This is a genomic window from Cytobacillus sp. (assembly GCF_964223445.1).
In the GTDB taxonomy this organism is placed as follows: domain Bacteria; phylum Bacillota; class Bacilli; order Bacillales; family Cytobacillaceae; genus Cytobacillus.
This window is the reverse complement of record NZ_CAXQGS010000083.1, coordinates 1-57,671: the sequence shown is the minus strand read 5'-3', so window position 1 is coordinate 57,671 and position 57,671 is coordinate 1. Positions and strand designations below refer to the sequence as shown.

Below are 57,671 nucleotides of genomic sequence, written 5' to 3'. Positions count from 1 at the left end.
TACTGCCCTCCATCATCAAGGACTGGATACGCAATCCCGATTGTTTTCCGGCCATCTTCGAGGGTAAGCAGATTTGATATGTAAAACGCCTTGGTCCATTTTAATCTCTCTAAAATCTTATTCAAATCTCCCGATGCAGACTTTTTTACATTAGGTATCGTGGTAATTGAATTACCCGATTCATCCATGACGTCGATAAATAGATATAGAGGGTTTTCAGAAACAAGCCGCTCCATTTCCTTCCGGTAAAAATATGTATTCTCTTTAGAATTACTTAGAACGAACTCGGAAATGACACGGATATCATTGATCATTTTGTCAAACATAAAACTGGTTTTCGTGCTGACGGTCTTTGACATTAATTCATTTCGGTATTCAATTTCCGAACGTACCGAATCATTTAGTACATTCATGGTCACAAAATAAATTGAAGCCAGAGATCCAAAGACGACGATAAAGGTCATAAATACATATCTCTTTGTTATCCTTGATTGCAATAATTTTTTCAAAGAAATTTCCCCTGTCAAAGTTGTCCTGAGATTGATTAATATTTAGAAAATTCTTATATATGCTATTATAGTAGAATAAAAGAAACAAAAACACCCTTGCTATAAGTATTGGTTAATGATCCATTACTCTACATGCAAGGGTTCTTTTTAATAAGATTTCAAACGAAATCTTGATCCGCAATCTCTTTAAAATGCTTTAATGTAATATGAACATCTTCATCTCTCATTATGGGTAATAGCTTCCGTATTTCTTTTACTGCTTTATAATCAATTTCACAAATTTGAACAGCTGGATCTCCATAAGGACATTGTAAAATGATTTCACCATACGGATTAATCACTTTTGAATTCCCATAAAACATAATGCCGTTCTCAATCCCTACGCGGTTTACCAACGCTACATAGCACCCATAAACGCTTGCGTAAAACTGGCCTACCCTCTCCCAGCCTGCAGAACTGGAATAGTCACTGCCGAGACCGCCTTCCGGACTATTAATTAAGGCTATCAAGAGAGAAGTGTGGTGGTGTGCAGCAATATGGGGCAATGACGGATGCCATACATCATTGCAGATCAGCATGCTGGAAATAAAAGAACCTATTTGATCCAGGTTTACTTTTTTTCCTCTTGCGAAGTATTTTGCTTCCTCAAAGTCACCGTAATTAGTTGGGTAGATCTTTCTTTGAATAGAGGTAATCTTCCCATTCTGAATCATGATTGCTGAATTGTAAATTTGCTCGCCCTTCCCCTTTTCAACAAAGCCGAATACAACATTCACACCTGTATCTGCGGAAGCCTCGCATACTTGCAAAATTTCCTTTGCATCTGTTGTGAGCGCAACATCAAATAGTTGATCTTTGAGGTCATATCCTGTTAAAGATAACTCTGGGAAAACGAGTAACTCTGCTTTCCCATCATTCTCATGCATTATATCTATCATTTGCGCTAAATTGGCTTGAACATTTCCAAAGAGAGGAGCAACTTGGGCTATTCCTATTCTCATAATCGTTCTCCTTTTCCATTAAGAATAAACAGACCATCCTAAGAAATTCCGCAAGCCTCTGCGAGTACATCTACTAAATGGACTCCTTGCACTTGGCCGCTGCACCCCTTCCGTTCGATTCCAAGACGCATTTGCAAGAGGCATCCTGGGTTTGTTGTGACAACGGTTGCCGCTTTCGTTTCTTCTATATTCTCCATTTTTCCATCAAGGATTTCCATGGACTCCCCAAAATGGAGAAGATTATAAATACCGCCTGAAGCACAGCATTTATCACTGCCTGAAAGCTCAACAAAAGCAGCGCCTGGTACAGATTTCAGTAATTTTCTAGGCTGCTCATGCACCCTCTGGACATTTCTTAGATGACATGAATCCTGATAAGTGATTACACCATTCCATTGCTTCTTAAAAGGAAGAGGACCGAATTCCACCAGAATTTCACTAATATCCCTGGAGGCACGAGAGAATTTCTTTGCCCGTTCAGCCCATTCTTCATCATTTTTCATAAGATCTTCATATTCCTTAAGAAGAGCTCCGCAACCACCGGCATTATTAATATAGTATTGGGATTCTGATTCTTCAAAAGCAGAAATATTTTGCTTCGCAAGCTCCTTTGCACCTTCTATCATTCCTTGATGGGCATGAAGGGCACCACAGCAATTTTGCGATTTCGGAATAATTACTTCACAGCCGGCTACTGTTAGGAGCTCGATTGATAATCTATTTGTTCTGTTGAGCAAGGCATCCGAAATACAGCCTGTAAAAAATGCAACCCGTGCTTTTTTGGAGCCCTTGGCGGGAATGATGGTTCCTAATTTGTTTCTCTTTAATGGAGATTCTACAAGCGGCAGCACGTTTTCAATTTGAGCCAGCGGTTCTGAAATCTTGTGCAATAACTTTGTTTTTTTCACCATTTTTCTAATTCCGGACTTTTGATAAAACCATGTTAAATTCCCTAGTAACCTCATCCGCTTTGGGTATGGAAATACTTGAGATAAGACCAGATGTTTCAGATTGTCATTCATTGTTCCAGCATCATTGTTCATTTGTTCCTCTGCAATGACGTTTTTTGCTGTCTCTAATATGTGCCCATAGGGAACGCCCACAGGGCAGGCCACTTCACAGGCCCGGCAGCCCAGGCATAAATCAATGGGTTCAGACAAGTGGCTTGAAATATCTATTTTTCCTTCGGCTGCCATCTTGACAAGGTTGATTCTCCCCCTTGGTGATGCGGACTCTTTTCCCATTGATTCGTATGTTGGACAAGCAGGCAAACAATATCCGCACTGGATACACTGATTAGTGGCTTCATAGGCCAGTTCGTATAACCGATTGCCCTTTTTTGAAAAGAGAGAAAGCGAATGTATAGATTTATTGTCTTCACTCACATCTTGCGTTTTTTTCAATGGAGCATTCATGTTAAACTAACACCACCTTTGTTTGCCCCGCTTTTGGAAAGATCTTTCCCGGATTTAATATATTGTTAGGATCCCAGGCGTTTTTTACTTTTTTCATGAGACCAAGACCCGCTTCCCCAAGCTCCATTTCCATATATGGCGCTTTAAGCGTCCCAATTCCATGCTCGCCTGATAGCGTTCCTCCAAGTGAAACAGCAGCTTCAAATATTTCACTTACCGCATTTTCGGCTCGTTTCATTTCTTCGATATTTCGTTTATCCGTAATGATATTTGGGTGTAAATTCCCATCGCCTGCATGACCAAAAACCACTAAGTTTAATTCGTACTTTATTCGGATTTGGCTCAATTTCTCCATCATGGCAGGAATTTGGCTTCGAGGAACCGTAGCATCCTCAGAAATTTTAGTTGGCCCCATTTGTGTGATGGCAGGGGAAACCATTCGGCGAGCTTTCCATATTTCTTCTCTTTCCTCTTCTGTTCTGGCAGTTCTAACAGCAGCTGCTCCCACTTGCCAGCAAATCTCTTCACATTTTTCAATTTCCTCATTTATGGCCAAGGGATGCCCATCCACTTCTATAATGACAAGCGCTTCGGCATTTACCGGAAGCCCGCACGGACTAAAATTCTCAACCGCCCTTATACATGCGTTATCCATTAATTCCATGGCTGCCGGCATAATTCCTGAAGACAAAATTTTGGTTATAGCGTATCCTGAGTCAACTAATCTGCTAAATGTGGCTAATAAAGTCTTGCGCGCTTTCGGTTTTGGAATTAATCGCAATGTTGCCTCCGTTACAATCGCCAGAGTCCCTTCAGATCCAACAATTAATCTTGTTAAATCATAACCTGTGACATTCTTAACCGTTTTCCCGCCTGTTCGGACAATTTCCCCTTCGGGTGTTACTACTTCCAATCCGATCACGTATTCCTTAGTCGTTCCGTATTTCAGTCCCTTCGGCCCGCTTGAATTCTCTAATAAATTTCCGCCAATAGTGGACACTTTGGAACTGCTCGGGTCCGGAGGATAAAATAGCCCTGCTTTTTCTGCCTGGTAATGAATCTCACCAGTCGTAACCCCAGGAGATACAATGGCTAATAAGTTTTCACAATCAATGATTAATTTTTTATTCATTCGAGTCATATCCAGGACGATTCCACCTTCAACAGGCAATGGACCCCCGCTTAAGGATGTCGCCGCCCCTCTTGGATAGACTGGGATTTTATGCTTGTTTGCTATTTTCATAATCTTACTTATTTCAATCGCACTCTCAGGCTGGATGGCCAATTGGGGCAAATATTCACCAAAAGAAGCATCATAGCTATAAGAATATAGTTCTTCCAGACTGGTGAGAACACGATTAGCAGGAATAATTCCCTCGATTTCTCTTACTATAGCATCTTCCAATTTTTTCATCCTTTCTAAATCCCCAGCAGCCTCTTAGGGTTGTCACTTACCATTTTCGTAATCTCATTTTCTGTTATTCCATATGCCAGCATTTCTTCTATAAAATTACTTAAGGCTTTAATAGGTGCAATATTATGCCGCTGTCCGTAATCTGTCACCATTACACAGGAATCAGCTCCAAGAACTTTAATGCTCTCAGCCATTTCCCTTGGGGAAATATCGTTAAAGTCTTCACTGCATGCTAAATAACATTTTTCCAGGATGCACCCTTTTTTCACTAATTCTTTTTCTAATTCAAAAGGCACTCTGGCAATACCTAAATCTGTATGCTGAATTAAGATTTTCTCAACTTTTTCCTCAATAGCTGCCTCAACTAATACAAGCACTTCCTCAGCAGCCAGATGTCCCGTGGCCAACACAATATCCGCTTCTGCAACCAGTTCTAAGATTTCATGTACTTCCGGCAGGAGTTTTTTGTTTTCATCCCAAATTTCAATCCCGGAACCAGGATGCTTCATAGAACGCTTGCTATTAAAGAATTTGGTTTTCTTTTTACCAAAATACCTTTGATGCTCTTCAGCAGAAAAAGTAGGCATCCAAATGATTTTCGCCCCTAAACGGATCGCTGCATCTACTGCGGTTGGAGACAACCCTCCTGTAAAATAATTGCACACCAGCCCCCCGTACACATGAACTCCGGGCTCTTTTTCCCGGATTAAACTTGCCCGGTCAACTGTCTGAGCTTCATGTGCCTTTAAAACCACACCCGCCATCTCAGCATTTTTAATATCCTCTATTAGTTCCCAGTCGGTTTGCTTCCTTGGAAACAAACTTGGTGAACTATGAACATGTAATTCAATTGCTCCTTTTAATAATGGATGAAACTCTTGTGCCATAGCCGCCACTCCTTAGCATTAAATTTATTGTTATAAAAGTAATTTGCAATTTCCATGCCAATTTACATTAGTTAAATGCGGAGCCCTGTCGGCTTTGAAGAACTTTTTCAAATTAATATGTAAAAAAATTAAGACAATTTAGTAATTTTTCTTTACAAATGACTAAAGATCCCTAACTTCAATTCGTCATCAGCTCTAATATCATGGTTAACACAATTGGCAAATAACATTAGAGTGACTGCCAAATAAAAAATCCCTCTCTTGAGACAGAAATAGGATTTTACCTAACTGTCAGCAAAAAAGGGAAATACCGATAAAAAATTAATAAATGGGATACATCTGGGTTGCTTGTTAATATGACTCCCATACAATGCACTTCATAGTTTAATAGTAACTTTCTGTTATAATATTATTTTTTTCCTGATTTCTAACTTAACCTTCTAAGTCCTACTGACAGCCACACCACAACCGGAAGCAGCCCAAGAGAAACCACCGTAATCCCCGTCCAGCCTCCAGTCTGCCATACCAGTCCGGCAAGCGTCCCTCCGGTTGCGACTCCAAGGTAATAGCTTACGAGATAGATGCTCGAGGCACCCGCTTTGTGATGAGCAGCGAGCTCATTTACAATGGTCGCCATCAGTGAATGCGCCACAAAGAACCCCAGGCAGGTCAGGCAGAGACCCATTACAACTACTGATAAAGAGTGCACATTGGTAATTAAGGTCCCTCCTATTAAAATGACGGTTCCAACCGAGACCAGTGTGGTTTGCCTAAAATGAGCAGACAGGCTTCCTCCTAGCATGGAACCAGCTATACCGAAGCTGTATGCCAGGTAGGTAAAAGAAATATTTTTTACAGAAAGATTAAAAGGATCCTGTTCGAGATAAAAAGGGAGGTACGTCCATACTCCTGTGAACGAAAATTGGAGGAGGATCCCCATCGTGAATGCAGGGAAAAGCTTCGTATTTTTCAGATGTGAGCCCATGCCTGACAAGTCTTTTTTAACAGATATCTTACTGGGCTTAAAATAATGAGATTTTGGCAAAGTCATAAAATATAGGATGAATAACAGAATGGAGAATCCAAATAGGAAGTAAACAGAAGTCTGCCAGCTGGCCATATCAGCAATGTATCCGACGAAGATGCGGCCGGCCATTCCGCCAATGGCATTGGCTGCAATATACATGGTAATGCCGAGACTAACGCTGCTGGAATCCAGTTCCTCCCCTAAATACGCGATGGCAGCTGCAGGCAGGCCCGCTATACAAATCCCCTGCAGGAAGCGCAGCACCAGAAACGTTTCAAAATTAGGCGAAATGGGCAAAAGCACCAGCGGAATAATGGTGCAAACAAGCGTGATATTCATTATTGAAACCCGACCGATTCGATCAGATAGAAATCCAAAGAATAGCAATCCGAAAATCATAGAAACTACAGCAGCAGACAGTGATAAACCGGCTGTTGCAGATGTGATGTCAAATGATTTCACCAGCAAAGGCATAATCGGCTGCACAAAGTATAAATTAGCAAATGCTAAAATGGATGCACTCGTCATCGCAATCATTATTTTTTTAAAGCCGGCATCATGCAGCGAATATTTATCTGATTCCTGTTGTTTAGCATTTACAGCAGTCATTATCCCACCCAGTTCCTTTAATGCGTTAAATCCATTATATCATTTTATCTATAAAAAAATCGAAAATTCCGACTAAATTTCCCGCATGATTTCCATTAAGGACTTTTTCTAACCTATTTTTGAAACAGTGCGCACCTTCATTCCAGTTGCTCTAAATGTTATAATATAGGAATGTACTTTGGGACATGGGGACAGGTTGGTTGTCCCCTGCGGAACGCTGGGACAAGGAACCTGTCCCTCTGTCCCACCAACAAGGGGGTTGAAAGATGATTCCGGAGCGGTTTTTGGAGCCTTTGGAGTTTGCAGCGAATGAGCTGAAGGGGCTACTGCGTGCAGAGAATGAGGAAGATGCACGCCTGGTGCAGAAGGGGCTGATGCTTTTTCGGCAGGGTCTTGTTTATCAGCTTCGCTTTGAGGATGATAAGGTTTTGGCGACAGTCCAGGATGTGACTCCCGCAAAGGTTGAACTTAATCTTGAGTTCATTCATTTGAGCGAGTGTTCCTGCCCGGCTGAAGGTTTTTGCCGCCATCAGACTGCGGTATTTCTGCAGCTTCTTTCCAAAGCCAGAAGTGTGTCCATGTGGATTGAAGAGTGGAGGAAGCCGATAAAGGAAAAGCAGACAGCCAAGAATTGGGGGCTTCAAAGAGCAAAGGATCTTTTGAAATCCTCCGGTCAGCTGAAGACTGGTTATGACGGCTGGGTTGCAGGATTCCAAGAAAGCTTTACCGAGCTGATGGAAAAACAGGGAGAGCCTCGTCCCTATGTCCTCCCTGAGCTTTTCCATGTTTATCTGCGCCGCATGAAAGCTGGAGCACCGGTTGAACAGGAATGGAGGCTTCTTTATTTGCTTATCGGCTATGTCTTTTCTTTTAAAAAGCTGATGGCGCTAAGCAGGAAGTATGGCCACGGCGAAGAATTGATTGACCGTTATTACCGCCATCTCTATCAGTCCCTGATGGAAGATTCCGTTGAGATTATGAACAAACTGTCTGTGCACTCCCTTCCCTTCGCTTTCGATCAATATATTGAAAAGCTGAAAGATGATTCCGCCGGGCTGATCACCGGTTCTTTTGGTTTGGATTATGAACGGGCCCATTTATACAGGCTGTTATGGACACATTTTTTCAAAAAGAAAGAATGGCGTGAAGCGGAGATCCAGAAGCTGGAGCCTTCCATCAAAGAGGAATCGCCCAGTCTTCCCTCTGTGGCAGGTTATGTGCATCTTCTAATCCTTGAACGAAATGATGAACAGGCACTCAGTGTTTTAAGTGTGCCAAATGACTTAATGACTCCTTATATGCTTTACTGGATCGATTATTTTTCAGCCAATAAGGACTGGAATCGGATGGGTCCTTATGCAGAAGCATTTATCCATAAATTACGGGATTACCTGAAACAATCTGATGACTATTATGCCTGTATGGATTTTACCCGGTTGGCCATGAGGGCGATTTCTCCTTATTGCCTGGAAAGCAGCAAAATGGATTTGTACGAGAAAGCCCTTATGGAAACGCTGCCGTACAGCTACAACGATTATGAATACCTGCTTTTTGAAAAAGGCGAATTCATAAAGTGGGCAGATCTGCAGGCGTTTATTGGCTTTGATATTGATTCTCTAGGCAAGGACCGGATCAGGGAAATCAGCAAAAAGGAGCCCTCCATCCTCCTGCCTCTTTATCATCAGTCTATCACTGCCCATATCAATATGAAAAACAGGGATCATTATCGCGAGGCTGTCCGGAAAATGAAAAAGCTTCGCACGCTGTATAACAAGCTGAAACGCCAGGAAGACTGGCAGCTTTTTCTTGAATTGCTGCTTGAAAAAACGAAGCGTCTCCGCGCCTTTCAGGAAGAATGCAAAAGGGGTAAGCTAATCGATGCTTAAAACGAGATTTCTCCATGTGAAAGTGAAACCAATAAACAATGACCGCTACCTGATTTTTGCCGTCAATGAAGAAGGCCGCCTTCTACCCCAGAAAGAATGGATGCCGCTTCTTTTTAACCATCACAGAGAAAGTTTTTTTGGGACTATGCTTGAAGCTGTTGATGCGGACGGAATCAAAGGAATTTCTGTAAGCGGCTGGCAGCTCGTTACCCTGTTTGCGGCTGAGCAGTTCAACCGTTTGATTGAATGGAGCTGGGATGAAACTGCCGAAATTCTCCTGGCTTCCTCTCATGCTCTTTACGATTCAATCGTGGAAAAAGAATGGATGCCGGATTTTGCCGCCTGGGAACAGGATCAATTCCGCTGGGCACTGCCGGAAAGTGTAATTACCGAATTCGGCACGAACTTTTGGGACCAGAATGTAGAAGGCTCCCCTGTCCGGGATTTTATCGGAGATTTATTTCACCGCTCCCTTGATGGCTTTATGAATCAAAATCAGGAAGCGAAAGCACAGTTCGGTGAAAAGCTTGAAGCATTGAGGAGTGAGCACCTCTCACCAAGGGATCTTGCAGCTTATTTTGATGAAGAAAGCTGGCAGGAATGGATCGGTGTCAAATCAAATGAAGCTCCTTTTTCGATTGGACTTAAGCTGGAAGAGCCCGGGGATATTGACTCCAGCTGGGATTTGGCGATTTTCCTTCGCGGAAAAAATAATTCTGATGTCTTTGTCGACTACAAGGACTATTCCAACTATCCGCATGACTGGCATGATTATGATGATTCAATTGAAAAAGAAATCCAGCGCTGGCTTGAGCTTTTTCCATGGCTTGCAGGCAAGCCCGGACAGATCTCCACTTCCCTGACCGAAGATGAAGCCTGGACCTTTCTGACTGAAGCAAGCGAAACACTGCTCGCACTTGGCGTGGAAATTCTGCTTCCTTCATGGTGGCAGGCAATGAAGAACGCTAGCCTGAAAGTCAAAGCCAAAGTGAAAGGAACTGGCAGTCATCGCCCTTCGTTTGTCGGGCTGCAGTCCATGCTTGATTATAATTGGCGCTTCAGCATGAACGGCGTTGATTTAACAGAGGATGAATTCCGGGGCATGGTTGAGGAAAAAAGACGGCTTGTCTACATTCGCGGCCGCTGGATCAAGCTGGATCCCCATTTTGTCCGCCAAATTCAGGATTTAATGAAGAAAGCGGAAAAAGAAGGATTGCATGTCCGTGACTTGATAGAACAGGAGCTTATGGCTGACGAGAGCACGCAGGAAGACGAGCTGGATAATCCTAAGGCTTTTGCCCGTATTCAGATTGAGCTTAACCGCCAGTGGAAACAGATGGTGAAGCAGCTACGCGATATCAAAAGTCTTCCGCTTGAAGAGGTTCCTGCAAGCTTCAAGGGTGATCTCCGCCCTTATCAGAAGCTCGGTATGAGCTGGCTGCTGTTTCTGCGCCGGTATGGTTTTGGCGCCATTCTGGCAGATGATATGGGGCTTGGAAAAACGATTCAGCTGATCTCTTATCTTTTAAAGGTAAAGAAAGAGGAAGACAGCGGCCCATCGCTTATCGTCTGCCCTACATCTGTCCTCGGCAACTGGCAGAAGGAAATCGAGCGCTTCGCACCTGGCATGAGTGTGTATCTCCATTACGGTTCAAACCGCCTGAAGGGCGAAAGCTTTTCTGAAAAAGTAATGGAGTCTGATATTGTGCTGACCTCCTATGGACTGACCCATATGGATCTGGAGGATTTTGAAACCATCGAGTGGAGCTCCATTTCAATTGATGAAGCCCAAAATATTAAAAATGCCCAGACAAAGCAATCGCGGGCTGTCCGAAAGTTAAAGGGCAAGCACCATATTGCCCTCACCGGCACGCCGATGGAAAACCGGCTGACCGAGCTCTGGTCCATTTTTGACTTTACGAACCATGGCTATCTCGGCAGTCTCGGGCAGTTCCAGAAGCGCTATGTGCTGCCGATTGAGAAGGATGATGACAAGGATAAAGTCAGGCAGCTGCAGGCATATATCCGTCCCTTCCTGCTCCGCCGTACGAAGAAGGATGAGGATGTGGCCCTGAACCTGCCTGATAAGCTTGAGCAGAAGGAATATTGTCCTCTTACTGCTGAGCAGGCCTCGCTATACGAGCAGCTTGTCCAGGATACATTCGCACAGATTGAAAAGCTGTCCGGGTTTGAGCGCAAAGGTCTGATCCTGCAGTTATTAAGCCGCTTAAAGCAGCTGTGCAACCATCCGGCTCTTTATTTAAAAGAGGAGAAACCTAAGCATGTCCTTGAACGTTCTGTAAAGCTTGAAAAGTTAAGCGAGCTTGTCGGTGCTGTACATGAGCAGGGAGAAAGCTGTCTGATTTTTACCCAGTATATTGAAATGGGGAACATGATCGCCCGCTTGCTGAAAAAACAATTCGGATTCGACGTGCCATTTTTAAACGGCAGCGTGCCAAAGCAGGAACGGGACAATATGATCAGCCGTTTTCAAGATCATGAATTCCCGGTTTTCCTGCTGTCGCTTAAAGCCGGCGGAACCGGTTTAAATCTGACGGCAGCAAACCATGTCATCCATTATGACCGCTGGTGGAATCCCGCCGTCGAAAACCAGGCAACCGACCGCGCATACCGGATTGGGCAAAAACGCTTTGTTCATGTTCATAAAATGATTGCCACTGGGACGCTCGAAGAGAAGATTGATAGCATGCTCGAAAAAAAGCAGTCCCTTAATGATCAAATTATTACGAGCGAGAATTGGATTACCGAGCTTTCAACAGATGAGCTGAGAGATCTGGTTCACCTGACATAAATTTTTTCAGTCTTCAAGTCCTTGATATGCATAAAGGCTTGAAGGCTGTTTTTTTATTTTCGCATATTCAGGCTTGTTAGGCTTTTGCGTCAGAAAGGTTACTTTGCTGCCTTCTTTTATAATGAAACAGGATAGCAGCTGGTATGTAGGGTTCTTGTCCCCGGCGTTTATCGCCACCTGGCCGAGTTTAAATTTATAATGAAGAAGTCTTTCCTTATCATTTTCCATATCGTTGAACGTGAGTGAAGTATGGCTTCTAAGAGGAATTCTTTGATAGGATTTGTTATTCTGTAGCTGGATGAGCTGAAGCGCATCAAAGAAGCTTGGCTGATGATTGGTGTTTAATCTTTTATTTGCTGTTTGGAAATACAGGTACCCGGTTTCATCTCCTTTATTCACTAAATTACCCCTCCTCTTTATTATTTCCAAAAAGTATATTCGACATATTCTGTGAAAATCCTCCCTGATTCTTAATACCTATATACAATATTTGTTTTCACAAACTGCTTTATTACCATTTAAAGTTAGAAATAACCCGGCACGTGAGTACCGGGTTTCAAATTTAGGGGAAGTGCTGGGGATATGATTGATTCTCTATAGGGAAGGAAAATATGTGGACAGCTGGTTGGGGGTGCCGTCAATTGATTACGGTTAGTCTTCCAGGTTTCTCCTGGGGACGGTTTTGCATTGCGGTTTCACGGATGAAGGATTCAAGCTGGTGAACTCTTTTATTCAGGTCATCGACTCTTTGGTTTGATTTCCCGAGCATCTTTATGAGGCTTTCGAGCATATATTCCAATGCCTTTTCTCTTTCAGACACTTCTTTCAAAATGGAAGTTCCTCCTTGGTCACGGTCACCGGGATATCCTCTGTCTTCTTCCGGTCGAGAAAGCGGACCGATTCCGCTACCACCTCTGTTACATAAATGCGTTTCTTTTCCTGATTATCATAATGCCTCGTCTGAATTCGCCCGGTAATCCCGATCAGCGTTCCTTTCCGGCAATATTGCGATGTATTTTCCGCTGATTTTTTCCATAAAGTACACTGAACAAAGTCCGCATCGATTTCACCCTTCTGGTTGCGGTATTGACGGTTTACTGCCAGCGTCACATTTGTCACCGGAATTCCTTCCTGTGTCCTTTTCAGCTCAGGATCCCTTGTCAATCTTCCAACCAGGATCACTTGATTGATCATAGCTTTCATCTCCTCTCTTTAATAGCTATATCATATCCGGAACTTCTCCACTGTGTAAAAATGCCAAAATGTGTTTTTTGCAGAGCCTTTTCGGCAAAAACACCCTAAAAATTTATTTTTCAGCTCCTTTTCCGCAAAAAACGCCCCCGAAAATCTTATTTTCAACATATACAAAAAGGAAATTCGACAATCTGTCAAATTCGCTTTCAGTTTGGCCTGTGTTATAATTTTTTATAGACAACTTATTTTAGAGATGGAGGTAAGCCATGAAAACATTTAAACTTGTTTCTCTGCAATTGGTGGAAAAAAATGGCCTGATTGATATTGAACTGGATGATGGGTTGATAATCAATAAAGAAGACGAGAAGAGCAACTGGCTCCTGGAGGCATTTATTGATAAATCCTATCTTGAGTACTTCAAAAAGCGCGCTGATGACAAGGACGAGCTGACCATCCAAGTTGTTATTACGAAAAAAGAAAACGATCCAGCCGCATTCCAAACTAAAATTACCTCTATCAATGAACTGGAAAACCATATCAGCATTCTTTTTGAAGGATCACTCAAAAGAACGAAAAATGATTATGCCGAACTTCTGCTTCAGGACCTCTTGGACAAAGGCTTTATTGGAGACAGCCTGCTTGATGAATTTAAAATAAAAATGCAAAGCAAGCCGCGCCTGGCTGCTGCAAAAAAGGAAAATAAAGAAACTCCCGCTCAATCATGACGGGAGTTTTTTATCTATATTAATTTTTAATGAAGTATGCAGCTTTCAAATACTTCCTTGCCTTCTGTAAGCTTTATGTTCAGCTGCTGGATTATGTATTCAATATCCTGCTTTCTATAGCTGTTTATCGGAAATTCTTCCTGATATGCCTGGTAATAAAGAATGGAGGCAAGCTTTAGATCTTCCTCTTCAGCAGGCATTAATTGTTCTGCTTTTTTTTTAACTCACTCTTAAGTTTCTCGATGACATATTTTGCTTCCATTTTACAGGAATAATCATATTCTTCGCCAAGCTCTTGCTGGAGTTCATTAATTTCCTCCATTTGTGTCTGTGCAGGTTTTTCAGAAAGGATTTTATTAATAACCTCATTTATTTTTTCAGCCAGCTCCCCATGGAAAGCAGGATCAGCTTTTGTTTCTTCGCTAACCTGATTGTACCATGAAGCATGTTTATTTATGTATTCACGCCATTCCTCAACAAAGCTTTGCATATTAAATTTGTCTTCATCCCAGTTAATTCTGTTCATATACGATTCGAACGATGTAGTTATCGAACGGGAAATGCTTATTTTAGTCCCTTGGGAAAGATCTTTAAACGCCAACCTAGTTACCCCCCATCATAATATTTCCTCTATAAATTATTCTTATTTTTAATATATCATAATTGCAATACCGAAAGACGTGTACAATATATGGTAACAAAACCATAATTTAAACGCAAGAAAAGGACAGGATCACCCTGTCCTTCCTTTATTACTGATCTTTATTATTCTTATCCTGCATATCTTTGTTATCTTCGATTGCATCTTCGCCCGGCTCGTTGTTGTCTTCCATCATGTCGCCGTCATCATCTGTGTTGATGTCGTTGTCATCTGTATTTTCATTCAGATCATTAGTCATGTCGCCATCATTTACATCACCATTTTCTTCAGTGATTGTGTCGTCTTCCGGCGGCGGCTCCTGGTTATCTGTGGCACATCCTGCTAGTAGCATGGCGGAAAGAACGGATCCTCCGATAAGTGTTAAAAGCTTTTTATTCATCGTAAAAGCTCCTTTCATAAGGTGTATTGTTGACCTGCTGCATTGGTCTTCCTTTATATTTCCCAAAAACCGAAACAACTTGCATATTTTTTTACAGAAAAAATCCCGCACGCTCCGTACGGGATTTCTTATATCATTACCTTTCAATTGCAAACATAATTTCAGCTTCCATTGCCACTTCGCCCTCTACAGTCGCAAGAGCTTTTCCTTTTCCGATTCCTCTGCGGACGGAGAGCAGTTCGACTTCCATGATGAGTGTATCACCTGGGCGCACCTGGCGTTTCCAGCGGCATTTCTCCACACCGGCAAAAAAGGCAAGTTTTCCTTTATATTCATCCAGTGACAGCAGGGCAACAGCACCTGTCTGCGCACAGGCTTCAAGCGTCAGGCATCCTGGAAATACATTGTAATTTGGGAAATGCCCATTAAACACTTCCTCATTGGCACTTACATTCTTTTTGCCGACGGCTCTTTTTCCAGGCTCAAGCTCTTCAATGGAATCCACAAACAGAAATGGGTATCGGTGAGGAATTATTTCTTTAATTTCTTCTACATTCAATTTCATATGTATCGCTCCCCTACAGTATTTAGTACCAGATACTAATAATAGCTTATATTTATTTTACTAAAAAATCGCTTGGACGCAAAGCGGAAACAAAAAAGAAGGGCATCATCGCCCTCCTCTTCATTTTTTTCTTATTCTTTTTCAATCAAATCCACAATATGCATCCAGGTGGACTTTGTAAAAATATCTTTTACTTCCCCGCCGCCGATGACTCCATATCCGACTGCGGCTCCGGCCGTAACGCTCAGGAAAATTAAAAGCACGACAATAATAATCCGAAGCCAGATCGGAATGAGGCGAATGCGAACCCGCCCTTTACGCGGTGATTCTTCTTTGCTGCGTTCTTTCTTCAGTTGTTCACGCGTCTTGACTGCTTCTTGATTACTGTTGTTTACTGACATTTTATTTCCCCTTTTACCTAACGTATTCCGTTGATCAGCCCCATCATTTGATCAGCCATGGAGACAGATCTTGACTGAAATTGATATGCCCGCTGCAGGTTAATCAAATCTGTCATTTCCTTGGACATATCCACATTGGATTGTTCAAGGGAGCCCTGGGCCATTCCTATCTGGCCGCGGAGCGCACCATTCAGCTCAGTAAAGATCCCATCCCCGTCAGCTCCATCAGGAAGACCAAGAAGATTATCCCCTTTTTGCTCCAGGAATTGAGGCTTGTTTATCAGAACCACTCCAAGATTGAATTCCTGGATGGAACCATTGGCTTCTTCTGCCAAAAAGCTCCCTGTTTCGGTCACTTTAAAATTTTTAGCTTGTCCATTTATTATAATCGAATTATTATTTTCATCAAGAACAGGAAGTCCGTCACCCGTCACAAGCATAGTCTCATTCTCCGAAACCGGAGTTAAATAAAAGGCACCCGCTCTGGTAAAACGCACAGCTGCTCCGTCTTCTGTCTGCTCGAGCACTCGGAAATACTGCCCTTCCTTTGTGAGGGCAAGATCAAGCGGCCGTTCGGTTGCCTTTAAAGCACCCTGCTTCATGACGATTTGGGACTGCGCCATCTTTGCGCCTACTCCTTGCCTGATGCCTGCAGGTGTTAGTCTTGCTGTCTCCGCATTCGCATTCCGCTGATTATTGAACTGCTGAAAAAGCAAATCGGTAAAATTGGCTTCTCTTCTTTTATAGCCCGCTGTATCAATGTTTGCCACATTATGGCTGACAATATCCATTTGCTTCTGCAGCTGGGCCAGAGTATTCGTTGCCGTGATCATGGTTCTATTCATTGTTTTTCCCCCTTAGCGGGTCTGCCGCTGGACATTACCCGATCCGTCCAATTTCATTTGCGGCTTTCTCCATACTGCGGTCATAAGCCTGAAGGACCTTTTGGTTTGCTTCAAATGAGCGATAGGCGGTCATCATATCAGTCATCGTCCGGGAAGCATCTACATTGGAACGCTCCAAATAGCCCTGCTGCAGCTTGAATTGGACATTCTGTGCATTATAGGCATTTTCAAGGACGCTCTCTTCTGTCACTGCAAACAGTCCGTCACCCTCTTTACGCAGGCTTTCAGGATTTTGTGCATACATAATGCCCAACCTCGCTGTTTCACCTGCTTCTCCTGTAATCAGACCATCTTCACTCACTGTAAACCGGTCACTGGAAAGCTGAATCCGTTCACCCGCATCATCCAGAATATATAATCCGCTTGCTGTCGTTAAGTAGCCCCCGCCGTCAATGGTAAAATTCCCATTCCTGGTATAGCGCGGCTCGCCATTATTGCCTTCTGCTGTATAAAAGACGGACCCTCTTAAGCCGGTCTCCGGATTAACAGGCAGATTAAGATCAAGCAAGGCCAGGTCCGTATTCAGACCTGTTTCATTCATATCTCCCTGCATGAAAGACGGAATTGTCTCCTGCATATAGACCCCTGTATTAAGGCTGCCCACTTCCTGATTTAAGGGAAGATTAAGGCCTTTCTCGGTTGGAACTGTCTGCTGGCCCATGAGCTGCAGAAGCATCTCCGGAAAAGCTCTCAGGATCGTCTGATCTGCTTTAAAGCCTGGCGTATTGGCATTGGCCATATTATTTGTCAGTACTTCTGTCCTCCGCTGCTGCGCCAGCATCCCGGAAGCAGCCGTGTAGAAACCTCTAAACATCTTTAATCACCTCTAAATTGCCATTCCGAACATCTATTTACCTCTATTATAAGAAACTTTCCGACAATAAACATTAAAAATTTGAAGAATTGAGTCAGATTTTGAAAAAAGCTGTACCTTTTTTTAATCGGCTGGAATGGGAGAAAGTTTACAATAGATAACTACACTATTTATTTTTCAGATATCGGTCTTTTGGCTAGTTTATCGGTCAGAATTCATTTTTATCGGAACATTTTCGCGGATATCGGTCTGATTTGGATTTTATCAGCCACTTTTTCAATTTATCGGTCACTTCGCGCCAAACACCGTTTGAGCTGTTCCAAAAAGAAAAACCCGCCAAAAGACGGGTTCCTCACGATTATATAAGCTTCTTCTTCGGAAGCTTATCAATATTATCAAGCATGATGCCAGTTCCAACGGCAACGCAGTCCATCGGGTTTTCGGCAATTAAGACAGGTACTTTCAGCTCTTCAGCCAGAAGCTGGTCGATTCCGTGAAGAAGAGCGCCGCCTCCTGTCAAAATAACCCCGCGGTCAATGATGTCTGCAGACAGTTCAGGCGGAGTGCGTTCAAGCACGCTTTTAGCAGCCTGTACGATGACTTCAACGGATTCAGCCAGAGCACCCTGAACTTCATCGGAACGAACTGTAATTGTTCTTGGAAGACCTGACACCATGTCACGGCCGCGGATTTCCATTTCCTCATTTTTGCCGCCAGGAAAAACCGTCCCAATGGTTACTTTAATATTTTCGGCCGTTCTTTCACCGATTAGAAGCTTGTACTCTTTTTTAATATATTGAAGGATTTCGTTGTCGAATTTATCTCCGGCCATCTTTATGGATGAAGACGTAACGATGTCTCCCATTGATAAAACCGCCACGTCTGTTGTACCGCCTCCGATATCGACAACCATGTTTCCGCTCGGCTGGAAGATATCCATGCCGGCTCCGATTGCCGCAACCTTTGGTTCTTCTTCAAGATATACCTTTTTGCCGCCGCTTTTTTCAGCAGCTTCCCTAATCGCCTTCTGCTCAACACCTGTAACATTTGTCGGGCAGCAAATCAAAATGCGCGGCTTTGATAAGAAACCTTTAACATTCAGTTTGTTGATAAAATGCTTCAGCATCGCTTCTGTCACATCAAAGTCGGCAATAACCCCGTCTTTTAGCGGGCGGATTGCCACAATGTTCCCTGGCGTACGTCCGACCATGCGGCGTGCCTCTTCTCCTACGGCCAGTACTTTGTTTGTATTTTTATCAATCGCAACTACAGATGGTTCATTCAGCACAATTCCGCGACCTTTAACGTGGATTAGCACGTTGGCAGTTCCTAAATCAATCCCAATATCCCTAGCAAACATTTCTTTTTTTCCTCCTTGCAAAATGGCCAGCTTCTGTCCGCACCTTTGAAGGCTCTCTCTATTTAGGCATTCTTAAAGCGAACTTCGCTTATTAATTTTTTAGTTAGATGTTCAAGTCATTATTCGTAACAGCAGTTTAAGCCGCGCAAAAAAAATCAGTTCTTTATAAAAAGAAATGATTTTGCCCGGCGTTCTCTTTAGGAGTCCTAGTCTTTACGAACCAAGTCCTATCCTAATTTTATATTTTAACACATTCCTTGTGAAAGCAGTAACATTTTGACAGATTTTGTGAGACTTTTTGAGGGTTTTTGTCGAAATGGGGAAATAGATGCAGGCGACTTAGGAAGGGGCTTAAATCCATAGAGCAAAGCCTTGGTTCAGGCCATGGAAACAGCTTATGATCTTTTAGCCCCCGGAGCCGCATGAAGGTTCATCATGTACAGCAAAAGAAAAATTGCCATGGTACAGCTAAAAACGGCAGTCTTTAGCCTTTGACGCCTTTATCGGCGCTTTTTAATTCTTTTCATTTAACTGGCTCTTCTTCCATTTCCTCTTTTTTGTATTTCATTTTAGTGGCTTCACCGCCGCGCAGATGGCGGATCGATTTATGATAATCCAGGATTTCCTTTACTTCGTTTGCCAGTTCAGGATTGATTTCAGGTAATCTTTCCGTCAAGTCTTTATGGACTGTACTTTTGGATACGCCAAACTCCTTCGCGATTACGCGAACCGTTTTTTTCGTCTCCACGATATACTTTCCAATCTTGATAGTTCTCTCTTTGATGTAATCGTGCACACCACTCGCCCTCCCCAATTTGGATGTGAGAAGTGTGAAATGAGACTCGCTTTCTGTCTGGTCTTCAACTGTATTCCGCATGGTTTCCTGATTAAATGAACTTAATCGTGCATGCGCCCGAAAGGCTTGCTTTCAGCTTGCGAAAATTAAACATGTCCTCAACATATTCATTAGTTTAGTAAAACGATCCCTCACCTCATACATTCTCTTTGTAAGGTTTGTAACAGTTTATTAGCTTGGTTGAGGTAATATGCACGAAAAACACAATAGGGACAAGGTTTTGTGTAAATTTTTTGAAAATAGGACATCTGGAGGCCAAAAATTAGAAATGTTTTCAAATAATTCTTTGGGGTATTTGAAAATTAAGCAGTCTAAAGACCAGTGACAACTTTCCTAATTTTAATTGTTCCATTGATAAGGTTCAGGACTTTTCCAGCATATTCGACAAAATCCACCATTACCGGGTAATTCATTTCCAAGCCAATAAACAAATTCCTTAGCAGCAGATAATTTCATATATCTAGGAATTACAGAGCGGATTGAACTATATGCATTTTCGGAAACAAGGGAAAAGAGCCAGGAACTCCTCCCTATTGTGAAGCGGATATTAATACCGTACTATTTTTTTCGGAAAACAATTCATTTAATTGGTTATGAAACCACAATATTCCAAAAGATAGGATGAGCATAGTATGCAAACACGCAAGGAAAGGATTCTAAATGATAAAAGAAAGAAGATAAAAGCAAGAGGAATGGCGGCAGCCAGCACCGTTTTTGCTGCAGTAATTGCATCAGCCGGTTTCAGCTCTTCAGCAAAAGAAGCTCAGGCATTAACAGGCACCTACAAAGTGAAGCAGGGAGATACTTTATATAAAATCTCCAGAGAACATGATATGACTGTTAAAGAATTGAAAGCGGTTAACCGCCTTAGGTCTGACACGATTCATCCAGGCCAATCATTGGAGGTCCGGACTGAGCGCCATACAGAAGAACCCTTTAATAACGAGACAGCTGTTTATACCGTTGTGCCCGGCGATACACTATGGGGGATCGCAAAGCGCTACCGCATGAATGTCAATGAATTGAAAACATTGAACAAGTTAAAAAGTGATATGGTACTCATCAATCAGAAATTGACCATTAAAGGTGACATATCCAGAATAAAAGCAGGCATCACTGGTGCCGCAGACAATTTCACGGTGGAATTTAAAAACGGGGATGATTATTTCACATTGAGGGTACCCTATGGAACAGCACAGACCTATCAAAAAATGTCAGGAAAAGAAGTCCTGGTGGTATATAAGGGCGGTTCACTGATCGATATACAATAAAGGCATGGAAAGCCGCATTCTGCCGGCTTTCCATTGGTTAATCCATATCACCCACCCGCTCACCAACATTCCAACCACAGTCATTAAAAAAGGGATCTCATTAGACTGTCAGTTGCATTAATCAATTCCCCCAAGGTTTTATGTCCCCTCTGCTGAAATTGAAAAAGCAATTCAACAAATAAGTAAGCTGCAGTTAAAGCATCCCCTGCTGCACTATGGCGGTCATATATGCGGGTGCCGAATGCCATGGCATACCTCTCAAGATCGCGCATATCGTAGGACGGGGCGATAAAGCCAATCAAATCCAGCGTGTCAATGGTCAGGAACCTTTTTAAAGCAAGCCTTTCGCGTTTAAATTCACTTTTGAGAGCAAGTGCATCAAAGCTTACATAATGGCCAACCAGGCATACTGCTTCCCTGGATTCGACATAGTCAAAAAAGCTCTGAATAGCTTCCAAGGCCTGCGGGGCATCTTTTACCATCTCATCGGAAATAGAGGTTAATTCTTTTATTCCCCGAGAAATTTGTCGGTTTGGGTTAACATATGTCTGAAATAGGTCCTTTTCCTGCACTTGAAGCCCTTTTACCGGAACGGCGCCGATCTCAATGATCCTGTCTGCCGCAGAAACTTGGAATCCTGTAGTTTCAGTATCAAATACAATAAAATTCAGATCTTCAAGCGGCGTTGATAATGGAATGTTTTCATATGTTAAGGAACATGTCACATTTTTTCTGAGAAAAAACATACCAGCCTCCTTTCAGAGATATTAAGAGAATCCAGCAATTGCCTGACTCTGCAGCTCCCTTAATGTCTTTAAGCTTAGAATCAATTCTTCTTTTTCGCGGGTAGACATTCTTGTAAATGAGACAACGGAAGAGAGAGCGGCACCTGATTTTTCCTGCTGCCAGCGCTGGGTTACATACAAGGTCATAATAGTACTTACTGCTTCCTTCAAATCGTGTGCAAACTCCTTTGAGAATACCTGCCTATCCTTCAGGAAATCTATTTTTTCAAGTGGGGTGCCTGATATTTTTCCATGCATAAGTGACAGTATCTGCAAACTATGGTGATAGGGAAATAGAACCTCTTTTTTCATATCCATGCTTTTTCGATGCAGCTTGAATAGGGACCGGATCGGCTGGTCCAGGGTGGGAATGGAATGTTCCTTTTCCAGCTGTGCCAGCCGGTATAAAAAAATTCTGGACCTTTTTATCTGCTTCGCAGACTGTGCTTCAAATTTCGCATGCAGCCCTTCACTCCCCGCAATTAGCCGATAGGAGAAGAAATTTTGCGCTAATAATAAATGGTCATTTGTTGATTGAAGCATCCATGTCCGCAGCCGCTCCTCCCAATCTGCCAGCGAACCCCGCCATTTTTGTTCACTGCACATCATGAGTCCTTTGCAGCGTGCATAGCCAGCCGCTTCCATATTAGAAGTAATTCTTTTTCCCAGCACATCAAAAAATGCCGAGGCATCCTCTGAATGATTCTCATAAACCAGGAAATGGTCCTGATCTGTGAGCATGAACTGTTCTCCACGGCCGCTTGAGCCCATTTGATAGAAAGCAAATTCGCATGGCTGCTGCAAACCTTTTTCTACCAGTTCAGAAATAGAAAGAGCAATAATTCTGCCTGTAAGGCGATCGTATAGCTTTGTAATGATTTCAAGTATTTTTAATATGGGAACACGGTCCCTTATTAAAGAATCAATAATGTCATAGATGCCGGTTTTGATTTGCGGAAGGCTGCCCCGGTCGGCTTTTTCAATTTTTAGAACTGTCTTCATCACATTCTCGTTTTTCTTTCTCAGCAAATCTGATAGTGTCACAATCCCCGCCACCTTGGAATCTTCCATGACAGGAAGGTGTTTGACGCCCTTTAACAGAATCAGTGAAAGGGCATCATAGTAATATGCAAACCTTGATATCGTGACTGGGTTTTCCGTCATAATGGTTCTTGCTTGAGATGATAAATCTGCACCTTTAGCTGCGACTCTTTCCACTACATCTCTTTCCGTAATAATCCCTATTAAGCAATCATTATCTGCAACAAGGACCGAACTAATTTTCCTGCTATGCATTAATTTAGCGGCTTCCTGAATGGTTGCGGCCGGACCAACTGCCGCTGCTTCAGTACTCATGACATCCTGAACCCTGACCATGAATGCATCATTTTCTCCAAAATCTGTCGCGCGCTTTACCTGTTCTGCAAGTGATGCGTAAACATCTTTCAATCTGATGGCTGCCTGCGTCAGCAAGTAATCATGAACAGAAGGGTCATCCCATCTTTTTCTCACCACTTCAAACGGAATAAACATCGCCCTTACCTCGCTGGAGGCTTTGACTTCGACCATTGACTCTGTATCAATCTGTTTGGAAACTCCAAGGAAATCGGCAAGACTGGAAAAACCAATCAATTCCCCTGCCTGGACTACTTCAAGCACTTCTTCCCGTCCATTGTGTTCATTTTTTACCAATACCTCTGAAAGACCTTCTAAAATGAGCAGAAGGCCTTCACGCTGTTTATCTTTTTTCAGGATAATGTCATTTTTCCCATAGCGGCGGACTTCACATAACGATAGAAGTGAAAGGGCTGTGTCAGATTCCACCCCTTGAAAAAAGGGGTGAAGCCGCACAGCCTCCAAACGGTATAGATTATACAGATTTTGATCCATCATCGTTCATCCATACTTCACCATCTTTATAGACCATTTGCTCCGGATAGCGAAGATCCATAACCTCCTCCTGAATTTTTTGCGAAGGAGCAGCTGTCATAAGAGAAACAATGATATTAGCTGCAAATGCAGCAGCAGCACCAAACACACCAGCGCCTGTATCAATGATACCCAGGATGGTAAAGCCGCCATATTTAGCAGCAAAGATATAAGCCAAAGTTACACCTAATCCGACCAGCAAGCCGGCAATGACGCCCTGTGAGTTTGAACGCTTCCACCAGACACCCAGAACAAGCGCAGGGAAGAATGTTCCTGTCGCGAGCGCGAATGCCCAGGCAACAATTTGCGTAATCGCTCCTGGAGGATTAAGTGCAATAAGGCCGGCCAAAAGAGTGGCGATTACAATGGACCAGCGAGCAACAGAAAGACGTGTCTTTTCAGTTGAATTCGGTTTTAGCACGCGGTAAAAAATATCATGGGCAAACGCAGAAGATATCGCAATCATCAAACCGCCGGCTGTTGATAATGCAGCAGCCATTGCCCCCGCTGCCACAAGACCAATGACAAACATGCCAAGATTGGCAATCTCAGGTGTTGCCATAACGACAATATCATTCGAGATAATGAGTTCATTCCATTGCAGCACGCCATCGCCATTGCCATCAGCGACTTGCAGCTTGCCTGTATCAACCCATGTTTTCGTCCAGGCAGGCAGTTCTGTAATTTTGCTGCCGGCAACCTGTGTCATTAAAATGAAACGGGAGAATGCAGCGTAGGCAGGTGCAGACAGATAAAGCAAGCCGATAAACAGCAATGCCCATGCTCCAGACCAGCGTGCGGCTTTCATCGTGGATACCGTATAAAAGCGGACAATTACGTGCGGAAGTCCGGCTGTACCAGCCATCAGTGTAAACATAAGGGCTAGGAACTGCCATTTCGTTCCATTTGTAAATGGCGCAAAATATTCAGAGATTCCAAGCTCCCGGTCGAGCTCACCCATTTTGCCTACAAGCTCTCCATATGAAAGCCATGGCGCCGGGTTTCCTGTGATTTGAAGGGACATGAAAACGACTGGAATGATATAAGCGATAATCAGAATGACATACTGAGCAACCTGTGTCCAAGTAATTCCTTTCATGCCGCCGAATGCAGCATAAAAGGCAATCAGAACGACACCGATCATAGTTCCAAGTTTCGCATCAATTTCGAACAGGCGGCCAATAACCACTCCTGAACCGGAAAGCTGGCCAATCGAATAGGTGAAGCTGATGATGATCGTACAAAGGGCTGCAATCACACGGGCTGTGTGGCTGTCAAACCGGTCACCTATGAATTCAGGAACCGTGTAGCGGCCATATTTCCGCAGCTGTGGCGCCAATAGGAAGGTTAAAAGCAGATATCCGCCCGTCCAGCCCATAATATAGGCAAGACCGTCATAGCCCAGGAGCATGATCGTTCCCGCCATCCCGATAAAGGAAGCGGCACTCATCCAGTCGGCGCCTATTGCCATTCCATTAAAGACTGGCGGCACCCCGCGGCCTGCAACATAGAACTCCGATGTCTCTTTTGCCTTATTATAGATGGCTATGCCAATATACAAAGCAAATGTAGCTAGAATAATGGATAATGAGACCAAGAATTGCGTATCCAAAGACATCCCCCTTTTTTACGGACAAATTTTTAATGACGCCCCTTTTATCTCTGTTATAGCGGCGGCTTGAACAGCCGCTCATTTTTCTTAATGATCAAGGACCTTCCCTGAACTGATTTGTTCATTTTTGTTTTCATCAATTCCATATTTCCGGTCAATGGCATCCCCCATTTTGGCATTAACGAACAGCAGAATGATAAAGGTCAGTACAGCTCCCTGTGCGCCCATAAAGTAATGGAATGGAAATCCGTTAATCGAAATATCGCTTAATGGTTCTGCAAAAAAGACCACGCCAAAAGAGGCAAGAAATCCAATAGCAAAATAAATGATCATATTCCGAGTCTTTTCGCGGAAATAACTGTCCGCTACTTTTTTATCAATTTTTTTCAAAACTCCACCCCCGGTAAAAATGATAAATTCACCACTCTTGATTCTGATTAACAGGCTTTATTATCAGGAATCACTCCTTTATTGGTTATCTGCAGCTAAATCGCTGCTATTTCACCGGATCCGTTATCCGGACCCGGACAAAACCATTACCTTAAACTGAAAATAAATTTGACTGTATCCATGAAAGGTGCGGGAACAAGAATGATTTGAACGAGGAAGTAAGCAAAGATTGATAGAAATGGAACTGCCAGGAAGATCGGCCTTTTCTTTCTTAAAGCAAGAAAAAGGCAAATCCCTGTAATGACCATCATAGACACTAACGTAAGCAATTTGGTTCCTCCTTTTTAGAAAGCGCTGTCATTTTTTTCTGCTTTCCGCTTTAAGTTTGAAAACAGGCGACTAAGTTGTTTTCTGACTTCACTTAATTTTAAGAAAATTCATACTTCATTATGTACAAAAATCATTTCCAGGTCAAGTACATGCTGGAAATATAATTAATTTTTTTAAAAGTGACCCATTGCTCCGTTGATGCTTAAGGGTTTTATCCAATAAGCCTGGTTGGCAGAAACTTTAGGGCATTAGAGGAAAACACTATAGTGATAATAAATACTCCGCAAAAAAAAAGAGCCTGTCCGGCTCTTTAATCCAATTCTTTGATAATAATAGTAATGGCTTCCAGCAAATCTGCATCTGACCAGCTTGCCATGCTCTTTTTGCCTGCTGCTGCCAGTGCGTGGGAAGCAGGAATATGCACAAAACCCGCCGGTGCTTCAATGTTTGCGGATTTCAGCAGATGGAGCACGGAATACATAACGTTATTGCATAGATAAGTCCCCGCTGTGTTTGAGATTGATGCAGGAAATCCCTCTTCTTTAAGTCTATTAACCATCCGGCGGATCGGAAGGGTTGAAAAATAGCCATCGGGGCCATTTTCCTCTATCAGTTTGTCTTCAGGGGCAACTCCGCTATTGTCCGGCTCCCCATCCTGGCAATTGATTGCAATTCTTTCCGGTGTGATGGCTGTGCGGCCTGCAGCCAGTCCGAGAGAAATCACTGCATCCGTTTTTTTCTCCATTACTTCCTCTGCTATTTTCTTAGGTGCAAGATTAAAATCCACCGGCAAAAGGTGTCCCATAATTTCATAGTTTCCAACAGCTTTGCCATTCAATGCATTCACAATCTTTTCCGTCGGATTGATTGGAAAATCAAGAAAAGGCTCAAATCCGGTTAATAGAAGCTTCTTCATACTTTCTCCCCCTATATAACTCTTCGTTTTTCGAAATATTATACAGGATGATGGCAGAATTGTCGAAAAAATGTTAATTCGACAAAAATCGGATGGTACCTGTCACCAAAAAAGAGCCCGCCATTTCGGCAGACTCCCTATTATTAGGCGTCAGTTGATTCAGTTGCAGAGTCTTCTTCAACTTGGTCGTCAGTTTGACCTTCGTCTTCAGAAGTTCCAGCTGGGTCTTCTTCTGTATCAGCAGACTCGTCTTCTTCCGTATTTCCTGCATTTTCATCTGCAGGTTCTTCAGCAGAACCTTCGTCTTCCGTTTTGCCGGACTCTTCTGTTGACTTGTCCTCAGAAGGAGCAGCTTCGTCGTTTTCTTCAGTTGCACCGCTGTTTTCTTCAGCATTTGCTTTGTCAGTTGTATCTAACTCCTGTAAAGAGCTAAGCGGCTTATTGAAGTAATCAAGCGGATTGACCGGCATTCCGTCCTTGCGGATTTCAAAGTGTACATGTACGCCTGCTTCTTCATTAAACAAGCTTTCGCCTGCCTTTGCTAGAGCATCACCTTGTTCTACCTGGTCGCCAACCTTAACATTCATCTCTGTAACAGATTGATATTGTGTTACAATTCCTTTGTCATGCTCCACTTCAATAACATTGCCCAACAGTGAATCTTCTTCTACCTTGGTTACTTTTCCGCTTAATGCAGCAAGGACATCAAAAGTTTCTCCATCCTTGGTAGCAATATCAATACCTGTGTTCGGATGGTATGTGTTATTGTAAAATACTAGAGCAGCTTCCTGTTCTTCAGCCTTGCCGTCATAGTCATAGAATTGTTTTTGAATGACAGCTGAGTCTGGATCTTTGACAGGCATTACGAAGTTTTCCATTGCGCGGTTAACTTCCAATGCTGGCTCGTCGTACTTTTTGCCGGTAATATCAGTGGCTTCGTAATCGTAGCTGTCAGTGTCTGTAGCGTTGTCGCTTGTCTGATACCAAAGAACACCGGTTAGAATGATTGCTGCACTTGCAATGTAGATAGCTGGGAATGCCCACCGCTTCTTCATAAAGCGTTTAAAGCTGGAATCTTGAGAAGATCGTTTCTTTTCTTCCTCTCTCATTTATCATCACCTCAGCAATCAGTCTGAACAGATTGAGAGGATTATATACATTTCTAAAAAAAAATTTTTTGGGCTTATTTTTCGACAAAGGTTTTCGGATTATGCATGATTTGCGTAAAAATTTTAAAAGGAGTTTCTGATAGATGGTTAAGTGGATAATACGTGTGCTGCCTATCCTTTATATGGCGCTTATTTGGGTCCTGTCCAGCATGCCGGCAGATGCAGTGGTGGAGCTGCCGGATTTGGCGGTGGACCGTTTTATAAAAGAATCTATGCACCTGATTGAGTTTGGTATTTTGTATGTTCTTCTGGTTTTGGCTGCTTTAACTGCATGCAAGCTAACGCCGGGAGTGAATATTCTTTTGGCTGTTTTTGCGTGCTTCTACGGAATTCTCGATGAGATCCATCAGTCATTTGTACCGTACCGGTCTGCTGCTGTGATTGACGCTGTTAAGGATATTACCGGTGTAGCGGTATGCTGGTATTTTATCAGCAGGGCTCTTTTTTATGGGAAGTTTGAAAGGCTTAGTAAGCTTCTTGGTTTCTTTAAAAGGGCAGCATGAAAGAGCTGATTCTCTATGAACCAGCTCTTTCGCTTATTTCTTAGCCGTGACTTTCGTCAGCAGCTGGTCGGAAGCGGCAACTTCTACCCCTTTATAATAATGGGCAACGATTTCTTTGTAGTTCTTTCCTTCAGCCGCCATGCCATTTGCACCGTATTGGCTCATGCCGACCCCATGGCCGTAGCCCTGGGTGTTGATAATGATGTTGTCACCTTTGCGTTCCCAGGTAAAGTCTGTTGATTTCAAGCCCAGTTTCTCTCTGATGTCTTTTCCGCTGACTACTTTCCCGTTAATATCCACTTTTGAGACCCGCTGGCCGGCTGTTCGCTCGGTCACGTTTCCTATCGTGCTATCATTAGGGAGTGTCACCCCCAATTTCCTTTCAAAATCCTGAACGGTGAATACCTCTCTGCCGTTAAACTTCGGAGACTGGAGGTCCCATTTGCTTTCTACACTTTTTAGGTAAGGAACGGAATTTGGCCAGATGGCCTCGGAGTTTTCAGTAAATCCATTGCTTGTTGAAAAGAAGGAAGCTGTAATCGGTGAGCCATCGAAAGTGAGGATCTGACCTCTGGTTTCGGTAACGGCTTCTCTTACCTTTTCGATTTTCCACTTATAATCTTGTTTCCATTGCTGCCTCAGTTCCTCATCATTTTTATAAACCTGATGGGTTACTGTATCGTAAACTAATGCCCCCTCAGGAAGTTCAACGCTATCTTTATTCATTAACTGCTTAACAATAAATGTCCTTGCTGCCAATGCCTGAGCCTTCAAAGCTTCCTCTTCAAATTCAGCCGGCATTTCCGATGCTACTACTCCGACGATATACTCTTCAAGCGGAACCGTCTCCAGCTTTTTCTGTGCAAGGCGATAGACCCCTACCTCTATGGCTGGCCCTTGGGGAATTTCTGCCGCCGTCTCTTTCTTGGTCTCAGTCTGAAGCTCCTCGCCAAGCTTTCCGCTGACTTTCCCTTCTGTAAAGGGTATCACGAGCAGGGCGGGAACGATGAGCGTGACGGCAAACAACAGTGCGGCTAGTACGATGAAAGGTTTGAATTTTGTCATGTTTTAAGCCTCCATAGCAAATAAATAATTCGAACTCATTTCATGTTTATGGCTATGGACAAGCTATTATGACAACTTAATGAACCGGAATGCGATTTATCCAATTTAAGCTTTACTGCCCCGGATAAATTCGATAAAAGCTTTTGAGGCCGAGAGATCCATTGAACTTTCATTAAATACAAGCCATGTTTTCCGGTAAAGCTTTTCACCCTTGAAGCTCAATTCCCATGTGTTTAAATCCTTGCAGCCTTTAAGGCAAATTTCCGGCAGGATTCCATAACCCAGCCCATTCAGAATCATTTCACGGCATGTATCGATAATATCTACTTCCATTGTAATAGCCGGAGGAAGGTCGAAGTTTTCCTTCCACCAAAGATCGATTATATTTTTCAAGGATGGATCGGTGTTATAATCTATTCTCGGCAGATATGGAAGCTGTTCTAAATCGATTTTATCCTTTGAAGCAAGGAAGATTCTCTCTTCATCTATTAACATTTTTGGCCCCTTCCACTCATAAGGGTCACGGACGATGCCAACATTCGCCTCTTCTTTCTGAATCATTTGGATAACCTCATAGCTGAAGCCGGTTTTTAACTTCAAGTCTACCTGTGGATATTGAATTAGAAATGCAGCCAGTATTTCAGGCAATCTATATCTGGCATACGTTTGCGAGACGCCAAGCCTTAATGCTCCTCTTACCTCACCCTCCATGCTGCTGAGAAAATCCTTCGTTTCTCTTAGCTGATGAATCATCCTATTGGCATATTCCACTAAATATTCCCCTTCGGATGTAAAATCCACTCCTCTCTTTCTGCGTGATAGGATTTTTACAGCAAATTCTTTTTCCAGCTGTTGAATCCTATATGTTAATGAAGGCTGCGAGATATACAGCTGTTCCGCAGCTTTCGTAATATTCCGTTCTTTATGGATCGTCTGCAGGATGAGCCAATCTTTTTCGTCCATTTCAGCCTCCATTGAAATAGAAATTTTTTATCGTTAACAATAAAATATCAATATTTCATTTATTTTACCATTCCCCCTACAATAAAGTTATAAATAGTAAACATTCGTCGGGAGGAACTTAAAATGGCTAAATATGATGTAGTAGTGGTGGGAGCCGGCAATGCGGCACTATGTGCGGCAATTTCGGCAAAGGAGAATGGTGCAAGCGTCCTGGTTCTTGAAAAAGGTCCTGAACATAAGCGCGGAGGCAATTCATATTTTACAGATGGGGCCATCCGTTTTGCTTATAACGATTTAAGCGATATCAGAAGAATCATGCCATTATTGACAGATGAAGAAGCCGGTAACATTGTTATGCCGGAGTACAGTGATTCTGACTATTATAATGATTTAATGAGGGTGACGGAAGGCCAGAGCCATAAGGAGCTGGCAAATCAGCTTGTTTCAAAGTCTTATGAAACAATCGTCTGGATGAAGGAGCAGGGTGTTGAATTTGAACTGAATTATGATAATCAATCATTTAAAAAGGATGATAAAATTCACTTCTGGGGCGGCCTTCCTGTTAAAACGAAAGAAAAAGGAATTGGCTTAATGAAGGCACTTTTCCAGCGTGCCAAGGAAGCAGGCATTGATATATGGTATGAGGCTCAGGCAACCAAGCTATTGACGGAAGACAGCAGAATCACCGGCGCAGTTGTTAAGCAAAGAGAGAAAGAACTTACCGTAGAGGCAAACAGTGTCGTGCTTGCCTGTGGAAGCTTTGAAGCCAATAAAGAAATGCGTTCCAGGAATTTAGGACCTGAGTGGGAAGCAGCTGCTGTCCGGGGCACAGAATTCAATACAGGTGACGGAATCAATATGGCGATTGAGGCTGGAGCCGAAACATTTGGAGAATGGTCAGGATGCCACTCCATTGGTACAGACTATAATGTTCCAAAGGTCGGTGATTTCACAAAGCCAGGCGATATCTTCAAGAAGCATTCATACCCGCTGGGAATCATGTTAAATAAAGAAGGGTACCGCTTTGTGGATGAAGGCGCCGATTTCAGGAACTATACCTATGCGAAATATGGACGGGAAATTTTAAAACAGCCTGGACATGTTGCTTACCAGATCTTTGATAGTCAAGTAAGACCTCTTCTGCGCAAAGAATATAATCTGAAAGAAGCAACTGTTTATAAGGCAGACACACTCGAGGAATTAGCGGAACTGATTCCTGTTGAAAAAGAACAGTTTTTAAAGACCCTTCACGAATATAATGATGCTGTTCAAAATGGTGATTATAATCCGTCTGTGAAAGATGGAAAATCAACATCAGGCATCACTCCTGAAAAAACAAACTGGGCACTGCGGGTTGAGAAAGGACCCTTCTATGCCTTCCCGGTTACATGCGGAATTACCTTTGCCTTTGGCGGACTACATGTAAACACCGATGGAGAAGTACTAAATAAAGAACAGACCCCCATTCCAGGGCTTTTTGCAGCAGGAGAGATGGTTGGGGGAATCTTTTATAAAAACTATCCGGGTGGATCAGGCTTAATGTCCGGCGCTGTTTATGGAAAAGTCGCCGGAACTCAGGCCGCATCCTTCGCAGTGAACCAATCCAGGGCTACAATTAAATAACTATAATGGCGTGCACAGTTAAATTGGGCACGCCATTTTTTCTTCAAGCTGTCTCATCCCTGCCAATAAAATGCGAAAGCTCCTAAAATAACCCCGATCCAAATCAAGAATGAAACAGCACCCGCTTTAAGCAAATCTCTCTCACTAAAATGGCCATATGAATAACTGATTAAATGGACAGGCGATTGTGTGATAAAGAAGAAGCCTGGAATACCTGCCAAAAGCACGGCCTTCACCAGGTTTAGTGCCGGGAAGCCACTTAGTACATCCCCAAGTGAAATCACTAAAGGAAGCATGATGGCGAGGAAACCTAAGACATTCACAAACATGATTCTCATCAATGAAGTTAATAGAACTAGGATCAAAGCAGTCATAAACGGAGTCTTCAGGGCAAGGAATTGCGTGAGATACTTTACCAGAACATCGATGGTGCCTGTACTTAAGAGCATTCCTGAGACCATGAGCGTAGAAGCAAAGAACAGAACGATATCCCAATTAATCGATTTTCTCGCCCGCTCCCATTCCCAGACTCCGATTCCCGGGAATATGGTCAGACAAGCGCCCAAAAGTCCAATGAGGGGAATTGAGTATCCATGCATGCTTTGTGTGATCCAAAGAGCAAGTGTAACGCCCATAATCGCAAGCATTTTCTTTTCTCTTGAACTGATCTTTCCCAATTCACTGATTTTGGCTTCAAGCAGACACAGCAAATGTTCTTTGTTTATTTTTTCCGGCGGAAACATGATGATGAATGCCAGACCGAGCAGCACGGCAAAAATCGCGATTGGCACTCCAAAAGTAAGAGTCCATTGCAGATAATCAATATGATGGCCGCTATCGGACAAAAGACTGTAAGCATAGATCGTAGAACTTGCTCCTGTAGCTACAAAAGCACCTGTAATTGGAATAAGATAAGTGATGCCGATAAATAAGGATTTGGCCAGATTGCTTGATTCGTCCATTGACTTTAAGCTTCTGATCAGACTATCAAATACGGAAGACAGAAGGCTTGCTTTGCCAACATTGGATGGGACAAGGACCGATAAAATGAAGACAAGGAAAAACGAGATGAAGACAAGCACCTTGCCCGCACCGCGAGAGCATTTCAAAATCATTAAGGAAAGCCTGTCGGCTAAACCAGTATCGATAAAGGCCCTTGAGATGATAAATGTCGAAACCAGCAGCCAGACTACATCAGAGGCGATATAGGCCAGCACCTCTTCATAAGTAAAAAAATGCAAGGAAAACATCAGCATGACTAATAGTGAGCTGTATGCCAGGGGAAATACATTTCCGACCCATAATAGCTGGATGATCACAAGCGCGGTGAGCGACTGTACTTTTATATCCCATTGCATCGGGAGGATAAAAAAGAACAGATACAGCGCGATTGCTATCATCAGTAGAATTTTCTTTTTCATTATGTTTCTCCTTCAGGATAAACAGGAAAATCCACCATTATTCTGGTGGACTTTCCTGGACTCATATTAAGCAGAGATAGCTTCTTTATCATCATTTCTGCTTTTCTTCTTGAACTTATTGATCACAATTGGATAGAACAAAGAAAGTACAGTCAGCACGATCAGTGTGATTGAAATTCCAGAAGAGAAGAAAATACTTAAGCTTCCGTTAGATGAAGTCAGGGCCATCCGGAAATTCTGCTCCATATCCCCGCCCACAATAATTGCCAGCACCAGCGGGGCAATTGGGAAGTCCATTATTTTCATGAAAAGCCCAATTACGCCAAAAAGAAGCAGAAGGAAATAGTCAACGGTGCTATAGCTGAGCGTGTACGTGCCTATAAACGCCAGCATGATGATAAGCGGATACAGGACCTTAGCTGGTGTATCCAGGATTTTCACCAATAAGCCGACAAGGAGAATATTGATGATGACCAGTGCGATATTTCCAATAAACATGCTGTTGATCAGGGCCCATACCATTCCAGGGTCGTTTTCAAAAAGCAAGGGGCCTGGCCTCACTCCCAGCATGATAAGAGCTCCCAGCATAACCGCTGTCGTGCCTGAACCCGGAATTCCCATGGTCAAAAGCGGAATCATTGCCCCCACAGAAGCAGCATTATTGGATGATTCCGGAGCTGCCAGTCCTTCAACTGCTCCTTCGCCAAATTCCTCAGGCTTCTTTGATAGCTGCTTCTCAGTTGAATAGCTCATCATGGAAGCAATCGAACCTCCTGCTCCAGGAAGCACCCCGACGATAAACCCTAATGGAGCACTTCGAAGAATCGGCCACTTCGATCTTTTCCACTGATCTTTTGTAAACCAGATCCTGCCAACCTTCTTCTTTTCTTTTTTTACTTTATCAATCGTTAAAAAGTTATAAAAAACTTCTCCTACTGCATAAACACCGATTATAACAATGAGGAATTCAATGCCTTCACTTAAATGGGGAATATCCATTGTAAAACGGTGCACACCCGTCTGGGGGTCAATTCCAATGGTACTGATCAGAAGACCCAAAGCCATGGCGATGAAGCCTTTCACCATTTTACCGATTGAAAGTGATACAATCGCCGATAATGTTAAAAGCATTAATAGGAAATATTCTGATGGTCCAAATTTCAAAGCGAAGTTTGCCAGCGGCTTTGCCAAAAAGATAAAACCAAAGACCGCCAATACCCCGCCGATAAAGGAAGCCACTGCGGAAATGGCCATTGCCTCTCCCGCCTGTCCCTTTTGAGCCATCGGATAACCGTCAAAGGTGGCCGCGATTGCAGATCCATCTCCCGGTGTATTGAGGAGAATCGAACTTCTTGAGCCGCCATACATGGCACCATAATAGATGGCAGCCATTAAAATAATCGCGCTTGTCGGATCCATCCCAAAAGTAATCGGGATTAATACCGCAACAGCTGTTGCTGGCCCCAATCCAGGGAGCATGCCGACAATCGTGCCTAAAAATCCGCCAATTACAACCCAAAAGATATTCATCGGCTGTAAAACAATCTGGAACCCTTGTAAGAAAGCATCCATGCTATCTTCTCACCTCCATATTTATGGTAAACTCACACCCAACAATTCACTAAAGCCGTACCAGGTTATAAACGAAAATAAAACCGTGACAATGATATTAGCCTTCCACTTCTTCCATCCATTCACATAGAACAGCAGACATCCCAAGAATATAATGGTTGAAGCCAGGAATCCAAAGGGCTCGAAGATAAAGGCGTAAAGGACTCCAAGCACAATTGTAACCCCTATTAATTTCAGTGTCCTCCCCTGGAAAAGCCCCTGGATTTTTCCATTGTGTTCATGAAGGGTTTTCAATTCATTAAAAAGGTAGATAACACTAAGCACCAGCATGAAAATGCTTAATCCGACCGGAAAATATAAAGGTCCGTTTGGATTTCCAAGGTTTGCCTTTGGAATGGCAAAAGAGCTGATTAAAAAGACGCTGGCAATGATGATCATCAACACAGGCATTCCGATTTTTACGGCTTTCATCGCAATCGCTCCCTTACTTAACCAGACCAGAATCATTGATCAGATCTTTGTATAACTTCTCCTGTTCATCAAAAAACTTTTTCGTTTCTTCACTATTTTGATAGAAGTCATCCCAGTCATTATTCTCAAGCAGCTTCTTCCATTCATCCGTTTTTACCATCTCAGCTAACTTCTCATCCCAATAGTTTATTTCTTCTTCAGTCATGTCAGGCGGGCCCATAATTCCTCTCCAGTGTGGAAAGACCATGTCTATTCCTTCTTCCTGGAGTGTAGGCACATCCTCGAGCTCTTCCAATGTCTTATCAGAGGATACAGTCAAGATTCTAAGCTTTCCAGCCAAATGCTGATCCTTTACCTCTGATAACGATGTGGTTACAACATCCACATGGTTCCCCATCAGAGCGGTAACGACATCTCCCCCGCCTCCATCATAAACAAGGAAATTCAAGTCCGATGGTGTAATCCCTTTCATGTCTGCAACCTGCACAAAAGCCAAATGGTCATCATTCCCTAAGCCAGGGCCGACTCCGATTTTAATAGACTTTGGATCCTTCTTGATCTCATCCATTAAGTCATTGATAGATTTATATGGAGAATCAACAGATACCGCAATTGCCTGCCATTCAGTGGCCAGTGTGGCTAAAGGAGTAAAATCTTTGTGGGTCAGTTTGCTTTGCCCCAGCAAATGATTGGTCAGAAGCAAACTCGAGTTAACTGCCAGGTTATGAGAGTCTTTGCTATGCAGATAATTCCAGCCAACCTCACCCCCGCCTCCGGGCTTATTAATGACATTTACATTGCCTTTGACAAGTTTGTTATCCTTTAAGATTTTCTGTACGGAACGGGCAGTTAAATCCCAGCCGCCACCCGGAGATGCCGGGGCTACAATCTCAATATTTTTCGAGGGGTAATCTGCACTGTTCGATGCTTTACCTGATGAACACGCTGCCAGCATAAATGCAGCTAATATTAAAATTCCAAGGTTTTTCACGGTTTCCACTCCTTTTAAGTTATTAATTCTGAATTTATAATAAATTCTAAACACTTTCGTGTAAACGTTTTCAAAAAATTGTCCTTATAAACCTTTATATGCATTTTGTTCATTGTGTTCATATGTTCAGAGGTTCACATATTTATAAAAAGAAAAAGCCCTGATCATTCGGACTTTTCCTCATCCTTCTTTTATGTAATAATTCCGTTCCGGCCGTCCTACAATCCCATACTCCTGCTCCACATACGCTTTATTGGCACTTACCAAGTATTCCAGATACCTTCTCGCCGTAGTCCTGGATGCACCCATTTTTTCGCCAACTTTGTCAGCGGACATGCCTTTCGATTCCTTCTTTAGTATTTTGCTTACTTTGTTTAAGGTAAGGTAGTCAATTCCCGCAGGCAAATCAAGTTTATCTTCTTTCACCTTGCGGCTTCCAAATAACCGGTCAATGGCATCCTGATTCACTTCCACTAATGAGTCCAGGATCTGCTTATCATGTCTATATTTTTCAAGTGTTCCTACAAAAGTCTCCATTGTTACCGGCTTAATCAAATAGTTATGGACGCCAAACTTCAGAGCTTTCTGCAAATATTCTTTTTCTCTGGCAGCTGATATCAAAATAACATCCAGTGCGGGAAACTTTTCACGGATTTCCAGCAGCAGATCTGTTCCCAATTTATCCGGCATATATATATCCAGCAGCAGCAAATCAACTTGATGGACGTTCAATAGATTCATGGTTTCCCTTGCATTTAAGGCCTTCCCGATTAGCTTCATGCCCTTAACCCTTGATAAAAATTCTTCATGGATTTGCGCAATCCGGAAATCATCCTCAGCAATTAGAACATTGATTACCCCACTCAAATTCCCCCTTTATAAGAGATAATCATTTTGGCAAGTAGACAGTAAACACCGTACCATTTTCTTCATTACTGTCAAATTCAATCATTCCGCCTAATGATCGTGCTTCATCGTTTACATTTCCAAGACCATATCCCCTATGTTTTCCCTTGGAAGAAAAACCGGTTTGAAAAATAAATGGCTTATCCTCATCCTTAATCCCCTTCCCATTGTCATTGATTTCAAAAATAATGTCATTTCCGATATCTGTCACAAAAAAATGAACCATCTTTTCTTCTTTTTCTGCAACGGCATCAAATGCATTATTAATGAGATTTCCCAAAATAATGATCAGGGAAGATAGCTTGAATTTTTCCGGAAGGGATTCCAGCGAGCTTTCTGGATCAATAACAAAATTTATTTTCTTTTCCGACGCCTGCGCCATTTTTCCTAATAGTATGGCCTGGACTTTTTCATCCTGTATTTTTGATAGTAATAAATCTTCTTCTATCGAATGGATATGGTCCTCATTCTTAATAAACTCAATCGCTTCCTCCTTCTTATTCAGCTGCAGAAGGCCGAGAATGGCATAGAGCTTATTGGTAAACTCATGAGCTTGAGCTCTCAGGTCATCGGAATACTGTCTAACCTCTGATAGGGCATCAATCATATGCTTGATCTCTGTCCTGTCCCGGAAGCTGCCTACCATCCCTTTTCTTTGATTTTCTTCAAAGACAGGCTCAGTGTTGACAATCATAATTTTTTCCTTGTATTGAATTTCAACATTCTTTTGTTTTTCGCTGTTAGTAAGAATCTTTAACATGTCCGAGGAACAAATTACTTCAGATAGGGGCCTTCCTTCTGCCTGTGCCTCAATATCCAGCATTTGCTGTGCAGACGAGTTCATCATGGTGATATACCCTCGCTCATCCACAGCAATGATCCCTTCTCTCACCGATTGGAGAATAGCATTTCTTTCTCTATACAAAGCCGCGATTTCATATGGCTCCAGATTGAGTGTATCTTTGCGAATGCTGTTGGCCAGAAGGAAGCTTCCAATGATTCCTATAATTAAGATTAGGACGGAAGCTTTTAGAATTTTTGCGATGTCGCCCCAAATAGAAAGATATATCGCATCCATTTCATATAAGACAACGACTGTACCCTCGACTTTTTTATAAGGTCCATAATCCACCATAACTGGGGCAACCGCTTTTAGCACCTTTCTGCCATTTTCTGTTGTTTGAAGTACGTAATAGCTCCCATAAGTAAGCGCTTTATCGAGATTCTCATTATTCAGCTTATTATATAAGCCTTCTTCATCTGTTGAAGCAATCAGCCTCCCATCACGGCCCTGGAAAAATACAGTCATAGGTTTGGATTGATATTTAATCTGGTCCATCAATATACTGATATCTTCATGTCCGCCGCCATCCCGAAAGAAATCATGCAGGGCAGGCATATAAGACAGGGTCTTGGCCGTTTCCAAAGAAATTTCCCTCGCCTTTACCACATCATCAGCCTGCTTCATATAAATAAATAAGCCAGATAAAGACGTGATGATAAAAATAATCAGCATGAGGACCAATCCCAGAATTTTCACCTTCAAAGAAACCTTTAGGATTTTTTTCATTATATCTTCATCAGCTGTTCACTATATCCTATCTTTTTTCTATTATATTAGTATAAATATTCAAAATTATCCATGAATCCTTCTTACTAGTCGGCCAATAAGAAAAGCGCAAGCGCCTAGCTCACCCCCGACAAGCACAAGACGATCCTCTCGGAAAGGCGTTCTTTGCCTTTTTGGGAGGATCGGCTTGTGACCTCTAGGGGATAGGCGCTGGAGCTAGACAGTTAGTTATCAACGTTCAAAAGTTATTCTTATCATTAATTAAAAACCGCAGAATCGATTTGTCAGTCCTCTGACAGCTCGATTCTGCGGTTTCAGTTTGAAATGCGCGCAAGGCGACTATTTTGACGACTCGCAATGGCCGCCTTGATTGGCATCACTTATGCGTTCATGTCAGAAACAAGGCTGTTATTAACAGGTGTTTCTTCCACTTCTGTCACACGTTCGATATCTGCACCAAGTGCAGCAAGCTTTTCGTGGAAACTCACGTATCCGCGGTCAAGATGCTTCAGCTCTGTTACGCGTGTTACGCCATCTGCCACCAAACCAGTCAGGATCAAGGCTGCTGCTGCACGAAGATCAGTAGCAGCTACTTCTGCACCCTGCAGATTGCTTGGTCCGTTCATAATGACTGAACGGCCTTCAATTTTAATATCAGCGTTCATGCGGCGGAATTCCTCCACATGCATGAAACGGTTTTCGAATACAGTTTCCGTGATCACACTTGTACCCTGAGCGTGAAGCAATAGGGCCATCATCTGTGATTGCATGTCTGTCGGGAAGCCAGGGTGAGGCATTGTTTTAATATCAGCTGCCTTCAATTTATCTGGACCCAGCACACGGATTCCTTCAGCTTCTTCAATGAAGGTAACACCCATTTCTTCCATCTTGGCGATTAAAGAAGCGGAATGCTCAGGAACAGCACCCTTTACAAGAACGTCTCCTCCTGTAATGGCAGCTGCTACCATGAATGTACCTGCTTCAATGCGGTCAGGAATGATGTTGTGCTCTGCACCAAACAGTACGTCCACACCTTCAATGCGAATCGTGCCAGTTCCTGCCCCTTTAACCTTGGCACCCATTTTATTGAGGAAGTTAGCCAAGTCTACAATTTCCGGTTCCTTTGCTACGTTTTCCAAAATCGTTGTGCCTTTGGCTAATGTTGCAGCCATCATAATGTTTTCCGTAGCACCAACGCTAGGGAAATCTAGATATATTTTTGCTCCATGCAAGCGGCCTTCTGGTGCTTCCGCTTCAATAAAGCCATTACCAACCTTTACTTTCGCACCCATCGCTTCAAAGCCTTTTAAATGCTGGTCGATTGGGCGGGAACCGATTGCGCAGCCCCCTGGCAATGCCACACGGGCACGGCCATTTCTTGCTAATAAAGATCCCATGACTAAAACTGAAGCACGCATTTTGCGTACATATTCAAAAGGTGCTTCTACCTTCAACTCTCGAGATGCATTTACTGTTACTGTATTATTTTCAAACTCCACTTCGGCGTTTAAATAGCGTAATACTTCATTAATAGTATATACATCGGAGAGTGTTGGGACATCACGAATTACGCTTTTGCCATCACTTGCTAACAGTGTTGCGGCGATAACCGGTAAGACAGCGTTTTTTGCTCCTTCTACTTTGACAGTACCGCTTAACCTATTTCCGCCGCGGACGATGATTTTATCCAAAGTGTATTCCCCTCCGCGTCCATTTTCTCTATATTAATATTCAATCGTAATGATGGGTGTGCCAATAACTATGTTTGTCTTGGCGCCCATTCCTTGTGTCCGTAATCCAAGCTGCATGTTCATTTTATTGCCATTTGTCTCAATGAATTCACCAAAAAGCGGTGAATTTGCTGATGCTGAAATAAATTGGTCCTCTTCTAGTGCTTCTATTTCTGTTGCATTAAAAGCTTCCAGCAATTGAGTTGCAGTATCAGGCAAAGACTTATTAATCTTATCATTGAATTCACCCTGGATACAAGAGAAAATTGTGGCATTTCCTCGAAAAATGTCAGAAATCTTACTATTCAGTTCTGCAGCCAGTTCGCTTTGTTCTTTCTTCCACCCCTGACCTTTGGCCTCATAAATCACATACGTCTGAACTTGACCTTTTGTGGGGGTCGATAAAACTTTTACTGCTTCTGACTGAGTATCTGTTTTCATAATAATAGCTTCTGCTTCCCAAGACTTTTCTGATCTTTGAAAGCTCCATTCCCAATCAGGATATTTCGCCTGCAATTCATCGGTGAATGCTTTCACTTCCCGAAGGGTTTGAAGATTTTCCATTTTTTCTCTCGCATGCAAAGTCCAATCTTTGATTAAAATATTCTCGCCCTGTAAAACCGAGGCCATCGTTAACAGGTCAAGCTCCCCTTTGGCTACAGTCGTCTTATTCCCAATGTTTATCATCATGAAACCAATAATGCCAATAATGGATAATGTAATGAATGATTTTTTCATCTGTAAACTCCTCCCCTTAGTACCATTGTTACCAAGGATAGAGTGAGCATACTTGGGAATTGTCGTCACTTTTTGACAAACTGAAAAGGCAGCAAAATCACTGTTAATTCCATTGCTATTCCTGCCCTTTTTTGCATACTTTGAAAACCATTTCACAAGATAGTATGTATGCAGGAAAACAAGCAACAAAAAGATTTTACTCAATAATCTTCAAAAAGAAAACATGTATGAAGACCTATATTTATAAAAAATATGGCCATCAAATGCATCACCTAAAGAAAGTTGATGTTCTGCAGTATAAGCGGCAGCTGCTGGGACCATAGAAGATAGTCGAGAAAGAAGTTGCTTACGGCTGAACCAATCACAATAGAAAGCAGAACATATAATACACGTGCCTGAAAAACATGATTTGCCCGCAATAGTGTCTCAAATCGCAATGCCTGAAGCGCCCACCAGGCCAGCGCAATAAACACCAGATGAGACATAATACTGATAAGTGCCTGCTGCCCAAATCCTGATATCATCTTCTTCCCTCCCTTAAAAGTTTGCCACGTCGCTTACCTGTTTTGTGCGCTACAATACCATTTGACGTTTATACTATCAGGTAAGTTTCATAACTAGATATTTTTTGAAAATTAAGTTTCTTTGTTTTTCGCAGATTATATGTCCATTATATCGAATTGTCGAAAAAACACGAAGTTTAAATAGAGACAAACAAAAAGAAGGGGAAAATTCCCCCCTCCTATTAATACCCCTTTTTGGTACAGCTTTTTAAAACTCCCATTTTAAAAAGTGATTTCTACTTTATTGAAAGAAATCAGTAAACTGGTTGAAATTGCCCTGCAGGAAGTCGAATGCAATATTTGGTGCAACTCCAAACAGGATGGTTGCTGCCAGGCTGATGCCGATAACAGCTGTTAATGCAGCTGGGATCTTAACCTTTCCTGTATCAGCTGCTGGCCTGAAGAACATCTGCACCATTACGCCGAAGTAATAGAAGTATGAAACGACTGTTGTCGCAATCATAATCGATACCAATACATAATGGCCTTCATTCGGCACTAAGGCACCCATAAAGATATTCAGTTTGCCAATAAAGCCGGCTGTTCCCGGAATTCCCGCAAGTGACAGCAGGAAGATGGCCATGGCAATGGCCAGAAACGGCGCCCGGCGGTATAATCCCGCAAATTGACTGATATCTTCAGATCCCGATTTATGTGTCACATGCTGGATGATCGCAAAAGCACCCAAGTTCATAAATAAGTAGGCTCCCAGATAGAACCAGAGTGTATCAAACATGAACAGTGACATGCTCGCAATGACGACTAGCAGATAACCAGCCTGAGCAATACTGGAATAGGCAAACAAACGCTTGATATTTCGCTGCCTTAACGCAATCAGGTTCCCAATAATCATCGTGGCTCCTGCCAGGAAGGCAATGTAATCCTGGAGAGCAAGAATCATTGGCAGCCCCTGTGCATCACCGGATGGTGCATTCGCAAAGATTGAGAACAGGATGCGGATAATAATGATGAACCCGGCTGTTTTGGAAACAACACTTAAAAAAGCTGTTACAGGTGTAGGTGCGCCCTGGTACACATCAGGCGCCCACATATGGAACGGTGCTGCTGCCAATTTGAAAGAAAGTCCCACCACAATCATAAAAAACGCAAGGCCAAGCAGGTAAATATGCTGCTCGTTATAGACGGATGTCAAAAATCCTGCCATTTCCTTTAAGTTCGTAGTTCCAGTTAAACCGTATACATAACTCATTCCAAACAAAGTGATCGCTGTGGCGATACTGCCATTTATCACATATTTCATGGCAGATTCATTTGAATGCAGATTTCGTTTTCTCATGCCTGCCAAAATGTAGGACGAGATGGAAAGCAGCTCAAGTCCCACAAACAGGGTAATTAAGTCGCCGCTTGAAGACATGATCATCGCTCCAAGTAATGCAGCCATGAAGAGATAGAAAAATTCCCCCCTGAATTCTTCCAATCCTTCATTTGGCTCATAGCCAATGGCAATCAGCAGTACCATTGCCGATCCAATCAAAAGCAGCAGCTTAAAAGCTTTTGCAAAGGAATCAAGCCTGAACGTATCAAGCAAAATGGATTCCGGGCCATGTCCGATAAGGCCCAATAAGGAAACAAGCGCTGCCAGAATGCCGGCAAAGCCGACCCAGCCGAGAACTTTTCGGCTTTGTGATTTCGGCATAAATAAATCCATTAGTGAAAGAGCGGTCGCAACACCAAGGATGATGAACTCTGGCGTCATAATGCCCCATTCATATGATAATAATGTTTCGAGATCCATCCTTCATCACCCTCCTATCCCCAGCATGATCGTTTCAAGTGTTGATGTCAGCGGTTCACTCAGTACACTTGGATAAACACCAATCAGGACAATTAAGCCGACTAAGACCAGGACAGGCACGAACTCAAACTTTTTCATATCCGTAACGCCGGCAAAGTCTCTATGCGCTTTGCCGTAAGTGATGCCCAGTACCGCGCGAAGCAGGTAAACTGCTGTCATAATGATTCCGATTGTACCGACTGCAGCAAGAATCGGCATTTCTCTAAATAAGCCAAGGAAGGCCATAAATTCACTTACAAATCCTGACATGCCAGGCAAACCAAGTGAAGCCATAGCCCCTGCAAGCAGGAAGCCTGCTGTAATCGGCATCCCTTTTGCCAAACCGCCGAGATTTTGAATATTGGAGGTTTGAACTCGTTCATAAAACACACCGACAAGGAAGAATAAAAGCGCTGCGATTAACCCGTGAGAAACAACCTGGAAAATCGCCCCCTGGATTCCTGCCTCATTTAATGCGCCTAACCCGATTAAAACGATTCCCATGTGGGAAATAGAAGAGTAGGCAAGCACCATTTTAAAGTCGGTCTGAACAAACGCCAGGAACGCTCCATACAGTAAATTCACGACTCCGAGCACAGCCAGCCAAACAGCCAGGCTTTGGAATTGCTCAGGAAATATCCCCATGCCGAAGCGGATTAAGCCGAATGCCCCTATTTTCAAAAGCACCCCAGCGTGCAGCATGACGATTGATGGCGGAGCTTGTACGTGCACCCTTACCATCCAGCTGTGCAGCGGGAATATAGGAAGCTTCACTCCAAATGCAATTAAAAGCGCAATCAGCATGCCCATTTTCATATTTTCAGAGATTGGCGCAACCAGCTGCGGATTATCCGCGTTCATTACGGCCATCAAAGCATCAATATTAGCTGTGCCAGTTCGGGCAAACAGTACCATAATGACAATCAGCAGAACAGCAGATCCAAGTCCGTTATAGATCAGGAAGCTGTATGCTGCATTTTCCTTTTCAAAGTAACCCCATTTTCCGATCAGGAAGAAGGTCGGAATCAAGGTTATTTCAAAGAAGATAAAGAAAAGAATCAGGTTTTCAGCTGCAAATACACCCAGCATGCCGACTTCAAGCAGCAGGAACAGCATGAAATAGCCCTTCCATTCTTTTTTAATATGAATAGAAGCAATAGCTGCCAGTGTTGAAAGCACAGCTGTGAGCACAACCATGATTAATGAAAATCCATCCAGCCCCAGTTCATAATCAATGGAAAAAAGGTTGCCCAGCTGGCCGGAATCTCCAAACTGAATCCAGCTGACTTTTTCATTCAGCTGTTCCAAGCCTGCACCTGCACGGTATTGAAAATAGGCTATCAGCGCCAATACCAGTGCCGGAATGGTAGCCAGGAAACCAACGGCCTTGATCAATGATTCCTGTGTTTTCGGCAGGAATGATAATACTAAAATACCAAGCAGCGGGGAGAAAACTAAAATGGATAGAAAATAAGCTAAGTTCATTTTAAGTACCCCCCTGAAAACGCATAGATGACTACTAAAATAGCAAGCCCGACAAACGCCACTGTTCCGTAAGTCTGAATCTGGCCATTTTGAAATTTAGAACCAAGTCTTCCGAGTGCAGACGCGATTCCAGTTACGCTCTTTACAAGTCCTTCAACCAGGAACACTTCCAGGAAGCGCAGGAATGAGCTAAAGAATTTCACACCATTTACTACTGTCAGCGAATAGAATTCATCAATATAGTATTTATTGTACAGAACACTGTATGAAAGCGGCATTCTGCTTGTAAGCCAATCGCGGGCAAGCGAACGTTTGCCATACATTAGCCAGGCAAGGAAAATTCCCAGCAGGGAAACAGCAGTGGCGACAATCATTATCCATGCAGGCCCCTCAATATGGCCATGACCCAGAGCATGGTTATCTTCCACGAGCCAATCACCAAGAAATGTACCAAACCATGGTGTATTCACATATCCAGCCACTACAGCCAGCACCCCTAGGGCCACCATTGGCAGCGTCATAACACCAGGCGACTCGTGAACATTTTTCATATCGGTTCTTGCTTCACCAGCGAAAACCATAAAAAACAGACGGAACATATAAAATGCCGTAAAGAACGCAGCAATCACCGCTAGCCAGAACAGCACTGTATTCCCATGTGCCCAGGCAGCAATTAAAATCTCATCTTTACTGAAGAATCCTGAAAATAATGGAACCCCGCTGATCGCCAGTGTCCCAATCAGGAATAGAGGGCCAGTCACGCGCAGCTTTTTCCATAATCCGCCCATATGTTCAATATTCTGTGTATGAACCGCGTGGATGACACTTCCGGCTGCTAGAAACAGCAAGGCCTTGAAAAAGGCATGTGTCATTAAATGGAATACACCGGCTACATATCCGGCAGAACCCAGCGCCAGCATCATATAGCCAAGCTGGCTGACGGTTGAATAAGCGAGCACCCGCTTAATATCCTTTTGGACCAGGCCGATGCTTGCTGCAAAAATGGCTGTGAACGCCCCAATTACAGCAACTGTCATCAATGCTGTTTCACTTGCAGTAAACAGCGGGAACAGCGCTGCCACTAAATACACACCTGCAGCTACCATTGTCGCAGCATGGATTAATGCGGAGACCGGCGTCGGTCCTTCCATTGCGTCCGGAAGCCAGGTATGCAGCGGGAACTGGCCCGATTTACCGACAGCCCCTACAAAAATAAGAATAGCTGTTAACGTAATCATTGTGCCCGAAATGGCACCAGCTTCAACAGCTGCAAAAATTTCATCATACTCAAAGCTGCCAGCCTGCCAGAATAACAGAATCATTCCGATCAAAAGGCCGACGTCTCCAATACGGGTCATGATAAATGCTTTTTTAGCCGCAGCCTTTGCTTCCTCTTTGTAAAAATAGAAACCGATCAGCAGGAAGGAACCCAGTCCGACAAGCTCCCAGAAGAAATACGTCTGAAGCAGATTAGGCGAGATGACAAGGCCCAGCATGGCAAATGTAAATAACCCTAAATAAGCATAGAAAACAGGGAAGCGGTCATCACCCTGCATATAGCCTTTCGAATACGTATGTACCAGGAAACTGACAAGTGATACAATCACCAGCATCAGTGCATTTAACTGATTAACTTCAAAACCCGCTGTTAACTGAACATCCCCTATAGTCAGCCAAACGCCTTCTGCTTTAAAAGTTGGTGCCGAAAACCGGTCAAATAGCACCAATATTGAATAGACAAGCGATGCCAGGGAAAACAGAATTCCTATATATGCACTCGCTTCTTTTAGCCGTTTGCCGAATAAAATAAGGAACAAAAACGATAAAAGCGGGAAAAGCGGTATGATCCATGCATTCTCCATCATTATCACAATCCCCTTTTTTGAACACGCCCTAATGCTTGGCGTGTCAGATTGGGACCTTATTATCAGGTCCATAAAGGCGGCGCCATTTATGGCAGCCTTCACTACTCTCTATTCTCAGCCAGTCCGGCTGCATTTTTCACAGTCTTTTAGTGCTTCATAGCATCCATTTCATCAATGTTAACACTCTTCTTGTTACGATACAGGGCAATTAATATCGCCAGGCCAACTGCTGCTTCTGCTGCTGCAACAGTGATTGTAAACAAAGCAAATATCTGGCCTGTTATGGATGGCATTATGCCGTATTTGCTGAATGCCACCAGATTAATATTGACCGCATTCAGCATTAGTTCGATCGAGATCAGGACGATCACGGTATTCCGCTTGGTCAAGGCACCATACAGCCCGATGCAAAAGAGAATTAAAGCCAAAGCCAGGTAGGCTTGAACTGGAACTGCACTCATTCCTTTTCCGCCTCCTTCTCATCATCTCTTTTGGCCAAAACAATGGAGCCGATCAAAGCGACCAATAATAGAACAGATGTAACTTCAAACGGAATAATGAATTTTGAATAAAGCTCAATTCCAATTTGCTCTGTATTATTGACATGAAGGTCATTCGGCGCAGACGGCAAATCAATGTTATATATCCCGATGTAGACTGCGAAAGCAAAGCCGAGTACACCCAGGAATAATAACAGCTTTCTCCAGCGGCCTGTTTTCGGCTCGCTTGTATCATTATGGCGTGTCAGCATGATTCCGAACAGCATGATAATGGTGATGGCACCGGAGTAAATTAAGATCTGGACTGCAGCCAGGAATTCAGCTGAAAGCAGCACATAAATTCCGGCAATGCTTACAAATGTAAAAACCAGGGCGACAACCATATGCACGACTTTGGTAAGGTTCAATAAAAGCACGCCGCCGATGACCGCAACTAAAGCTAGAGACATAAACGCTAAAAACTCACCTGAAAACGTCATGCTTTATTCACCTTCCGTATATTTTCATCATTTTCATCAAGCCATTCAAGATTTTTAAACAGCTCATCCCTGCTATATTCCGCCAGTTCAAAATTATTGGTCATGATAATCGCTTCGGTTGGGCAGACCTCTGTGCACAAGTCGCAAAGAATGCAAATTTCGAAATTGATATCATAGGTATCAATAATTTTTCCCTTTTTGGCAGGGTCCGGATGCTTTTTGCCTGTAAGCTGGATACAATCGGTTGGACAAATATTTGCACACTGATTGCACACGATGCACTTTTCAGGATAAAACTTTTGAATTCCCCTGAACCGGTCCGGAAGCGGAAGAGGTTCATTCGGATAGTCATAGGTTACCTTTTTGCGTGTCAGGTTTTTTAGGGTATACGATAATCCTTTCGCTAAACCAAGCATGTTTTTTCACCCCTTATTTGAAATGCGGAAGCGCCTTGCCCACCCCCGACAAGCACAAGACGAGCCCTGCAAGAAGGTGATCTTTCCTTCTGGAAGGGATTGGCTTGTGACCTCGAGGGGGTAGGCGCTGAAGCTAGACAGTTCTCGAAGTTTTATAGGCCGGTCCTCAATTAAAATATATTCAGCCATTCTTTCAGCAAAGCTGTTAAGAAAATATTCGCAAGCGCAACCGGCAGCAGAACCTTCCAGCCAAATTCCATGAGCTGGTCTGCACGAAGGCGCGGGAATGTGACACGGAACCAAACCAAGATAAAGATGACAGCCGTAAACTTAATCGCAAACCAAACGGCACCCGGAATGAATTCCAGGAAAGGAAGCGGCAGCCATCCGCCAAGGAATAATACGGTTGTCAATGAAGCCATTGCAAAGAAATATACATATTCCGCAAGCATGAAGAACGCCCAGCGGAAGCCGGAATATTCAACATGGAAACCTGCGACCAGTTCTGATTCCGCCTCAGGCAAATCAAATGGAACACGGTTCAGCTCCGCTGTTGAAGCAATCAGGAATACGATAAAAGCGATTGGCTGCCAAATGATGAACCAGCCATTTTTTTGCGCTTCCACGATCTCATTAAGGTTTAAGCTGCCTGTTAAAAGGATAATGCCTAATACAGACATAACGAGTGGAATCTCATAAGAAATCATCTGGGCCGCGGCACGCATTCCGCCTAGCAAAGCATATTTATTATTGGAAGCCCATGCTCCGGTGACAATACCGACTGTTGTCAGCCCGGAAATGGCGATATAATACAGCAATCCAACTCCAATATCAGCAAACTGAAGTTTATCTGTAAAAGGAATCGTCGCCAGCACCATAAATGCCGGTGCAAATGCAATAACTGGTGCAAGTATAAACAATGGCCTGTCTGCCAGCTTAGGGATGGTGTCTTCTTTTAATAAAAGCTTCAATACATCAGCAACGGTCTGCAGCAGCCCCCAGCGGCCGCCGACCTGATTCGGGCCATGGCGCAGCTGCATAAATCCCATGACTTTACGTTCTGCCAGAATGGCGTAAGTAACAAATCCCAAAACGACTAATAGCAAAACGGTGGCAAGCAAGAAGAAAATGCCGAAATTCAGCAAACCTGCTTCGGAATAGAGAAGTTCTTCTACCATTAACCGTCCACCTCCCCAAGGACAATATCAATTGCCCCTAAAATAGCAATCAAGTTCGCAATGTTTTCGCCTTCAAGTAATTTAGGGAGAATTTGAAGATTATAGAATGATGGCCTCCGGAATTTTAACCGGTATGGCTCTTTCTTTCCATCACTCGCGATATAGCAGCCGATTTCTCCCCGTGGAGACTCAATTCTAACAAACGCTTCCCCTTTAGGCGCTTTAATGATTTTCGGCACTTTTGCCAGAATATCGCCTTCTGAAGGGAATTGCTCAACAGCCTGTTCAAGGATTTTTAATGATTCTTCAATTTCCTGCATGCGCACATGATAACGGGCCCATGCATCCCCGCCGTCCTGTACGGCAACTTCGAAATCGAAGCGGTCATAGATGGAGTATGGCTCATCTTTGCGGAGATCCCATTTCATGCCTGTACAGCGGAGATTTGCACCGCTCAGAGAGTAGTTTAAAGCATCCTCTTTCGTATACTTTCCTACCCCTTTGACACGGTTCATGAAAATTTCATTTCCTGTTACAAGCTGATGATAACCTTTCAGCTGCTCACGCATATAGGGAACAAACTCTCTTACTTTATCAATCCAGCCTTCAGGAGCATCCCATTTTACACCGCCGACACGCATATAGTTAAACGTTAAGCGGCCCCCGGATATCTCATTCAGCATATTGATAATCATTTCACGCTCTCTGAATGCATACAGGAATGGGCTTGTCGCTCCAATATCCAGCAAATATGTACCCCACCATACGAGATGGCTGGCAATCCGGCCAAGTTCCATGGTGATCACACGCAGATATTCGGCCCGCTCCGGAATTTCAAGGTCCATCATCGTTTCAACCGCGTGGACAAGGATATAATTATTCGTCATGGCTGCAAGATAATCCATTCGGTCTGTATAAGGAATAATTTGCGTATATTGCAGGTTTTCAGCTAATTTCTCCGTTCCGCGGTGCAGATAGCCGATGACCGGTTTCGCCTCTTTGATGATTTCACCGTCAATTTTCAGAACAAGGCGGAAAACACCGTGTGTACTTGGATGCTGAGGTCCAACATTCAATAGCATTTCTTCGGTTCGCAGCATTGGTTACACCTCCACATCGTACGGTTCATAGTCTTTGCGCAGCGGATGCCCGATCCAGTCTTCCCCAAGCATAATCCGATATAAATTAGGGTGACCCTTGAACTGAATGCCCAGCAAATCATACGTTTCACATTCCGGCCAATCCGCTCCAGCCCATAACGGCTGCAGAGAATCAATTTCCGGCTTATCGCGGTCAATTTTAACCTTAAGGGCTACAGATTGGCGCTTTTTATATGAGTATAAATGAGCATACACTTCCATATGCGTCTCAAAATCAGTGCCATGAAGCTCTGATAGGTAATCAAAACCAAGTTGTTCATTATATTTCAGGAATTCTGCCAATTTAAAATATGATTCAGCCTTGGCAACTAAAGTAGGCACATCCTTGGAAAGATCATTAATATAGTACTCTTCAAGAACGTCAGCACCAAGATTCTCTTCAATTACCTTTACATATTTATCAAGATAAGGCTGATTAACGGATGGCGCTTTTTCTGCAGCCGGTTCAGTGTCTGCCTTGCTTCCGGCAGCTTTTGCCTTTGCGGCAGCTGCGGCGGCGGCCTTTGCTTTTGCGGCTGCGATTGCCTTGGCCTTTTCATCATCAGCTGATCCGCCAGCTTTGCCTGCCGCAGCTAATTTTGCTTTTGCTGCAGCGGCGGCTTTCGCCTTTGCGGCTGCAATAGCCTTTGCTTTCTCGTCATCCCCGCCAGCTTGTTTTGCTTGAGCAGTGGCTTTCGCCTTAGCTGCGGCGGCGGCCTTTGCTTTTGCGGCGGCAGCGGCTTTTTGCTTGGCGATGTCTAAGTCTTCTGCTGGTGATTCTTCCTTCGCTTCGCCCTGCTCTTTCGCTTTCAGCTTTGCCAGGGCTGCAGCCTTCGCCTTCGCGGCGGCGGCGGCTTTTTGCTTGGCCAGATCCATGTCTTCTGCTGGCGACTCTTCCTTCGCTTCGCCCTGTTCTTTCGCTTTCAGCTTTGCCATTGCTGCAGCCTTTGCCTTTGCGGCAGCGGCGGCTTTTTGCTTGGCAATGTCCATGTCTTCTGCTGGTGATTCTTCCTTCGCTTCGCCCTGCTCTTTCGCTTTCATTTTAGCCAGGGCTGCAGCCTTCGCCTTCGCGGCGGCGGCGGCTTTTTGCTTGGCCAGATCCAAGTCTTCTGCTGGCGATTCTTCCTTCGCTTCGCCCTGCTCTTTCGCTTTCAGCTTTGCCAGGGCTGCAGCCTTTGCCTTCGAGACGGCGGCGGCTTTTTGCTTGGCCAGATCCAAGTCTTCTGCTGACGATTCTTCCTTCGCTTCGCCCTGCTCTTTCGCCTTCATTTTAGCCAGTGCTGCAGCCTTCGCTTTAGCTGCTGCTTCTTTTTTCAGCTGTTCAAGATCTTTTTCTCCGCTCATAGGTTAGATCACCTTCTTCCCAGTCTTAGCCTCATAACGGATTTTTTCTTTTAGTTTATTAATTCCATAAATCAATGCTGCCGGGTTCGGCGGGCATCCTGGTATGTATACATCAACAGGGACAATCTGGTCGACCCCTTTTACAACTGAGTAAGATTTTACGTATGGCCCGCCCGCAGTTGCACATGAGCCCATCGCAATCACCCATTTTGGTTCAGGCATCTGATCGTAAAGACGGCGGACAATTGGCGCCATTTTCTTTGTTACTGTACCTGAAACAATCATGACATCAGACTGGCGGGGAGATGTACGGAAAAAAGATCCGAAACGGTCCAAATCGTAGTGCGATGAACCTACACCCATCATTTCAATGGCACAGCAAGCAAGCCCGAAGGTCATTGGCCACAATGAATTACTCCGCGCCCACGCTTTAATCTGTTCCAAAGTTGCCATAAACACATTACGCTGCAGTTCTTCCATTTCTTCTGGTGTAATATTATCCAACTTTAAATCCATTTCAGCACCTTCTTTTTCCATGCATAAACAAGTCCAATTACTAGCATAAATACAAAAATCAGCATCTCAATCAATGCAAAAATCCCAAGTTTTTCATAGGCCACAGCCCACGGATACAAAAATACAGTCTCTACATCAAAAATGACAAACATCAGGGCAAAAATATAATAGCGGACATTGAACTGCACCCTCGAATCATGGAATGGCTCAATCCCGCTCTCATATGTGGTATACTTCGTATCATATGGCTTATAGGGCCGCAAAAGCTTGCCCAAAAACAAAGCCACCACAGGCAGTAAAACTCCCAGGCACAAAAACACAAAAACTATCAAATAGTTATTCTGATATAAATTCCAAAGCTCCATGCCCATCCCCTCCAATGCTGAAAATTTTCACAACATTTAAACATGTAACCGTAACCATTATACACCCTACTCCCACATGTGTCGACACAACCTCATACTATTATTGGAAATTCTCGCTGGCGCCAAATCGAATCGCCGAGAAAGAGAATTTACCTACGCAATTGTAAGCCAGTGACACACCTTCCCTAGATTATATGAGCTTGCCCCCAGTCAATATCCATTAAATTCTTCTTTATATTCATCTACCATTAAAAATGAAACTTACTGCTTTGTCAGTGAGATATCTAACACCTTAGGAGGATTTTTCATTAACAACTCACTTATATATCTTTTTATTTCTAAAAGTATGACACTTCTTATGCTGTAACTTCTTATATATATGCTGTTTATTAAAATAAAACCTTGTTCCTCAAGTTTTTGGGTCAGTTTCCAGCATTTATCGGTCAAATTAGAATTTTATCGGTCAGAATTTGTATTTTATCGGCAGGTTCTCCTCTTTTATCGGTCACTTTTCCGATTTATCGGTCAGTTCCTTTTCTATCAACATTACAGCATTAACATGTTGACAATATAAAACCATATACAAAAGTTTCTATTTAATCCATCTTAAGGATTAAATATATCAAATATGACCGTTTCTGATGCTTTTTGTTCATCTATTATGAACATTATTATGTTTTGCCATTTCTTCGTTAATTTCATGAAATGTGCGTAATTGAATTATAACTTCCCTGTTCTTTTTCTCAGAATTTTCTGTGCTAGCATAGAAATTGTCAAACAAGCTATTAGGAGGCTTAATATGAAAAAGTATTTTTATTATCTGCTCGCAGCTATAACGATCTGGAGTACAGCAGGTGTGAGCGCACAAGCAGAAGAGGTAACAGTAAACAAAGGGGATACCCTGTGGTCCATAGCACAAAAACACGAAGTGTCCGTTCGGGATATAAAAAACTGGAATGGTCTAACTGGAGATTTGATTCACCCAAATGATAAACTTGATGTTTCACCTGAAGAAATATACATAGTAAAATCCGGTGACACTCTCTGGAATATCGCTAAAACATACGGTATTAATGTACATAACCTTAAAAAATGGAATCAGCTGAACTCAGACCTTATTAAACCTGGTTTAGAGCTTATCATCTATAAAAATGGCTCGGCTAAGGAATCAACGCCTAAAACAGTTGTAAAAGCGGCTAACACAGAACAGCCTGCAGCTGAAACGGACAAAAGCCTGACTGTCACTGCAACTGCCTATACAGCCAGCTGCGAAGGATGCATCGGCATTACAAAAACAGGAGTAAATCTTATCGATAATCCGGATGCAAAAGTAATTGCGGTGGATCCGGACGTCATTCCTTTGGGTTCTAAGGTATTTGTAGAAGGATACGGCTATGCCACTGCCGAGGATATTGGCGGGGGAATTAATGGAAATGAAATTGATGTGTTTATACCTGCCACACCAGATGCGATGCAATGGGGAAGAAAAGAGGTAAAAGTTACGATTCTGAATTAAATCCTTTTAACGAAGAGGTCTCTCTCAGGGACCTCTTTAATTGTGCCATTCATAATAATGGCTACTTTTTAACCAAGTATATTTCAGACACACGGCAAAATGCTTTTAAAAGATTCTGCATGCATTTTATCCGAATCGCTTCGTCAAATAAAAATACGTTGAATATCTCCGCTTCAAGCATGATGAAGATTTTCATGGTAGCATCACCCTTATTGCTTATATGATTATTTGTAAAATAGCTGATTAATTCTCTTTCATAATATTCTATCGTTCCAAATAATACAGTCGACAAGGAAATCACCCCCTGGTTTTCTCCAACCTTGTCTTTCTTAGCACATGTTGATAATATATGACTCTATTCCGCGGGTTTCAACAAAATCTGACACTTTTAACAAAATAGTTAAATTAGTTAAAAAGACCATTCGTTTTTAATATAAATGAAACATGGCTGTTTCCTTTGAAATTATATTTTGTGATAAAGTTACCTTAAGAGCTTAAATTAGGAGAAATACATATGACTAAAAACAACTGCCCAGTTATTCAAAAATTCGATGAGCTCGTTAAAAAAAGCAATGAGCTCAAAAAAGAACTAGACGTTACTCCTTTTGAAGATAAACAAAAGTTCATGAGCCTTCTCAAAAAGCTCATGACCGTGCATAAGAATTTGGATCAGTTAACCCTATATGACCAGACAAAGTATTGAAATACTACAAGGACAGGCCTATGCCTGTCCTTTCTTCATTGTGACTATCAACCACTCACCCACCAACATATCAACTATCAAAAATAAACAATAATATTCACCTAAAAACAGGCTGCCCTCCTTGAGGCAGCCTGTTTTTATTAGTAGCGTCTTCTTCGGTTTCTAAGGAACGCAGGAGTATCAAGTGACTCTTCCTGCGGGTCAGCCTGCACCCGGTAATCTTCCTGAACCGGTTCCCGATGTTCTCTCCCCTGCCGGCGATTGCCCGGCTCTTCTGCATACTGATATGTATGAACATATTCTTTTTCTACAGGTGGCTTTGAACTAGGTTTAGCCCTTAGATCCTCTTGTTCATTGAAGCCGGTCGCAATAACCGTAACAAGTATTTCTTCTTTTAGGGAATCATTTATGACCGAGCCAAATATCATATTTACGTCTTCATCTGAAGCAGAAGCAACGATATCTGCAGCTTCTTGAACTTCATATAAGCTGATATTTGCTCCGCCTGTAATATTCATTATGACGCCGCGTGCTCCATTAATGGACGTTTCTAATAATGGACTTGATATTGCTTTTCGGGCTGCTTCTGCCGCGCGGTCTTCCCCGGTAGCAATTCCGATTCCCATCAATGCTGTTCCTTTATGGGACATAACTGTTTTAACATCGGCAAAATCAAGGTTGATTAAACCAGGAACGGCAATCAAGTCCGAAATACCCTGAACACCCTGACGGAGGACATTATCCGCTTCCATAAACGCTTCAAGCATAGGTGTTTTCTTATCAATAATCTCTAATAAGCGATCATTTGGAATAATAATTAGCGTATCGACTGCTTTTTTCATCGCCTCAATGCCTGCATCTGCATTGGCTGCACGCTTGCGGCCCTCAAACTTGAAGGGGCGGGTTACCACACCAATTGTCAGTGCGCCAACTTCACGGGCGATGCGTGCAATGGCAGGAGCTGCACCAGTTCCAGTTCCGCCGCCCATTCCGGCAGTAACAAATACCATGTCAGCACCCTTCAATACTTCACGAAGCTGGCTTTCACTTTCTTCCGCCGCTTTCCTGCCTACATCAGGATTTGCCCCTGCTCCCAGGCCCCTCGTTAAGGTAGCACCGATTTGCATGGTTACTTCTGCCTTTGATTGATTTAGAGCTTGTCCATCTGTATTAACAGCAATAAACTCTACACCCTCAACTCCATGTTCAATCATCCTGTTTACAGCGTTGTTTCCCCCGCCGCCGACTCCGATGACTTTGATCGTAGCATATTGGTCTATATTTGTATCAAACTCCAGCATTGCGGCTCCTCCTTTAATTCAAATAGACTTGCATGATTGCTTTAAAAAAGAGAGTAACCCATTAAAGGTATACTCTCTTCTATTGTAAAGGCCTATATTAAAGAATTCGAGTGATTTATCTATTTTTTGGGGCAATTTTCTTAAAATTCCGGTGGTAAATATTACTATTAAAAAAACACCCCCAGCTAAGCCAGGGGTGCTGATGTTTTTATTAGAACTTTCTTTCCGAAACTTCGATACGATTGATTGCACGCTGAAGTGCAAGCTCTGCTCTGCGGAAATCAATGTTCTCACGCTTCTGCTCATTCAGGCGCTGTTCAGCACGCTGCTTCGCACGAACGGCACGCTCTACATCAATTTCATCTGCTTGCTCAGCAGATTGCGCTAAAATCGTTACCTGCTCCGGACGAACTTCCAGGAATCCGCCGCTCACTGCGACGAAATCAGTTTTTCCGCCGTTTTTTAAACGAACGGCTCCAATTTGTAACGGTGCAACCATTGGAATGTGTCCAGGTAAAATTCCAAGCTCACCGCTTTGAGCTTTTGTGCTTACCATTTCCACATCTGATTCATACACCGGGCCATCGGGAGTAACAACACTGACTTTAATCGTCTTCATTTTTTACCCTCCTGGTCCAGAATTAGACCTCTACGCCCATTTTCTTAGCACTCTCGATAACTTCTTCGATTCGGCCGACAAGTCGGAATGCATCTTCTGGCAGGTGGTCATATTTTCCTTCAAGAATATCTTTGAAACCTTTAACAGTTTCTTTAACCGGTACGTATGAACCTGGCTGGCCAGTAAACTGCTCAGCAACGTGGAAGTTTTGTGATAAGAAGAACTGGATACGGCGCGCACGTGCTACGATGAGCTTGTCTTCATCAGAAAGCTCATCCATACCAAGGATCGCAATGATATCCTGAAGTTCTCTGTAACGCTGTAATGTCTGCTGTACCTGGCGTGCTACTGAGTAGTGCTCTTCTCCAACAATTTCCGGTGACAATGCACGGGAAGTGGAAGCAAGCGGATCTACCGCAGGGTAGATACCCATCTCAGAAAGCTTACGCTCAAGGTTAGTTGTTGCATCCAAGTTCAATCTCGGCAAACCGGGGCGAACCAGTCCAGTACTG

58 protein-coding genes and 1 pseudogene (1 of these 59 running past the window's edge) are annotated in these 57,671 nt (G+C 43.1%); 8 read left to right on the top strand and 51 right to left on the bottom strand.

What is annotated here, in order from left to right:
* The 6 genes from ACEQ1T_RS15535 to ACEQ1T_RS15510 form a co-directional block, all read right to left on the bottom strand.
* Positions 1-509, bottom strand: partial view of a PAS domain-containing sensor histidine kinase gene (locus tag ACEQ1T_RS15535; protein WP_206840619.1) — the beginning only. It extends 1,585 nt beyond the left edge of the window; the window shows 509 of its 2,094 coding nt (coding positions 1-509); it begins with the start codon at positions 507-509; the stop codon falls past the left edge of the window.
* A gap of 158 nt (positions 510-667) precedes the next feature.
* Positions 668-1,510: a nitrilase-related carbon-nitrogen hydrolase gene (locus ACEQ1T_RS15530; protein WP_206840621.1), complete on the bottom strand. Its 843-nt coding sequence runs from the start codon at positions 1,508-1,510 to the stop codon at positions 668-670.
* A 38-nt stretch (positions 1,511-1,548) separates the two neighbouring features.
* A complete protein-coding gene (locus ACEQ1T_RS15525; RefSeq protein ID WP_206840623.1) occupies positions 1,549-2,925 on the bottom strand; it encodes a (Fe-S)-binding protein in 1,377 nt (458 codons plus the stop codon).
* Position 2,926: 1 nt separating this feature from the next.
* Positions 2,927-4,339, bottom strand: a complete 1,413-nt coding sequence (locus ACEQ1T_RS15520) for an FAD-binding oxidoreductase (RefSeq protein WP_206840625.1) — start codon at positions 4,337-4,339, stop codon at positions 2,927-2,929.
* A gap of 5 nt (positions 4,340-4,344) precedes the next feature.
* Complete coding sequence (locus ACEQ1T_RS15515) at positions 4,345-5,226, bottom strand: DUF6282 family protein (protein ID WP_370223659.1); 882 nt, start codon at positions 5,224-5,226, stop codon at positions 4,345-4,347.
* Between the two features lie 427 nt (positions 5,227-5,653).
* The gene (locus ACEQ1T_RS15510) at positions 5,654-6,862 is read right to left on the bottom strand and encodes an MFS transporter (RefSeq protein ID WP_206840630.1); all 1,209 of its coding nucleotides are present in this window, start codon (positions 6,860-6,862) and stop codon (positions 5,654-5,656) included.
* A gap of 266 nt (positions 6,863-7,128) precedes the next feature.
* Between ACEQ1T_RS15510 and ACEQ1T_RS15505 the strand changes: the two genes are divergently transcribed.
* Positions 7,129-8,748 carry an SWIM zinc finger domain-containing protein gene (locus ACEQ1T_RS15505; protein ID WP_370223658.1) on the top strand — a complete coding sequence of 540 codons (1,620 nt, stop codon included), beginning with the start codon at positions 7,129-7,131 and terminating at the stop codon, positions 8,746-8,748.
* Positions 8,741-11,560 carry a DEAD/DEAH box helicase gene (locus ACEQ1T_RS15500; protein ID WP_370223657.1) on the top strand — a complete coding sequence of 940 codons (2,820 nt, stop codon included), beginning with the start codon at positions 8,741-8,743 and terminating at the stop codon, positions 11,558-11,560. Before ACEQ1T_RS15505 ends, ACEQ1T_RS15500 begins: the two co-directional genes overlap by 8 nt.
* Positions 11,561-11,566: 6 nt before the next feature.
* Here ACEQ1T_RS15500 and ACEQ1T_RS15495 read toward each other — a convergent pair whose 3' ends face one another.
* The 3 genes from ACEQ1T_RS15495 to ssb form a co-directional block, all read right to left on the bottom strand.
* Positions 11,567-11,959, bottom strand: coding sequence for a hypothetical protein (locus ACEQ1T_RS15495; protein ID WP_370223655.1), 393 nt, complete (start codon positions 11,957-11,959; stop codon positions 11,567-11,569).
* A 238-nt stretch (positions 11,960-12,197) separates the two neighbouring features.
* Positions 12,198-12,380, bottom strand: coding sequence for a hypothetical protein (locus tag ACEQ1T_RS15490; RefSeq protein WP_370223675.1), 183 nt, complete (start codon positions 12,378-12,380; stop codon positions 12,198-12,200).
* 5 nt (positions 12,381-12,385) lie between these two features.
* On the bottom strand, positions 12,386-12,754 hold the full coding sequence (gene ssb, locus ACEQ1T_RS15485; RefSeq protein ID WP_370223654.1) for a single-stranded DNA-binding protein: 369 nt from the start codon (positions 12,752-12,754) through the stop codon (positions 12,386-12,388).
* A 266-nt stretch (positions 12,755-13,020) separates the two neighbouring features.
* On the opposite strand from ssb, the gene ACEQ1T_RS15480 reads away from it, so the two are divergent.
* The gene (locus tag ACEQ1T_RS15480; RefSeq protein ID WP_206840643.1) at positions 13,021-13,479 is read left to right on the top strand and encodes a YwpF-like family protein; all 459 of its coding nucleotides are present in this window, start codon (positions 13,021-13,023) and stop codon (positions 13,477-13,479) included.
* A 26-nt stretch (positions 13,480-13,505) separates the two neighbouring features.
* On the opposite strand, the gene ACEQ1T_RS15475 is transcribed toward ACEQ1T_RS15480, so the two are convergent.
* From ACEQ1T_RS15475 to spoIIID, 9 genes are all read right to left on the bottom strand, one after another.
* Positions 13,506-13,679, bottom strand: a complete 174-nt coding sequence (locus tag ACEQ1T_RS15475) for a hypothetical protein (RefSeq protein ID WP_370223653.1) — start codon at positions 13,677-13,679, stop codon at positions 13,506-13,508.
* A complete protein-coding gene (locus tag ACEQ1T_RS15470) occupies positions 13,679-14,080 on the bottom strand; it encodes a hypothetical protein (RefSeq protein ID WP_370223651.1) in 402 nt (133 codons plus the stop codon). Before ACEQ1T_RS15470 ends, ACEQ1T_RS15475 begins: the two co-directional genes overlap by 1 nt.
* A 151-nt stretch (positions 14,081-14,231) precedes the next feature.
* Positions 14,232-14,519 carry a hypothetical protein gene (locus tag ACEQ1T_RS15465; RefSeq protein WP_370223650.1) on the bottom strand — a complete coding sequence of 96 codons (288 nt, stop codon included), beginning with the start codon at positions 14,517-14,519 and terminating at the stop codon, positions 14,232-14,234.
* Between the two features lie 136 nt (positions 14,520-14,655).
* On the bottom strand, positions 14,656-15,084 hold the full coding sequence (gene fabZ, locus ACEQ1T_RS15460; protein WP_370223649.1) for a 3-hydroxyacyl-ACP dehydratase FabZ: 429 nt from the start codon (positions 15,082-15,084) through the stop codon (positions 14,656-14,658).
* Between the two features lie 131 nt (positions 15,085-15,215).
* The gene (locus tag ACEQ1T_RS15455; RefSeq protein ID WP_206840645.1) at positions 15,216-15,485 is read right to left on the bottom strand and encodes a DNA-directed RNA polymerase subunit beta; all 270 of its coding nucleotides are present in this window, start codon (positions 15,483-15,485) and stop codon (positions 15,216-15,218) included.
* A 17-nt stretch (positions 15,486-15,502) separates the two neighbouring features.
* Positions 15,503-16,330 carry a flagellar hook-basal body protein gene (locus ACEQ1T_RS15450; protein ID WP_370223647.1) on the bottom strand — a complete coding sequence of 276 codons (828 nt, stop codon included), beginning with the start codon at positions 16,328-16,330 and terminating at the stop codon, positions 15,503-15,505.
* 34 nt (positions 16,331-16,364) lie between these two features.
* A complete protein-coding gene (locus ACEQ1T_RS15445; RefSeq protein ID WP_370223645.1) occupies positions 16,365-17,204 on the bottom strand; it encodes a flagellar hook-basal body protein in 840 nt (279 codons plus the stop codon).
* Between the two features lie 358 nt (positions 17,205-17,562).
* A complete protein-coding gene (locus tag ACEQ1T_RS15440; protein ID WP_206840650.1) occupies positions 17,563-18,564 on the bottom strand; it encodes a rod shape-determining protein in 1,002 nt (333 codons plus the stop codon).
* Between the two features lie 523 nt (positions 18,565-19,087).
* Positions 19,088-19,360 (bottom strand): sporulation transcriptional regulator SpoIIID, encoded by a 273-nt coding sequence (spoIIID, locus tag ACEQ1T_RS15435; RefSeq protein WP_009332173.1) that lies wholly within the window; start codon positions 19,358-19,360, stop codon positions 19,088-19,090.
* 692 nt (positions 19,361-20,052) lie between these two features.
* Between spoIIID and ACEQ1T_RS15430 the strand changes: the two genes are divergently transcribed.
* A complete protein-coding gene (locus ACEQ1T_RS15430) occupies positions 20,053-20,691 on the top strand; it encodes a LysM peptidoglycan-binding domain-containing protein (RefSeq protein WP_370223643.1) in 639 nt (212 codons plus the stop codon).
* 83 nt (positions 20,692-20,774) lie between these two features.
* On the opposite strand, the gene ACEQ1T_RS15425 is transcribed toward ACEQ1T_RS15430, so the two are convergent.
* The 7 genes from ACEQ1T_RS15425 to ACEQ1T_RS15395 all read right to left on the bottom strand — a co-directional run bounded on the left by ACEQ1T_RS15425 (position 20,775) and on the right by ACEQ1T_RS15395 (position 27,762).
* The gene (locus ACEQ1T_RS15425; RefSeq protein WP_370223642.1) at positions 20,775-21,437 is read right to left on the bottom strand and encodes a PolC-type DNA polymerase III; all 663 of its coding nucleotides are present in this window, start codon (positions 21,435-21,437) and stop codon (positions 20,775-20,777) included.
* Positions 21,438-21,458: 21 nt separating this feature from the next.
* Positions 21,459-23,366: a DUF294 nucleotidyltransferase-like domain-containing protein gene (locus tag ACEQ1T_RS15420; protein ID WP_370223674.1), complete on the bottom strand. Its 1,908-nt coding sequence runs from the start codon at positions 23,364-23,366 to the stop codon at positions 21,459-21,461.
* Positions 23,347-25,017, bottom strand: coding sequence for a sodium:solute symporter family protein (locus ACEQ1T_RS15415; RefSeq protein WP_370223640.1), 1,671 nt, complete (start codon positions 25,015-25,017; stop codon positions 23,347-23,349). The genes ACEQ1T_RS15420 and ACEQ1T_RS15415 overlap by 20 nt, the downstream gene beginning before the upstream one ends.
* Before the next feature lie 87 nt (positions 25,018-25,104).
* Positions 25,105-25,407, bottom strand: a complete 303-nt coding sequence (locus ACEQ1T_RS15410; protein WP_019380636.1) for a DUF4212 domain-containing protein — start codon at positions 25,405-25,407, stop codon at positions 25,105-25,107.
* Positions 25,408-25,553: 146 nt separating this feature from the next.
* Positions 25,554-25,736, bottom strand: coding sequence for a hypothetical protein (locus ACEQ1T_RS15405; RefSeq protein WP_206840658.1), 183 nt, complete (start codon positions 25,734-25,736; stop codon positions 25,554-25,556).
* A 311-nt stretch (positions 25,737-26,047) separates the two neighbouring features.
* Positions 26,048-26,653, bottom strand: a complete 606-nt coding sequence (locus tag ACEQ1T_RS15400; RefSeq protein WP_370223638.1) for a pyroglutamyl-peptidase I — start codon at positions 26,651-26,653, stop codon at positions 26,048-26,050.
* 143 nt (positions 26,654-26,796) lie between these two features.
* Positions 26,797-27,762: a peptidoglycan DD-metalloendopeptidase family protein gene (locus ACEQ1T_RS15395; RefSeq protein ID WP_370223635.1), complete on the bottom strand. Its 966-nt coding sequence runs from the start codon at positions 27,760-27,762 to the stop codon at positions 26,797-26,799.
* 143 nt (positions 27,763-27,905) lie between these two features.
* Here ACEQ1T_RS15395 and ACEQ1T_RS15390 point away from each other — a divergent pair, with 143 nt between their 5' ends.
* A complete protein-coding gene (locus tag ACEQ1T_RS15390) occupies positions 27,906-28,325 on the top strand; it encodes a VanZ family protein (RefSeq protein ID WP_370223634.1) in 420 nt (139 codons plus the stop codon).
* A gap of 33 nt (positions 28,326-28,358) precedes the next feature.
* On the opposite strand, the gene spoIID is transcribed toward ACEQ1T_RS15390, so the two are convergent.
* Positions 28,359-29,390, bottom strand: a complete 1,032-nt coding sequence (gene spoIID, locus ACEQ1T_RS15385; RefSeq protein ID WP_206840666.1) for a stage II sporulation protein D — start codon at positions 29,388-29,390, stop codon at positions 28,359-28,361.
* Between the two features lie 105 nt (positions 29,391-29,495).
* Positions 29,496-30,353: a LysR family transcriptional regulator gene (locus ACEQ1T_RS15380; RefSeq protein WP_206840667.1), complete on the bottom strand. Its 858-nt coding sequence runs from the start codon at positions 30,351-30,353 to the stop codon at positions 29,496-29,498.
* A gap of 123 nt (positions 30,354-30,476) precedes the next feature.
* Here ACEQ1T_RS15380 and tcuA point away from each other — a divergent pair, with 123 nt between their 5' ends.
* Positions 30,477-31,976, top strand: coding sequence for an FAD-dependent tricarballylate dehydrogenase TcuA (tcuA, locus tag ACEQ1T_RS15375; protein WP_370223630.1), 1,500 nt, complete (start codon positions 30,477-30,479; stop codon positions 31,974-31,976).
* A gap of 53 nt (positions 31,977-32,029) precedes the next feature.
* On the opposite strand, the gene ACEQ1T_RS15370 is transcribed toward tcuA, so the two are convergent.
* From ACEQ1T_RS15370 to ACEQ1T_RS15275, 20 genes are all read right to left on the bottom strand, one after another.
* Positions 32,030-33,397, bottom strand: a complete 1,368-nt coding sequence (locus tag ACEQ1T_RS15370) for an SLC13 family permease (RefSeq protein ID WP_370223629.1) — start codon at positions 33,395-33,397, stop codon at positions 32,030-32,032.
* A gap of 66 nt (positions 33,398-33,463) precedes the next feature.
* A complete protein-coding gene (locus ACEQ1T_RS15365) occupies positions 33,464-34,969 on the bottom strand; it encodes a tripartite tricarboxylate transporter permease (protein WP_206840673.1) in 1,506 nt (501 codons plus the stop codon).
* Between the two features lie 21 nt (positions 34,970-34,990).
* Positions 34,991-35,440 (bottom strand): tripartite tricarboxylate transporter TctB family protein, encoded by a 450-nt coding sequence (locus tag ACEQ1T_RS15360; protein WP_370223628.1) that lies wholly within the window; start codon positions 35,438-35,440, stop codon positions 34,991-34,993.
* A 13-nt stretch (positions 35,441-35,453) separates the two neighbouring features.
* A complete protein-coding gene (locus tag ACEQ1T_RS15355) occupies positions 35,454-36,431 on the bottom strand; it encodes a tripartite tricarboxylate transporter substrate binding protein (RefSeq protein WP_370223626.1) in 978 nt (325 codons plus the stop codon).
* Positions 36,432-36,611: 180 nt separating this feature from the next.
* Positions 36,612-37,298, bottom strand: a complete 687-nt coding sequence (locus tag ACEQ1T_RS15350) for a response regulator (RefSeq protein WP_370223625.1) — start codon at positions 37,296-37,298, stop codon at positions 36,612-36,614.
* A 22-nt stretch (positions 37,299-37,320) separates the two neighbouring features.
* Positions 37,321-38,907: a sensor histidine kinase gene (locus ACEQ1T_RS15345; RefSeq protein ID WP_370223624.1), complete on the bottom strand. Its 1,587-nt coding sequence runs from the start codon at positions 38,905-38,907 to the stop codon at positions 37,321-37,323.
* Between the two features lie 380 nt (positions 38,908-39,287).
* On the bottom strand, positions 39,288-40,598 hold the full coding sequence (murA, locus tag ACEQ1T_RS15340; RefSeq protein ID WP_370223622.1) for a UDP-N-acetylglucosamine 1-carboxyvinyltransferase: 1,311 nt from the start codon (positions 40,596-40,598) through the stop codon (positions 39,288-39,290).
* Between the two features lie 33 nt (positions 40,599-40,631).
* The gene (locus ACEQ1T_RS15335) at positions 40,632-41,375 is read right to left on the bottom strand and encodes a YwmB family TATA-box binding protein (protein ID WP_370223620.1); all 744 of its coding nucleotides are present in this window, start codon (positions 41,373-41,375) and stop codon (positions 40,632-40,634) included.
* A 272-nt stretch (positions 41,376-41,647) separates the two neighbouring features.
* Positions 41,648-41,899 carry a DUF1146 family protein gene (locus ACEQ1T_RS15330; RefSeq protein ID WP_370223618.1) on the bottom strand — a complete coding sequence of 84 codons (252 nt, stop codon included), beginning with the start codon at positions 41,897-41,899 and terminating at the stop codon, positions 41,648-41,650.
* A gap of 280 nt (positions 41,900-42,179) precedes the next feature.
* On the bottom strand, positions 42,180-43,694 hold the full coding sequence (nuoN, locus tag ACEQ1T_RS15325) for an NADH-quinone oxidoreductase subunit NuoN (protein ID WP_206840688.1): 1,515 nt from the start codon (positions 43,692-43,694) through the stop codon (positions 42,180-42,182).
* Between the two features lie 6 nt (positions 43,695-43,700).
* Positions 43,701-45,218, bottom strand: a complete 1,518-nt coding sequence (locus ACEQ1T_RS15320; protein WP_370223616.1) for an NADH-quinone oxidoreductase subunit M — start codon at positions 45,216-45,218, stop codon at positions 43,701-43,703.
* Entirely contained in the window at positions 45,215-47,083 is a 1,869-nt protein-coding gene (gene nuoL, locus ACEQ1T_RS15315) for an NADH-quinone oxidoreductase subunit L (RefSeq protein WP_370223614.1), read from the bottom strand. The genes ACEQ1T_RS15320 and nuoL overlap by 4 nt, the downstream gene beginning before the upstream one ends.
* A gap of 146 nt (positions 47,084-47,229) precedes the next feature.
* On the bottom strand, positions 47,230-47,544 hold the full coding sequence (nuoK, locus tag ACEQ1T_RS15310) for an NADH-quinone oxidoreductase subunit NuoK (protein WP_206840694.1): 315 nt from the start codon (positions 47,542-47,544) through the stop codon (positions 47,230-47,232).
* Entirely contained in the window at positions 47,541-48,062 is a 522-nt protein-coding gene (locus ACEQ1T_RS15305; RefSeq protein ID WP_370223611.1) for an NADH-quinone oxidoreductase subunit J, read from the bottom strand. Before ACEQ1T_RS15305 ends, nuoK begins: the two co-directional genes overlap by 4 nt.
* A complete protein-coding gene (nuoI, locus tag ACEQ1T_RS15300) occupies positions 48,059-48,478 on the bottom strand; it encodes an NADH-quinone oxidoreductase subunit NuoI (protein ID WP_009332200.1) in 420 nt (139 codons plus the stop codon). Before nuoI ends, ACEQ1T_RS15305 begins: the two co-directional genes overlap by 4 nt.
* 170 nt (positions 48,479-48,648) lie before the next feature.
* Entirely contained in the window at positions 48,649-49,656 is a 1,008-nt protein-coding gene (gene nuoH, locus ACEQ1T_RS15295) for an NADH-quinone oxidoreductase subunit NuoH (protein ID WP_206840698.1), read from the bottom strand.
* A complete protein-coding gene (locus ACEQ1T_RS15290; RefSeq protein ID WP_370223610.1) occupies positions 49,656-50,756 on the bottom strand; it encodes an NADH-quinone oxidoreductase subunit D in 1,101 nt (366 codons plus the stop codon). The genes nuoH and ACEQ1T_RS15290 overlap by 1 nt, the downstream gene beginning before the upstream one ends.
* 3 nt (positions 50,757-50,759) lie before the next feature.
* Entirely contained in the window at positions 50,760-52,139 is a 1,380-nt protein-coding gene (locus ACEQ1T_RS15285) for an NADH-quinone oxidoreductase subunit C (RefSeq protein ID WP_370223608.1), read from the bottom strand.
* Positions 52,140-52,142: 3 nt separating this feature from the next.
* A complete protein-coding gene (locus ACEQ1T_RS15280; protein WP_035327895.1) occupies positions 52,143-52,655 on the bottom strand; it encodes an NADH-quinone oxidoreductase subunit B family protein in 513 nt (170 codons plus the stop codon).
* Positions 52,646-53,020: an NADH-quinone oxidoreductase subunit A gene (locus ACEQ1T_RS15275; RefSeq protein WP_009332205.1), complete on the bottom strand. Its 375-nt coding sequence runs from the start codon at positions 53,018-53,020 to the stop codon at positions 52,646-52,648. The genes ACEQ1T_RS15280 and ACEQ1T_RS15275 overlap by 10 nt, the downstream gene beginning before the upstream one ends.
* A 799-nt stretch (positions 53,021-53,819) precedes the next feature.
* Between ACEQ1T_RS15275 and ACEQ1T_RS15270 the strand changes: the two genes are divergently transcribed.
* On the top strand, positions 53,820-54,536 hold the full coding sequence (locus ACEQ1T_RS15270; protein WP_370223607.1) for a LysM peptidoglycan-binding domain-containing protein: 717 nt from the start codon (positions 53,820-53,822) through the stop codon (positions 54,534-54,536).
* 61 nt (positions 54,537-54,597) lie between these two features.
* Here the strand turns inward: ACEQ1T_RS15270 and ACEQ1T_RS15265 are convergent, their stop codons facing one another.
* Positions 54,598-54,828 carry a hypothetical protein gene (locus ACEQ1T_RS15265; protein WP_370223606.1) on the bottom strand — a complete coding sequence of 77 codons (231 nt, stop codon included), beginning with the start codon at positions 54,826-54,828 and terminating at the stop codon, positions 54,598-54,600.
* A 222-nt stretch (positions 54,829-55,050) separates the two neighbouring features.
* Here ACEQ1T_RS15265 and ACEQ1T_RS15260 point away from each other — a divergent pair, with 222 nt between their 5' ends.
* Entirely contained in the window at positions 55,051-55,239 is a 189-nt protein-coding gene (locus ACEQ1T_RS15260) for a hypothetical protein (RefSeq protein ID WP_009332207.1), read from the top strand.
* Between the two features lie 140 nt (positions 55,240-55,379).
* On the opposite strand, the gene ftsZ is transcribed toward ACEQ1T_RS15260, so the two are convergent.
* The 3 genes and pseudogenes from ftsZ to ACEQ1T_RS15245 all read right to left on the bottom strand — a co-directional run.
* A complete protein-coding gene (ftsZ, locus tag ACEQ1T_RS15255; RefSeq protein ID WP_370223603.1) occupies positions 55,380-56,540 on the bottom strand; it encodes a cell division protein FtsZ in 1,161 nt (386 codons plus the stop codon).
* Between the two features lie 211 nt (positions 56,541-56,751).
* Positions 56,752-57,159, bottom strand: coding sequence for a F0F1 ATP synthase subunit epsilon (locus tag ACEQ1T_RS15250; RefSeq protein ID WP_035327916.1), 408 nt, complete (start codon positions 57,157-57,159; stop codon positions 56,752-56,754).
* A 22-nt stretch (positions 57,160-57,181) separates the two neighbouring features.
* Positions 57,182-57,671: pseudogene (locus ACEQ1T_RS15245) on the bottom strand (F0F1 ATP synthase subunit beta); the annotation flags it as partial.

What these genes read in the sequence shown, in the direction of transcription:
- ACEQ1T_RS15455 (WP_206840645.1), bottom strand. Translation starts at nt 15,485, where the DNA reads ATGTCAGTAAACAACAGTAATCAAGAAGCAGTCAAGACGCGTGAACAA.
- ACEQ1T_RS15380 (WP_206840667.1), bottom strand. Translation starts at nt 30,353, where the DNA reads ATGGACGAAAAAGATTGGCTCATCCTGCAGACGATCCATAAAGAACGG.
- ACEQ1T_RS15500 (WP_370223657.1), top strand. Translation starts at nt 8,741, where the DNA reads ATGCTTAAAACGAGATTTCTCCATGTGAAAGTGAAACCAATAAACAAT.
- ACEQ1T_RS15285 (WP_370223608.1), bottom strand. Translation starts at nt 52,139, where the DNA reads ATGAGCGGAGAAAAAGATCTTGAACAGCTGAAAAAAGAAGCAGCAGCT.
- ACEQ1T_RS15330 (WP_370223618.1), bottom strand. Translation starts at nt 41,899, where the DNA reads ATGATATCAGGATTTGGGCAGCAGGCACTTATCAGTATTATGTCTCAT.
- ACEQ1T_RS15525 (WP_206840623.1), bottom strand. Translation starts at nt 2,925, where the DNA reads ATGAATGCTCCATTGAAAAAAACGCAAGATGTGAGTGAAGACAATAAA.
- ACEQ1T_RS15510 (WP_206840630.1), bottom strand. Translation starts at nt 6,862, where the DNA reads ATGACTGCTGTAAATGCTAAACAACAGGAATCAGATAAATATTCGCTG.
- ACEQ1T_RS15480 (WP_206840643.1), top strand. Translation starts at nt 13,021, where the DNA reads ATGAAAACATTTAAACTTGTTTCTCTGCAATTGGTGGAAAAAAATGGC.
- ACEQ1T_RS15305 (WP_370223611.1), bottom strand. Translation starts at nt 48,062, where the DNA reads ATGACGTTTTCAGGTGAGTTTTTAGCGTTTATGTCTCTAGCTTTAGTT.
- ACEQ1T_RS15335 (WP_370223620.1), bottom strand. Translation starts at nt 41,375, where the DNA reads ATGAAAAAATCATTCATTACATTATCCATTATTGGCATTATTGGTTTC.
- ACEQ1T_RS15260 (WP_009332207.1), top strand. Translation starts at nt 55,051, where the DNA reads ATGACTAAAAACAACTGCCCAGTTATTCAAAAATTCGATGAGCTCGTT.
- ACEQ1T_RS15360 (WP_370223628.1), bottom strand. Translation starts at nt 35,440, where the DNA reads ATGAAAGCCGTAAAAATCGGAATGCCTGTGTTGATGATCATCATTGCC.
- nuoK (WP_206840694.1), bottom strand. Translation starts at nt 47,544, where the DNA reads ATGAGTGCAGTTCCAGTTCAAGCCTACCTGGCTTTGGCTTTAATTCTC.
- ACEQ1T_RS15445 (WP_370223645.1), bottom strand. Translation starts at nt 17,204, where the DNA reads ATGTTTAGAGGTTTCTACACGGCTGCTTCCGGGATGCTGGCGCAGCAG.
- ACEQ1T_RS15390 (WP_370223634.1), top strand. Translation starts at nt 27,906, where the DNA reads ATGGTTAAGTGGATAATACGTGTGCTGCCTATCCTTTATATGGCGCTT.
- nuoN (WP_206840688.1), bottom strand. Translation starts at nt 43,694, where the DNA reads ATGGATCTCGAAACATTATTATCATATGAATGGGGCATTATGACGCCA.
- ACEQ1T_RS15505 (WP_370223658.1), top strand. Translation starts at nt 7,129, where the DNA reads ATGATTCCGGAGCGGTTTTTGGAGCCTTTGGAGTTTGCAGCGAATGAG.
- ACEQ1T_RS15400 (WP_370223638.1), bottom strand. Translation starts at nt 26,653, where the DNA reads ATGAAGAAGCTTCTATTAACCGGATTTGAGCCTTTTCTTGATTTTCCA.
- ACEQ1T_RS15345 (WP_370223624.1), bottom strand. Translation starts at nt 38,907, where the DNA reads ATGAAAAAAATCCTAAAGGTTTCTTTGAAGGTGAAAATTCTGGGATTG.
- ACEQ1T_RS15250 (WP_035327916.1), bottom strand. Translation starts at nt 57,159, where the DNA reads ATGAAGACGATTAAAGTCAGTGTTGTTACTCCCGATGGCCCGGTGTAT.
- ACEQ1T_RS15520 (WP_206840625.1), bottom strand. Translation starts at nt 4,339, where the DNA reads ATGAAAAAATTGGAAGATGCTATAGTAAGAGAAATCGAGGGAATTATT.
- ACEQ1T_RS15395 (WP_370223635.1), bottom strand. Translation starts at nt 27,762, where the DNA reads ATGAGAGAGGAAGAAAAGAAACGATCTTCTCAAGATTCCAGCTTTAAA.
- ACEQ1T_RS15270 (WP_370223607.1), top strand. Translation starts at nt 53,820, where the DNA reads ATGAAAAAGTATTTTTATTATCTGCTCGCAGCTATAACGATCTGGAGT.
- ACEQ1T_RS15515 (WP_370223659.1), bottom strand. Translation starts at nt 5,226, where the DNA reads ATGGCACAAGAGTTTCATCCATTATTAAAAGGAGCAATTGAATTACAT.
- ACEQ1T_RS15370 (WP_370223629.1), bottom strand. Translation starts at nt 33,397, where the DNA reads ATGAAAAAGAAAATTCTACTGATGATAGCAATCGCGCTGTATCTGTTC.
- ACEQ1T_RS15425 (WP_370223642.1), bottom strand. Translation starts at nt 21,437, where the DNA reads ATGTTTTTTCTCAGAAAAAATGTGACATGTTCCTTAACATATGAAAAC.
- nuoH (WP_206840698.1), bottom strand. Translation starts at nt 49,656, where the DNA reads ATGGTAGAAGAACTTCTCTATTCCGAAGCAGGTTTGCTGAATTTCGGC.
- fabZ (WP_370223649.1), bottom strand. Translation starts at nt 15,084, where the DNA reads ATGAAATTGAATGTAGAAGAAATTAAAGAAATAATTCCTCACCGATAC.
- spoIID (WP_206840666.1), bottom strand. Translation starts at nt 29,390, where the DNA reads ATGACAAAATTCAAACCTTTCATCGTACTAGCCGCACTGTTGTTTGCC.
- ACEQ1T_RS15465 (WP_370223650.1), bottom strand. Translation starts at nt 14,519, where the DNA reads ATGAATAAAAAGCTTTTAACACTTATCGGAGGATCCGTTCTTTCCGCC.
- ftsZ (WP_370223603.1), bottom strand. Translation starts at nt 56,540, where the DNA reads ATGCTGGAGTTTGATACAAATATAGACCAATATGCTACGATCAAAGTC.
- ACEQ1T_RS15430 (WP_370223643.1), top strand. Translation starts at nt 20,053, where the DNA reads ATGCAAACACGCAAGGAAAGGATTCTAAATGATAAAAGAAAGAAGATA.
- ACEQ1T_RS15280 (WP_035327895.1), bottom strand. Translation starts at nt 52,655, where the DNA reads ATGGATTTAAAGTTGGATAATATTACACCAGAAGAAATGGAAGAACTG.
- tcuA (WP_370223630.1), top strand. Translation starts at nt 30,477, where the DNA reads ATGGCTAAATATGATGTAGTAGTGGTGGGAGCCGGCAATGCGGCACTA.
- ACEQ1T_RS15275 (WP_009332205.1), bottom strand. Translation starts at nt 53,020, where the DNA reads ATGGAGCTTTGGAATTTATATCAGAATAACTATTTGATAGTTTTTGTG.
- nuoL (WP_370223614.1), bottom strand. Translation starts at nt 47,083, where the DNA reads ATGATGGAGAATGCATGGATCATACCGCTTTTCCCGCTTTTATCGTTT.
- ACEQ1T_RS15320 (WP_370223616.1), bottom strand. Translation starts at nt 45,218, where the DNA reads ATGAACTTAGCTTATTTTCTATCCATTTTAGTTTTCTCCCCGCTGCTT.
- ssb (WP_370223654.1), bottom strand. Translation starts at nt 12,754, where the DNA reads ATGATCAATCAAGTGATCCTGGTTGGAAGATTGACAAGGGATCCTGAG.
- ACEQ1T_RS15475 (WP_370223653.1), bottom strand. Translation starts at nt 13,679, where the DNA reads ATGCCTGCTGAAGAGGAAGATCTAAAGCTTGCCTCCATTCTTTATTAC.
- ACEQ1T_RS15530 (WP_206840621.1), bottom strand. Translation starts at nt 1,510, where the DNA reads ATGAGAATAGGAATAGCCCAAGTTGCTCCTCTCTTTGGAAATGTTCAA.
- ACEQ1T_RS15290 (WP_370223610.1), bottom strand. Translation starts at nt 50,756, where the DNA reads ATGCTGCGAACCGAAGAAATGCTATTGAATGTTGGACCTCAGCATCCA.
- nuoI (WP_009332200.1), bottom strand. Translation starts at nt 48,478, where the DNA reads ATGCTTGGTTTAGCGAAAGGATTATCGTATACCCTAAAAAACCTGACA.
- ACEQ1T_RS15440 (WP_206840650.1), bottom strand. Translation starts at nt 18,564, where the DNA reads ATGTTTGCTAGGGATATTGGGATTGATTTAGGAACTGCCAACGTGCTA.
- ACEQ1T_RS15365 (WP_206840673.1), bottom strand. Translation starts at nt 34,969, where the DNA reads ATGGATGCTTTCTTACAAGGGTTCCAGATTGTTTTACAGCCGATGAAT.
- ACEQ1T_RS15420 (WP_370223674.1), bottom strand. Translation starts at nt 23,366, where the DNA reads ATGGATCAAAATCTGTATAATCTATACCGTTTGGAGGCTGTGCGGCTT.
- ACEQ1T_RS15450 (WP_370223647.1), bottom strand. Translation starts at nt 16,330, where the DNA reads ATGAATAGAACCATGATCACGGCAACGAATACTCTGGCCCAGCTGCAG.